This is a genomic window from Nocardia sp. CY15, assembly GCF_009829295.1.
Classification (GTDB): domain Bacteria; phylum Actinomycetota; class Actinomycetes; order Mycobacteriales; family Mycobacteriaceae; genus Nocardia; species Nocardia sputi.
Genome location: NZ_VUOT01000022.1, coordinates 1 through 56,156, shown reverse-complemented (window position 1 = coordinate 56,156; position 56,156 = coordinate 1). Strand labels below are relative to the sequence as shown.

General features: G+C 68.3%; 53 protein-coding genes, 1 tRNA gene and 1 pseudogene (1 of these 55 running past the window's edge). 27 read left to right on the top strand and 28 right to left on the bottom strand.

What is annotated here, in order from left to right:
- Positions 1-1,176, bottom strand: partial view of a MinD/ParA family protein gene (locus tag GVY39_RS22690; protein WP_159927857.1) — the 5' portion only. 459 nt of this gene lie to the left of the window's left edge; 1,176 of the gene's 1,635 nt are visible here — the first part of the coding sequence; it begins with the start codon at positions 1,174-1,176; its stop codon lies beyond the left edge, outside the window.
- Positions 1,177-1,440: 264 nt separating this feature from the next.
- Positions 1,441-3,234, bottom strand: coding sequence for a 2-isopropylmalate synthase (gene leuA / locus GVY39_RS22685; protein WP_159927859.1), 1,794 nt, complete (start codon positions 3,232-3,234; stop codon positions 1,441-1,443).
- A gap of 265 nt (positions 3,235-3,499) precedes the next feature.
- On the opposite strand from leuA, the gene GVY39_RS22680 reads away from it, so the two are divergent.
- The 4 genes from GVY39_RS22680 (at position 3,500) to GVY39_RS22665 (ending at position 8,817) form a co-directional block, all read left to right on the top strand.
- Positions 3,500-4,267, top strand: coding sequence for a sulfite exporter TauE/SafE family protein (locus GVY39_RS22680; protein ID WP_159927861.1), 768 nt, complete (start codon positions 3,500-3,502; stop codon positions 4,265-4,267).
- Between the two features lie 242 nt (positions 4,268-4,509).
- Entirely contained in the window at positions 4,510-6,123 is a 1,614-nt protein-coding gene (locus GVY39_RS22675) for an alpha/beta hydrolase (protein WP_223520114.1), read from the top strand.
- A gap of 79 nt (positions 6,124-6,202) precedes the next feature.
- Positions 6,203-7,822: a GMC oxidoreductase gene (locus tag GVY39_RS22670; protein WP_159927865.1), complete on the top strand. Its 1,620-nt coding sequence runs from the start codon at positions 6,203-6,205 to the stop codon at positions 7,820-7,822.
- A 119-nt stretch (positions 7,823-7,941) separates the two neighbouring features.
- The gene (locus GVY39_RS22665) at positions 7,942-8,817 is read left to right on the top strand and encodes an ion transporter (RefSeq protein ID WP_223520116.1); all 876 of its coding nucleotides are present in this window, start codon (positions 7,942-7,944) and stop codon (positions 8,815-8,817) included.
- On the opposite strand, the gene GVY39_RS22660 is transcribed toward GVY39_RS22665, so the two are convergent.
- Both GVY39_RS22660 and GVY39_RS22655 read right to left on the bottom strand, forming a co-directional pair.
- A complete protein-coding gene (locus GVY39_RS22660) occupies positions 8,795-10,006 on the bottom strand; it encodes a low temperature requirement protein A (protein ID WP_159927970.1) in 1,212 nt (403 codons plus the stop codon). The two genes, GVY39_RS22665 and GVY39_RS22660, sit on opposite strands and share 23 nt — an antisense overlap.
- A gap of 90 nt (positions 10,007-10,096) precedes the next feature.
- A complete protein-coding gene (locus GVY39_RS22655) occupies positions 10,097-10,555 on the bottom strand; it encodes an SRPBCC family protein (RefSeq protein ID WP_159927867.1) in 459 nt (152 codons plus the stop codon).
- A 252-nt stretch (positions 10,556-10,807) separates the two neighbouring features.
- Here GVY39_RS22655 and GVY39_RS22650 point away from each other — a divergent pair, with 252 nt between their 5' ends.
- On the top strand, positions 10,808-11,155 hold the full coding sequence (locus tag GVY39_RS22650; RefSeq protein ID WP_159927869.1) for a spore germination protein GerW family protein: 348 nt from the start codon (positions 10,808-10,810) through the stop codon (positions 11,153-11,155).
- A gap of 102 nt (positions 11,156-11,257) precedes the next feature.
- Here GVY39_RS22650 and GVY39_RS22645 read toward each other — a convergent pair whose 3' ends face one another.
- Both GVY39_RS22645 and GVY39_RS22640 read right to left on the bottom strand, forming a co-directional pair.
- Positions 11,258-11,449 carry a DUF1918 domain-containing protein gene (locus tag GVY39_RS22645; RefSeq protein WP_159927871.1) on the bottom strand — a complete coding sequence of 64 codons (192 nt, stop codon included), beginning with the start codon at positions 11,447-11,449 and terminating at the stop codon, positions 11,258-11,260.
- A 65-nt stretch (positions 11,450-11,514) separates the two neighbouring features.
- Complete coding sequence (locus tag GVY39_RS22640) at positions 11,515-12,093, bottom strand: TetR/AcrR family transcriptional regulator (RefSeq protein WP_370523814.1); 579 nt, start codon at positions 12,091-12,093, stop codon at positions 11,515-11,517.
- Between the two features lie 74 nt (positions 12,094-12,167).
- Here GVY39_RS22640 and GVY39_RS22635 point away from each other — a divergent pair, with 74 nt between their 5' ends.
- Positions 12,168-12,743, top strand: a complete 576-nt coding sequence (locus tag GVY39_RS22635) for a dihydrofolate reductase family protein (RefSeq protein WP_159927875.1) — start codon at positions 12,168-12,170, stop codon at positions 12,741-12,743.
- Positions 12,744-12,774: 31 nt separating this feature from the next.
- The gene (locus tag GVY39_RS22630) at positions 12,775-13,350 is read left to right on the top strand and encodes a dihydrofolate reductase family protein (RefSeq protein ID WP_159927877.1); all 576 of its coding nucleotides are present in this window, start codon (positions 12,775-12,777) and stop codon (positions 13,348-13,350) included.
- Between the two features lie 55 nt (positions 13,351-13,405).
- Here GVY39_RS22630 and GVY39_RS22625 read toward each other — a convergent pair whose 3' ends face one another.
- Positions 13,406-13,819 carry a secondary thiamine-phosphate synthase enzyme YjbQ gene (locus GVY39_RS22625; RefSeq protein ID WP_159927879.1) on the bottom strand — a complete coding sequence of 138 codons (414 nt, stop codon included), beginning with the start codon at positions 13,817-13,819 and terminating at the stop codon, positions 13,406-13,408.
- 164 nt (positions 13,820-13,983) lie between these two features.
- Here GVY39_RS22625 and GVY39_RS22620 point away from each other — a divergent pair, with 164 nt between their 5' ends.
- From GVY39_RS22620 to GVY39_RS22600, 5 genes are all read left to right on the top strand, one after another.
- A complete protein-coding gene (locus tag GVY39_RS22620; RefSeq protein WP_159927881.1) occupies positions 13,984-15,249 on the top strand; it encodes an aspartate kinase in 1,266 nt (421 codons plus the stop codon).
- A gap of 3 nt (positions 15,250-15,252) precedes the next feature.
- Entirely contained in the window at positions 15,253-16,287 is a 1,035-nt protein-coding gene (locus GVY39_RS22615; RefSeq protein ID WP_159927892.1) for an aspartate-semialdehyde dehydrogenase, read from the top strand.
- 147 nt (positions 16,288-16,434) lie between these two features.
- Positions 16,435-16,683, top strand: a complete 249-nt coding sequence (locus tag GVY39_RS22610; RefSeq protein ID WP_159927894.1) for a type II toxin-antitoxin system Phd/YefM family antitoxin — start codon at positions 16,435-16,437, stop codon at positions 16,681-16,683.
- The gene (locus tag GVY39_RS22605) at positions 16,680-16,937 is read left to right on the top strand and encodes a Txe/YoeB family addiction module toxin (protein ID WP_159927896.1); all 258 of its coding nucleotides are present in this window, start codon (positions 16,680-16,682) and stop codon (positions 16,935-16,937) included. The genes GVY39_RS22610 and GVY39_RS22605 overlap by 4 nt, the downstream gene beginning before the upstream one ends.
- Before the next feature lie 64 nt (positions 16,938-17,001).
- Positions 17,002-17,925 (top strand): aminotransferase class IV, encoded by a 924-nt coding sequence (locus GVY39_RS22600; RefSeq protein WP_159927898.1) that lies wholly within the window; start codon positions 17,002-17,004, stop codon positions 17,923-17,925.
- A 16-nt stretch (positions 17,926-17,941) separates the two neighbouring features.
- Here the strand turns inward: GVY39_RS22600 and GVY39_RS22595 are convergent, their stop codons facing one another.
- Positions 17,942-19,291, bottom strand: a complete 1,350-nt coding sequence (locus tag GVY39_RS22595; protein ID WP_159927908.1) for a serine hydrolase — start codon at positions 19,289-19,291, stop codon at positions 17,942-17,944.
- A 128-nt stretch (positions 19,292-19,419) separates the two neighbouring features.
- Positions 19,420-20,679, bottom strand: a complete 1,260-nt coding sequence (locus GVY39_RS22590) for an APC family permease (protein ID WP_159927910.1) — start codon at positions 20,677-20,679, stop codon at positions 19,420-19,422.
- A gap of 120 nt (positions 20,680-20,799) precedes the next feature.
- On the opposite strand from GVY39_RS22590, the gene GVY39_RS22585 reads away from it, so the two are divergent.
- Positions 20,800-21,258, top strand: a complete 459-nt coding sequence (locus GVY39_RS22585; RefSeq protein WP_159927912.1) for a hypothetical protein — start codon at positions 20,800-20,802, stop codon at positions 21,256-21,258.
- Between the two features lie 106 nt (positions 21,259-21,364).
- Here GVY39_RS22585 and GVY39_RS22580 read toward each other — a convergent pair whose 3' ends face one another.
- Positions 21,365-21,889 carry a hypothetical protein gene (locus GVY39_RS22580; protein ID WP_236565611.1) on the bottom strand — a complete coding sequence of 175 codons (525 nt, stop codon included), beginning with the start codon at positions 21,887-21,889 and terminating at the stop codon, positions 21,365-21,367.
- Between the two features lie 505 nt (positions 21,890-22,394).
- Here GVY39_RS22580 and GVY39_RS22575 point away from each other — a divergent pair.
- A complete protein-coding gene (locus GVY39_RS22575) occupies positions 22,395-22,820 on the top strand; it encodes a Fur family transcriptional regulator (RefSeq protein ID WP_159927914.1) in 426 nt (141 codons plus the stop codon).
- A gap of 65 nt (positions 22,821-22,885) precedes the next feature.
- Positions 22,886-24,355, top strand: a complete 1,470-nt coding sequence (locus tag GVY39_RS22570) for a catalase (protein WP_159927916.1) — start codon at positions 22,886-22,888, stop codon at positions 24,353-24,355.
- Positions 24,356-24,515: 160 nt separating this feature from the next.
- Here GVY39_RS22570 and GVY39_RS22565 read toward each other — a convergent pair whose 3' ends face one another.
- Positions 24,516-24,911, bottom strand: coding sequence for a VOC family protein (locus tag GVY39_RS22565; protein WP_159927918.1), 396 nt, complete (start codon positions 24,909-24,911; stop codon positions 24,516-24,518).
- Positions 24,912-25,663: 752 nt separating this feature from the next.
- On the opposite strand from GVY39_RS22565, the gene GVY39_RS22560 reads away from it, so the two are divergent.
- Positions 25,664-26,890 carry a cytochrome P450 gene (locus GVY39_RS22560; RefSeq protein ID WP_159927920.1) on the top strand — a complete coding sequence of 409 codons (1,227 nt, stop codon included), beginning with the start codon at positions 25,664-25,666 and terminating at the stop codon, positions 26,888-26,890.
- A complete protein-coding gene (locus GVY39_RS22555; protein ID WP_236565612.1) occupies positions 26,887-27,489 on the top strand; it encodes a TetR/AcrR family transcriptional regulator in 603 nt (200 codons plus the stop codon). The genes GVY39_RS22560 and GVY39_RS22555 overlap by 4 nt, the downstream gene beginning before the upstream one ends.
- Positions 27,490-27,619: 130 nt before the next feature.
- On the opposite strand, the gene GVY39_RS22550 is transcribed toward GVY39_RS22555, so the two are convergent.
- From GVY39_RS22550 to GVY39_RS22535, 4 genes are all read right to left on the bottom strand, one after another.
- Positions 27,620-28,858 carry an FAD-dependent monooxygenase gene (locus GVY39_RS22550; RefSeq protein WP_159927922.1) on the bottom strand — a complete coding sequence of 413 codons (1,239 nt, stop codon included), beginning with the start codon at positions 28,856-28,858 and terminating at the stop codon, positions 27,620-27,622.
- 161 nt (positions 28,859-29,019) lie between these two features.
- Positions 29,020-30,747: an allophanate hydrolase gene (atzF, locus tag GVY39_RS22545; protein WP_159927924.1), complete on the bottom strand. Its 1,728-nt coding sequence runs from the start codon at positions 30,745-30,747 to the stop codon at positions 29,020-29,022.
- Entirely contained in the window at positions 30,748-34,353 is a 3,606-nt protein-coding gene (uca, locus tag GVY39_RS22540; protein WP_159927926.1) for an urea carboxylase, read from the bottom strand.
- A 12-nt stretch (positions 34,354-34,365) separates the two neighbouring features.
- Entirely contained in the window at positions 34,366-35,073 is a 708-nt protein-coding gene (locus GVY39_RS22535; protein ID WP_159927928.1) for a GntR family transcriptional regulator, read from the bottom strand.
- A 186-nt stretch (positions 35,074-35,259) separates the two neighbouring features.
- Between GVY39_RS22535 and GVY39_RS22530 the strand changes: the two genes are divergently transcribed.
- Entirely contained in the window at positions 35,260-35,718 is a 459-nt protein-coding gene (locus GVY39_RS22530) for a hypothetical protein (protein ID WP_159927930.1), read from the top strand.
- Between the two features lie 48 nt (positions 35,719-35,766).
- Here GVY39_RS22530 and GVY39_RS22525 read toward each other — a convergent pair whose 3' ends face one another.
- The 5 genes from GVY39_RS22525 to GVY39_RS22505 all read right to left on the bottom strand — a co-directional run bounded on the left by GVY39_RS22525 (position 35,767) and on the right by GVY39_RS22505 (position 40,653).
- Positions 35,767-36,492, bottom strand: a complete 726-nt coding sequence (locus GVY39_RS22525) for an SDR family NAD(P)-dependent oxidoreductase (RefSeq protein ID WP_159927932.1) — start codon at positions 36,490-36,492, stop codon at positions 35,767-35,769.
- 159 nt (positions 36,493-36,651) lie between these two features.
- Complete coding sequence (locus GVY39_RS22520) at positions 36,652-37,527, bottom strand: SDR family oxidoreductase (RefSeq protein ID WP_159927934.1); 876 nt, start codon at positions 37,525-37,527, stop codon at positions 36,652-36,654.
- Positions 37,528-37,847: 320 nt separating this feature from the next.
- Positions 37,848-37,921: transfer RNA gene (locus tag GVY39_RS22515), tRNA-Pro, on the bottom strand.
- Between the two features lie 60 nt (positions 37,922-37,981).
- On the bottom strand, positions 37,982-39,652 hold the full coding sequence (locus tag GVY39_RS22510) for a hypothetical protein (RefSeq protein ID WP_159927936.1): 1,671 nt from the start codon (positions 39,650-39,652) through the stop codon (positions 37,982-37,984).
- 38 nt (positions 39,653-39,690) lie between these two features.
- Positions 39,691-40,653 (bottom strand): metallophosphoesterase, encoded by a 963-nt coding sequence (locus GVY39_RS22505; protein WP_159927938.1) that lies wholly within the window; start codon positions 40,651-40,653, stop codon positions 39,691-39,693.
- Between the two features lie 132 nt (positions 40,654-40,785).
- On the opposite strand from GVY39_RS22505, the gene GVY39_RS22500 reads away from it, so the two are divergent.
- The gene (locus GVY39_RS22500) at positions 40,786-41,250 is read left to right on the top strand and encodes a GatB/YqeY domain-containing protein (protein ID WP_159927940.1); all 465 of its coding nucleotides are present in this window, start codon (positions 40,786-40,788) and stop codon (positions 41,248-41,250) included.
- 55 nt (positions 41,251-41,305) lie between these two features.
- Here the strand turns inward: GVY39_RS22500 and GVY39_RS22495 are convergent, their stop codons facing one another.
- Entirely contained in the window at positions 41,306-43,675 is a 2,370-nt protein-coding gene (locus tag GVY39_RS22495; RefSeq protein WP_159927942.1) for a transglycosylase domain-containing protein, read from the bottom strand.
- A 367-nt stretch (positions 43,676-44,042) separates the two neighbouring features.
- Here GVY39_RS22495 and GVY39_RS22490 point away from each other — a divergent pair, with 367 nt between their 5' ends.
- Positions 44,043-44,366, top strand: coding sequence for a WhiB family transcriptional regulator (locus GVY39_RS22490; protein WP_014981178.1), 324 nt, complete (start codon positions 44,043-44,045; stop codon positions 44,364-44,366).
- Positions 44,367-44,480: 114 nt separating this feature from the next.
- Here GVY39_RS22490 and GVY39_RS22485 read toward each other — a convergent pair whose 3' ends face one another.
- Positions 44,481-45,620, bottom strand: coding sequence for an ArsA family ATPase (locus GVY39_RS22485; RefSeq protein ID WP_159927945.1), 1,140 nt, complete (start codon positions 45,618-45,620; stop codon positions 44,481-44,483).
- Positions 45,617-46,636, bottom strand: a complete 1,020-nt coding sequence (locus GVY39_RS22480; protein WP_159927978.1) for an ArsA-related P-loop ATPase — start codon at positions 46,634-46,636, stop codon at positions 45,617-45,619. Before GVY39_RS22480 ends, GVY39_RS22485 begins: the two co-directional genes overlap by 4 nt.
- A 194-nt stretch (positions 46,637-46,830) precedes the next feature.
- Here GVY39_RS22480 and GVY39_RS22475 point away from each other — a divergent pair, with 194 nt between their 5' ends.
- The 3 genes from GVY39_RS22475 to GVY39_RS22465 are packed head-to-tail and all read left to right on the top strand — an operon-like array spanning position 46,831 to position 48,295.
- Positions 46,831-46,992, top strand: coding sequence for a DUF4177 domain-containing protein (locus GVY39_RS22475; protein ID WP_085994820.1), 162 nt, complete (start codon positions 46,831-46,833; stop codon positions 46,990-46,992).
- A gap of 14 nt (positions 46,993-47,006) precedes the next feature.
- Positions 47,007-47,465 carry a RidA family protein gene (locus GVY39_RS22470; protein WP_159927947.1) on the top strand — a complete coding sequence of 153 codons (459 nt, stop codon included), beginning with the start codon at positions 47,007-47,009 and terminating at the stop codon, positions 47,463-47,465.
- Positions 47,466-47,503: 38 nt separating this feature from the next.
- Positions 47,504-48,295 carry an MBL fold metallo-hydrolase gene (locus GVY39_RS22465; protein ID WP_159927949.1) on the top strand — a complete coding sequence of 264 codons (792 nt, stop codon included), beginning with the start codon at positions 47,504-47,506 and terminating at the stop codon, positions 48,293-48,295.
- Between the two features lie 65 nt (positions 48,296-48,360).
- Here the strand turns inward: GVY39_RS22465 and GVY39_RS22460 are convergent, their stop codons facing one another.
- Together GVY39_RS22460 and GVY39_RS22455 are read right to left on the bottom strand one after the other, a co-directional pair.
- Positions 48,361-49,035: a Crp/Fnr family transcriptional regulator gene (locus GVY39_RS22460; protein WP_159927951.1), complete on the bottom strand. Its 675-nt coding sequence runs from the start codon at positions 49,033-49,035 to the stop codon at positions 48,361-48,363.
- A gap of 133 nt (positions 49,036-49,168) precedes the next feature.
- Complete coding sequence (locus tag GVY39_RS22455) at positions 49,169-49,411, bottom strand: hypothetical protein (protein WP_062980679.1); 243 nt, start codon at positions 49,409-49,411, stop codon at positions 49,169-49,171.
- Positions 49,412-49,601: 190 nt separating this feature from the next.
- Between GVY39_RS22455 and nth the strand changes: the two genes are divergently transcribed.
- The 4 genes from nth to GVY39_RS22435 all read left to right on the top strand — a co-directional run bounded on the left by nth (position 49,602) and on the right by GVY39_RS22435 (position 52,969).
- The gene (nth, locus tag GVY39_RS22450; protein ID WP_159927980.1) at positions 49,602-50,336 is read left to right on the top strand and encodes an endonuclease III; all 735 of its coding nucleotides are present in this window, start codon (positions 49,602-49,604) and stop codon (positions 50,334-50,336) included.
- Positions 50,333-50,977: a TlpA disulfide reductase family protein gene (locus tag GVY39_RS22445; RefSeq protein WP_236565613.1), complete on the top strand. Its 645-nt coding sequence runs from the start codon at positions 50,333-50,335 to the stop codon at positions 50,975-50,977. Before nth ends, GVY39_RS22445 begins: the two co-directional genes overlap by 4 nt.
- An 85-nt stretch (positions 50,978-51,062) precedes the next feature.
- On the top strand, positions 51,063-51,779 hold the full coding sequence (locus GVY39_RS22440; RefSeq protein WP_195140583.1) for a CoA pyrophosphatase: 717 nt from the start codon (positions 51,063-51,065) through the stop codon (positions 51,777-51,779).
- Positions 51,776-52,969 (top strand): MarP family serine protease, encoded by a 1,194-nt coding sequence (locus GVY39_RS22435; protein ID WP_159927953.1) that lies wholly within the window; start codon positions 51,776-51,778, stop codon positions 52,967-52,969. The genes GVY39_RS22440 and GVY39_RS22435 overlap by 4 nt, the downstream gene beginning before the upstream one ends.
- A gap of 50 nt (positions 52,970-53,019) precedes the next feature.
- Here the strand turns inward: GVY39_RS22435 and GVY39_RS22430 are convergent, their stop codons facing one another.
- From GVY39_RS22430 to nhaA, 3 genes and pseudogenes are all read right to left on the bottom strand, one after another.
- Positions 53,020-53,955 carry an alpha/beta fold hydrolase gene (locus tag GVY39_RS22430; protein WP_159927955.1) on the bottom strand — a complete coding sequence of 312 codons (936 nt, stop codon included), beginning with the start codon at positions 53,953-53,955 and terminating at the stop codon, positions 53,020-53,022.
- Positions 53,956-53,998: 43 nt separating this feature from the next.
- Positions 53,999-54,505: a phage holin family protein gene (locus tag GVY39_RS34545; protein WP_255466246.1), complete on the bottom strand. Its 507-nt coding sequence runs from the start codon at positions 54,503-54,505 to the stop codon at positions 53,999-54,001.
- A gap of 129 nt (positions 54,506-54,634) precedes the next feature.
- A pseudogene (nhaA, locus tag GVY39_RS34540) lies at positions 54,635-55,843 on the bottom strand (Na+/H+ antiporter NhaA); the annotation flags it as partial.
- Positions 55,844-56,156 lie beyond the last annotated feature (313 nt).

The following is a 56,156-nucleotide window of genomic DNA, read 5'->3' as shown; positions in this document are numbered from 1 at the left end:
GATGCTGATCGCCTTGCGGTAGTCCGCTTCGCTGAAGGCCTCGGAGACCGCCGGATCCTGTTCACTGGCAAGCACTTCCAAGCGGCTCGGCGCCTGCGAGGTGTGCGCCCGCACGTCGGAGTACCTGGTGATGTGCTGATCCTCGAGCAGATTGCGCACGGTGGAGCGGGTCTGCCGCGGCACCCGGTGCGCGAGCGTGCCCAGATCGGGATTGGCGTCGATCGCGATCACCCGGTCACCGCGCTGCGAGGCGAAGGTGGAGCCGAGACCGACCGTGGTGGTGGTCTTTCCGACGCCGCCTTTCAGCGAGAGGATCGCGATCCGGTAGTCGCCGCGCACCGGCTGGTTCACCCGGTCGACGAGGTCCTGGTAGACGATGTCGGCCGCCGACTCGCCCGGGTTGATCATGCCGCCGGACGCCTTGTGCACCGCACGGCGCCAACCACTGCGCGGCGCCCTGCGAGCCCGTCTGAGCAGATTCAGGTCGTTCACCGAATGTCCCGGCTGGCCGGGCTGCGGCACATGCTGCGGTTGGAACGGCGGTGCGGACTGATGCGGGGCAGGCCCGCCCTGCCAGCTCGGCACCTGCGGTTGCCCGATCGGGGGCGGCGGCGGTTGATGCTGGTAGGCAGGCGGCGGAGGCTGATGCGTCACCGGCGGGGGCGGCGGCGCCCAGCTGTAGATCGGGCCGCTGGGCTGATCGGGCTGCGGCGCAGCGGGTTCGGGCTGCGCGGAGTCCATGGGCACACGCCGGACCAAGCCGTCGCCGCCGATCTCCTGGCGGTACTCGCCGTAACCGGGATTGGGCCCGTCCGGCGGCGTGGCTACGGGGTGGTTACCGCTGTGACTCGACGGTGGCTGAAATGCGCCGGTAGGGAACGTCTCCCCGGGAAAGGGCGACGGTGGCGGGTACGCGCCAGGGCTCGGCGGGGCGTACGAACCGTAGGGTTCGGCAGGCCCGGCCTGCGGGGGAGCCCAGGACTGCGGCGGCACGGCCGCTTGCGGGTAGACCGTGGTCTGTTCCGTCGAGCCTTGCGGCTCCGGCTGTTCGGGCTGTGCGTCCGGCTGGGCCGGCCCATCCGCCACGTCGGGTTCCTTCGCTTCCGCGCCGCCGATCGCCTCGGCCGATGGGACGGTGGCCGATGACTCCGCGTCGCTGACTTCGGCCGTATCCACGGAATGACTCTGCAGCCAGGGCGGAGAGGTCGGATTGTGGTCGTTTGTTGTCACGGTTCCCCCATCTGCTCGGGAATTCGAGCAGAGAGCTCGGCGCTTGGAGTGCGAATCCAACGCTAGCACGGGGTTCGCTACGCCGCCCTGCGGTAGGCGTGCCGGACGTGGGGAGCGACCGGCCACCGACAAGTGGTCTGCGCCAGCACGATCGGGCGCCGCGCGGCAGAACCGTCACGACGCCCGATCGGATGTGTCGCCGAGGCGCTGTCAGTGCGCCCGATTCACCGCCGACACCACCGCGCGCAGCGACGCGGTCGTGATCGAGGTGGCGATGCCGACGCCCCACACCACCCGGTCGCCGATCGCGCACTCCACGTAGGCGGCGGCCTGCGCGTCGTCGCCCGCGGACATGGCGTGCTCGGAGTAGTCCAGGACCTCGACGTCGAAGCCGACCGTGGCGATCGCGTCGACGAACGCGGCGAGCGGCCCGTTGCCTTTGCCGGTGATCTCCTGTTCGACGCCCTCGACCTTCACCACGGCCACGATCGAGTCGACCCCGCCGTCGGTCTCCGACGCGGTGACCTTCTGGCGCATCCGCTCCAGCGGGCGGATCGGGCTCAGATACTCCTGGTGGAAGACATCCCACATCTCCTTGGGCGTCACCTCGCCGCCCTCGCCGTCGGTGATCTTCTGGATCGCCTGGGAGAACTCGATCTGCAGCCGGCGCGGCAACGCCAACCCGTGGTCGGTCTTCATGATGTAGGCGACCCCGCCCTTGCCGGACTGCGAGTTGACCCGGATGACCGCCTCGTAGGTGCGGCCGACGTCCTTCGGGTCGATCGGCAGGTAGGGCACCTCCCAGACGATGTCGTCGACATCGGACTCGGCGGCGTCGGCCGCCGTCTTCATCGCGTCCAGGCCCTTGTTGATGGCGTCCTGGTGGCTGCCGGAGAACGCGGTGTAGACCAGGTCGCCACCGTAGGGGTGACGCTCGTGGACCGGCAGCTGGTTGCAGTACTCGACGGTGCGGCGGATCTCATCGATATCGGAGAAGTTGATCTGTGGGTCGATGCCGCGGGAGAACATGTTCATCCCCAGCGTGACCAGGCAGACATTGCCGGTGCGCTCGCCGTTGCCGAACAGGCAGCCCTCGATCCGGTCGGCGCCGGCCTGGTAGCCCAGCTCGGCGGCGGCGACGGCGGTGCCGCGGTCGTTGTGCGGGTGCAGCGACAGCACGATCGAGTCCCGGCGGGCCAGATTGCGGCTCATCCACTCGATCGAGTCGGCGTACACGTTCGGGGTCGCCATCTCCACGGTGGCGGGCAGGTTGATGATCAGCGGCTTCTCCGGCGAAGGGGCGATGATCGCCGAGACCGCGTCGCAGACGTCCCTGGCGTATTCCAGCTCGGTGCCGGTGTAGGACTCCGGGCTGTACTCGTAACGCCAGTTGGTGTCCGGGTAGCGCTTCTCGATCTCCAGGCACAGCGTCGCGGCGTCGGTGGCGATCTTCTTCACCGATTCGCGGTCGGCGCGGAACACCACCTTCCGCTGCAGGATCGAGGTGGAGTTGTAGAAGTGCACGATGACGTTCTGCGCGCCCGCGCAGGCCTCGAAGGTCCGTTCGATCAGCTCCGGACGGCACTGGGTCAGTACCTGGATCGACACGTCGTCGGGGATCGCGCCGTCCTCGATGATCTCGCGGACGAAGTCGAAATCGGTCTGGCTCGCCGAGGGGAAGCCGACCTCGATCTCCTTGTAACCCATCCGCACCAGCAGATCGAACATGCGGCGCTTGCGGGCCGGGCTCATCGGGTCGATCAACGCTTGGTTGCCATCGCGCAGGTCGACCGCGCACCAGCCGGGCGCCCGGTCGATGACCTTGTCCGGCCAGGTGCGGTCGGGCAGCGTGATCGGCTCGACCTCCTCGGCGAACGGCCGATAGCGGAACGTCGGCATCGAGGAGTTCTTCTGCTTGTTCCAGCCGGGTTGATCGGCGGGGGCGGGTTTGCTCGGCGCGGTGATGGTGCGGGCGCCGGATACGAAGGCGTCAGCAGGGGACATGGGCGGTTCTCCCGAGGATGTCGTTTTTCCCAATGGGCTGGGTCGACCGGCGCGGCAATACCCCGCGACGGGAGCCGGTCCGATCAGACCCCGTCGCGGCGGTCGAGAAGAAGTGCCCGCTGCATGATGTCCGCGAGTTTACCGTGCCTCCCTACCGTCGGGAAGGGAGGTCCCGTCGTCGGGTGATCCGACGACACCACTACCGTCGGTCCGCAGTGGACAACGCTGGTACGGGCCTTGCCCTACGGGACGTCTAAGGATTGGTATGACCTGGCTGGAGCAACTGGCCGTCTTCGGTGCGGGTATCGCGGCGGGCGGCATCAACACCATCGTCGGCTCCGGCACACTGATCACGTTTCCCGCGCTCCTGGCGTTCGGCCTGCCGCCGGTGACCGCGAACGTCTCCAACACCATCGGGCTGGTCCCCGGCTCGATCAGCGGCGTCCACGGTTACCGCCGCGAACTAGCAGGTCAGCGCGACCGGCTGATGCGCTTGGGCACCGCGTCACTGCTCGGGGGCATTACGGGTGCCGTGCTGCTGCTGGTATTGCCGGCCGGCGCGTTCAAGGCGATCGTGCCCATTCTGATCATCGTGGCGCTGGTGCTGGTCGTCGTGCAGCCGCGACTGGCGAGCTGGGTGAAGCGCCGCAGGGAGAACGACGGCGCTCCCGCGCCCGTGCACGGTGGCCCCATCCTGTTCGCCGCGATCTTCGCCGCCGGCGTCTACGGCGGCTACTTCGGCGCTGCCCAAGGCGTGCTGCTGATCGGGTTGCTCGGTGTTTTCGTGCACGACGACATCCAGCGCCTCAACGGGGCGAAGAACGCGCTCGCCCTGATCGTGAACGCGGTGTCGGCGCTGATCTTCATCGTCGTGGCGGAGGTGGACTGGCGCGCGGCGGCGCTGATCGCGCTCGGCTCGATCATCGGCGGACAGCTCGGCGCGCGGATGGGCAGGCGAATGCCGCCGACCGTGCTGCGCGCGGTCATCGTCGTGGTCGGCCTGATCGCGGTGACCCGCCTTCTGACGTCCTAGGAGGCCGCTCATGGCACCGGAAACGCGCACGCCGAAGTCGCGGGGGACGGCCCCGCGCGCATGTGCCCGTACCCATCGGGCTGACGCCGACTCTCGGTGGCGATGGCGCGGTGCGGGCGGTGGGACGCCGAATCGACGGCGGCTGCCCGGACTGTCGCGGTGAGCCGCGCCGCGATCTCAGGGTCGGATGTCAATCCTCAGGGTGACGACGCCCGCCCGCACGGGGGCACAGGATGAATGCCGTGCCTAGCTGGAAGATCGTCATCGTCGCCGTGCTCGCCGGGCTGCTTCCCGCGGTGAGCGGCTGCGGCGGACCGCCGAGCCGACACGAGTCAGCGGTCGCGGACCTGGTCGCGCAGGCCGACGCCGCGCCGACGCCGCGGCTGGACTGGGTGCCGTGCACCGAGCCGGGGATGAGCGGGTTCCAGTGCGCGACCGCGCAGGTGCCGGTGGACTACGCGCACCCCGACGGGCCGACCCTCGGGCTGGCGGTCGTGCGTCAGCAGGCTACCGACCCGCAACGGCGGATCGGCACTTTGTTCTCCGCCGTCGGCGGGCCGGGAGGTTCCGGACTGCGCTGGGCGGCGCAGGGGGAATTGCTCGGTGGCGAGCTCGCGCGCCGCTTCGACGTGATCACCTTCGATCAGCGCGGAGTCGGCCGCAGCGGGCAGGTGCGGTGTTTCCCGGACGCCGAGCGGCAGCGACGGTTCTGGTCCGGCGTGTTGCTGCCGCCGGTGAATCCGGAGCAGGAGCGTGTGGCCGACGCGGCGAGCCGCGAGCTGGCCGCCGGGTGCGCGGCGCACGGCGGCGCCCTGCTCGGGCACTTGACCACCGTCGACGTCGCGCGCGATCTCGACCTGCTGCGCCGCGCGGTCGACGACCCGCGGCTGACCTACACAGGCGGTTCCTACGCGAGCTATCTCGGTCAGGTATACGGCGCGCTGTTCGGCGACCGGGTGCGTGCGCTGCACCTGGCGTCGATGATCGACCCGGAGACCTACACCAACGACACTCGCAGCTCCATCGAGACCACCGCGGCCGGGACCGAAGAAGTACTCGGTGAATTCCTGCGGCTGTGCGCGGAGGCGGGCCGGGCGCGCTGCGCCTTCGCGGCGGACGGCCGGAGCGATGCCGTGGTGCGGCGCGCTGCGGACGACCCCGTCCGCCCTGACGATCTGCGGGCTCGCAATGATGCTGTGCTACAACGGCTTCGCGCGCAGCCGGTGGTGGTGGGGACCGGCGAGCGGGCGCGTACGGTCACCTACGCCGAGGTGGTGTCGTCGCACGCGCTGTTGCTGTACGACCCGGAACAGGGCTGGCCCGCCCTGGCCCAACTGCTCGCCGAACTGGAGCGCGGACCCGCGGGCGACCCGGACGCTGTTGGCGAGATCCTCTCGGCCACCGAGGAACCGTACGACTTCCTGGAGTCATTCATCGCGATTTCCTGCGCGGACAACACCTTCCCGCGCGATCCGGGTCAATGGTCCGCGCTGGCAAGGGAACTCGCGGGCATCAGTCCGGCTTACGGCCCATTCTGGCTGTCGCTGCGCCAGCCGTGCGCTTCCTGGCCGTCGCCGCCCGAGGGCTATGCCCAGCGCTATACCGGGCCGTGGATCCTGCGGTCGGACACCCCAGCTCTGTTGGTCAACAATCGATTCGACCCCGTCACCCCGCTCAGCGCCGCGCGGCGCGCGCAGCAGGAACTGGTCAACGCCCGGTTGGTCGTCGTCGACGACGGCTACGGGCACACACCGCTCGGCGACTGCGCCCGGAAGCTTCGCGAGCGTTATCTCATCGACTTGCAGTTACCTGCTCCCGGCGCGACCTGCCGCGTGGATGAGCTGCCGTTCGACTGATAGCAAAAACGGATATCTATTCACAAATCGGGAATACCGGTAATCTGCGCACGCTAAGCCTGATGATGGAAGGTGACCGGTGCGTAGACGTGCCCTGTTCAAGGCGGCAGGCACGGCCGCCCTGCTCGGTGCTGTAGGAACGTTGGCGGGTAGGAGCGCGGCGTCCGCGGATCCGGCCTGGGAGGCCCTGTTCCGTACCTGGGTGCCGGAGATCTTCGCCCCGATCCCCGACCCGCCGGAGCACTCCCCAGCGATCGTCATCGGCTCGGGTTTCGGCGCCGCGGTGACCGCGTTGCGTCTGGCCGAGGCGGGGATCGGCACCACTGTGCTCGAACGTGGTTCGCGCTGGCCGAACGACCCGTGGCGGGAGATCTTCACCGGCGACGACCTGCCCGACGGCCGCGGCTTCTGGCACCGCACCCACTTCACCGGCGTCACCAAGGTGCCGATGCATTTCGCCAGTTTCGGCGGCGTGCTGGACTGCACCGAGTATCCGGGCATAGATGTCTGGCGCGCGGCCGCGGTCGGCGGCGGCTCGGTGATCTTCAGCGGAGCCATGATCGCCCCGGAACGCCGCTTCTTCGACCACGTCTTCGGCGGTACGGTCGAGTACGGCGAGATGGAGCGCGTCTACTACCCGCGCGTGCGGGAGATGCTGCGGCTGAGCCCGATGCCCGCGGACATCTACAACTCCTCGCCGTTCGCGCATTCCCGCGCCTGGGACGACCAGGTGCGCAAGGCCGGCTACCAGCCGAGGGCGAACGACTCGATCTTCAACTGGGACATCCTGCGTGGTGAACTCGCCGGCGCCACAAGGGCGTCGGCCACGGCGGCCAGGAGCAATCTGGGCAACTCCAACGGCGCCAAGTTCGACCTGAACCAGAATTACCTGGCGTACGCGCAGGGCACCGGCCGGTGCGGAGTCTTCCCCGGCCACCGGGTCGACGCCATCGCGCAGGAATCCGGCGGCCGCTACGCGGTCACCGTGACGAAGCTGTCGCCGACCGGTGACGTGCTGGCCACCCGGACCCTCACCTGTGATCGGCTCTTCCTCGGCGCGGGGTCGATCGGCACCTCCGAACTGCTGGTGCGCGCCCAGGCCACCGGTGCGTTGCCGAACCTGAACGAGCACATCGGCGACGGCTGGGGAACCAACGGTGACGTGGTGCTCGCCCGCGGAGCCAGCGCGGTGGCCGGTCAGGGCCAGGGCGTGCCGAGCGCGAGCCGGATCTTCGACGAGTCCGGCGTGCCGCTGACCCTGGAGAGCTGGTACATCCCGGGTATCCCGTTCGAAACCGGCGCGCTCGCCTCGCTCGGCATGGTGCTGGATCCGACCCGCACCCGGTTCGGCTACGACCGGGCTTCGAACCGGGTCGGGCTGAGCTGGTCGGTCAAGAACCGCGACGACACCGTGGCGGCGGCCAGGGCGGTCGACCGCCGGATCGCCGAGCGGGCGGACGCCCTCGTCGAGTACAGCGCTCTCGGCTACGACGCGAACGCGCTGTTCACCGCGCATCCGCTCGGGGGAGCGGTGCTGGGACGTGCCACCGACGGCCACGGCCGGGTACACGGCCACCCCGGCCTGTACGTGATGGACGGCGCGGCGATCCCTGGCAGCACCGGAACGGTCAACCCGTCGCTGACCATCGCCGCACTGGCCGAACGCAATATCGAGGCGATCGTCCGCGCCGGTCGCTGATTCGCGGGCGCCGGGCGGAGAGTTCCTCCGGCTCCGCTTCCGGGGTATCGCCAACCGTGCCGGGCATGCTCTGCGCGTACTAATGTCGGCGGCACCGTTCGGCGTCGAAGGGATCCGCAGTGTCCGCTCCCACCACCAGCTCGGGCAGCGAGAGTTCGCCCGTCGACAGATACGGTCTGCGGGAACCGGCGCAGCCGCAGGACTATCCGCGCAAGCCGCCGATGCTGTGGACCGACTTCCTGATGCTGGCGCTGGCCATCGTCTCCGTGGCGCTGGTGGCCTGGATCACCTTCTTCCCGGTGTCGGGGCACACCTACCGCGTGATCGTGGTCGTCGATTGGGCGTTGTGCGCGGTGTTCGCGGCCGAGTTCCTGTGGCGCTGGCGCCGCGCGGGCTGGCCGTGGACCTTCCCGCTGGTCTACTGGTACGAAGTCCTCGGCATGATCCCGGTGACCAGCCCGTTCTTCCGCGGCTTCCGGTTGTTGCGGATCGTGGTGATCCTCGTCCGGCTCGCCCGGGTGGCCGACCGCGTGTTCGGCGACCGGGTGACGGCCGCGGTGGTGAACCGGTTCGTGGCGACCATCGTCGACACCATTCGCCGTCCGATGACGATCGCGGTGATGGACGAGGTGGCGCATGTGCTGCGCACCGGCCACTACACCCGCAACATCGCGGCCGCGCTGGAGGAGAACCGCGCCGAACTCGACGAGATGATCCTCGAGTTGATCAAGAAGGACCCGCAGGCGGGCCGGGTGCGCTACATCCCGTTCCACGACGAGATCATCCGGTTGATCGCCGACACCACGTTCCGCATCGTGTTCCAGGTGCTGGAGGACCCGCGCACCGACGAACTCGTCGCGGACATGTTGCGGGAGAACATCGATCAGATCCGCGACGCGGTCCGCGACGGTGTCCGGGTGCCGCCGTCCGCGTACGGGCGGACACCCGACGAGGACTGCGTGCGCCACCACGTCACTCGGGTACCGCGTGCCTGATCTCGTCTCGTGGCTGCGCCAAACGCACGGTCTCCCAGGCGATCAGCGCGATCAGGACGGCGCACAGCAGGGACAGCGAAGCCAGCGCGGGCAGGGCGCAGGCCAACGGGATCAGCGCGAGCACCACCGCCACCGCGACGACCCGGGGCGCCGTGATGTGCCCCGTCGCGTAGTGCTTGAACCCCACCAGTGCGATCAGATAGAGGGCGACGCCGCCGTACAGGGCGTAGAGCGGAATTCCGTACAGCGCGTCCGTCAGGGTGTGATGTGAGGAGTCCCCGACGTAGTAGAGAACCTTCTTCAGTCCCAGCGACAGCGCGATGATCCCGACGATCATCGGGAAATGCCAGAAGGTGTAGGAGGCCTGCGCGATCTCGATCTGCCGTTTGCCCTTGGCGCGGATGAGTTCGTGCTCCACCGCGAGGGCGGCGACGTCGAAATACGCCCACCACAGCAAGCCGGAAATGGCGAGGCCGAGCATGGAGCCGAGCGCGATCGGCCAGGAAATCGGGAGGCCGGCCACCCCGATGCCGATCGAGACGATCGATTCGCCGAGGGCGACGATGATGATCAGCCCGTATCGCTCGACGAAATGAGTGGCCGATTTCAACCGCCAATCGGTCCCCGCGAACAGCGTCCAGAGGTAGTCGCCCACGATCGCGGCGATCCACAGCGCGATCTGCACGCGACCGGTGGTCAGCGCCGCGACGACCAGTAGCGTCGTGCCGAGGGTGATCGAACCGAGCGCCCAGCGCAGCAGCTGGTTGCGCAATTGCGAGTCTCCGGAACTGGCCAGCCAGAACATGCCCAGGTGCACCAATCGCACGATCAGGTACGCGATGGCGAAGACCAGCGGGCCGAACCATCCGCCCGGCGCGTCCTGGAATGCCTCGGGGATGGTGAGCGCGGCGAGGAACGCCCCGCCCATCGCGGCGAACATCGCGACCCGTGCGATGCCCTCGTCGGCTCGGACCACATTGCCGAGCCAGGAATACGCGATCCACAGCCACCACATCACCGCGAGCACCAGCAGCGCACGCACCATGTTCTTCGCGCTGGTCTCCTCGGCGGCCGAGGCGGTGACCATGGTGAACGCGAAGACGAGCACCAAGTCGAAGAACAACTCGAGCTGGGTCACCGAGCCGCCTTCGGCCATCGGCTGGAAGCGCGCCCGTTTGGAACCGATCATGACGCTCATCGTCGCACCCCGGCCCGTCCGGCGCCGGGTGGCTGCGTCGCCCGGCCACCGGTTTCGCGCAGAGCGCAGCGTCGCGGTCGCCTATACGGGTTGATAGGTCTCCGTTTCGGGGAACCGCTCGGCGAAATCGATGAAGCACTCCACGACCACTTCGTTGGCCTTGCGGAAAGTGCGTTTGACGAGAAATCCGGGAACCGGGAGGGGCAGATAGAGTTCGACGTGGTACCAGACGTGCGTGCCGTCGACGCTGTCGGACACTTCGAAAAAGCCGCCGCCACGCACGCCCCTGGTGCTGTCGGCGACGATCCAGGAGGACCGGTCGTCGGTCCAATTGTATTCCAGCACTTGCAGATCCGAGCTGCCGAGCAGCTCCGCCTTGACGAAGACGCGCCTGGGCCTGCGAAGCGCGTCGCGTGTCGCGACCCGGACATCACTGTAGGAGGTCGACCATTCCGGGAGCGATTCGACGGCCGTCAGAGCGTCCATGACCTGTTCGGGATCGGTGTCGACGAAGAATCGGATATCCGTTTTGGTGCGCATGGCATACTCCCGACCCCCGGTTGGACAAGTCGGCCGATTGTCTCCGCGCTTTGACGGTTTCGTCAACCTGACTGCGCCAGACCGATTCTCGGCTAACCGGATAACGTGCCGTTATCAGGTCGAGATCGGGGATCGGCAACCCGGGGAACAACTTCCGAGTGGAAGGATGCGGCCGATCGGGGCTCGTGCGCCTACCATCGAGCCCGAATGGACGCCGGTTTCCGGCGTCCTCGGTCCGGGCGGGAGGTTGTGATGAAATACGCCGAACTGCTGGCACAGGCGCGGGATGTGATCACGGTGCGCCGGGTCTACGGAGACCCCTACGAATCCGGCGGGGCGATCGTCATTCCCGCCGCCTCGGTCCGGGGCGGCGGTGGTGGCGGTGGGGGCGGCTCGAACGGCGCGGACGGAGAGGGCGAAGGTGAAGGCGTGGGCTTCGGGGTGAGCGCCAAGCCCGTCGGCGCGTACGTGCTACGCGACGGTCAACTGACCTGGCACCCCGCCGTGGACGTCAACGCGATCATCGAAACGGCAGGCAAGGTGCTGGTCGCGGGGCTCATCGCCCTGGCGCTGACGCGCTTGGGCAGGCGACGGGCCTAGCGGGCGACCGGACGAAGCCCGCGCCGGGCCGAGCGAAGGCAGCCGCCGACGCTCGGCCCGGCGCGACGTTCATCTCGGGGCGGCGTTCATCTCAGGGCGCGTTCATTCCGACGTGGCGGGCTCGACGATGGCGTCGGGCCCTGGATACACCAGCGACTCGTGACCGTCCGAGTAACGCACCACGTAGGGTGGCGTCCCGTCCGGCCCGCGGACCTCGATGATCTCGGCCAGGTGATCCACTTCTCCCACCACGTGTCCGTGCACGCAGAGTCGATCTCCTACATGTGCCATCATCGCCCCATTATCGAACGCCAGTGGTGTGCGTCACAACCGTTCGCGCAAGGTGCGCCCGATCCGATTCAGTCCTCCGCGCCGATGACGCGCTCGACCGCGGCTTCGATCAATTCCAGGCCCTGTTCCTCGGTGAACACTCCCGGCAGTGTGAGCCGATCGACGATCAGCCAGTTCAGCGCGAGGTAGAGCAGCAACACCGATTTCTCGTCGCCGGGCAGCCCCGCCTCCAGGTGGTTGCGCACGTTGTACTCGATGTCCTCGCGCACCCGGGCGGTCAGCACCTCGCGCAACTCCGGTCGCCGCGTCGCCTCCAGGCGCAGTTCGAGCAGCGCCAGGTAGCCGGTGCGGAAGGCCTCGATACGTCCGGCCGTCTCTTTCATCAATTCCAGGATGTTCGCCCGGGTCTTGGGACCCTCGGTCAGCTGGGCGATGGTCGCTTCGCTCGGCTGTAGCCGCTCGTAGAACCGCCTGCCCGCATGGGTGAGCAGGTCGTCGCGGTTGGCGAAGTAGTTGGATGCCGTGCCCACCGGTACCTGGGCCTCCTTGTCCACCGCGCGGAAGGTCAGTCCCCGTGCGCCGTCGCGCGCGAGGATTTCGATCGCGGCGTCGACGAGCGCCTGTCGTCGTTCCGGGTTGGTCCGCACTTGACACCACTCCATTCGTAGTACTACATTTCAGATCACTACGGACAGAGTACAACGAGTTAGGCGGTATGGGTATGCGAAAGCTTGTCTACTACATAGGTATGTCCGTGGACGGTTACATCGCCGGCCCTGCGGGGGAGTACGACTTCTATCCGTACGACGACGAGATGGCGGCCTGGATCAACGCCTCGTACCCGGAATTCGTGCCGAGCCATGTCCGCCCGCAGGCGGGGATGCCGGTGGACGAACCGAACAAGCGCTGCGACAGCGTCGTGATGGGTCGCGGCACCTACGCTCCGGCCTTGGCCATCGGCGTGACCAGCCCGTACGCGCACCTGAAGCAGTACGTGGTGTCCAGCACGCTCGGGCGGATCGATGACCCGGCCGTCGAGCTGGTCGACGGCGACCCCGTCGAGTTCGTGCGGGAGTTGAAGCGGGCCGAAGGCGGGGACATCTGGCTCGCGGGTGGCGGCAAACTCGCCGCCGGACTGCTCGGCGAGATCGATGAAATGATCCTCAAGTGCTACCCGGTCGTCGCGGGCGCCGGCGTACCTGTCTTCTCCGGCGCGTTCCGTCCTACCTTGTTCACCCCGGTGCAGCGCAAGGAGTTCGGCAACGGCGCGCAGGTCGTTCGGTTCACGCGGGCCTGACCCTCCGGCTTCCTATTCGATAAGGATTCTCATGCGAAAACTCGTCTACTTCGTCGGGCTCTCACTCGACGGCTATATCGCTGGGCCGAATGGTGAGGTCGACTTCTACCCGCTCGTCGATGACATGTGGGCATGGCTGCGCGCGGAGTACCCCGAGACGCTGCCCACCCACGTGCGGCCGCATGTCGGCCTCGCCGTGGACGCGCCCAATCAGAAGTTCGACACGCTGGTCATGGGGCGCGGCACCTACGATCCGGCCTTGGCCATCGGTGTGACCAGCCCCTATGCCCACATGAAGCAGTACGTGGTGTCCAGCACGCTGGGCCGGATCGATGACCCGGCCGTAGAACTGGTCGAGCGCGACCCGCTGGGGCTGGTCCGCGAGCTGAAGCAACGGGACGGGATGGACATCTGGCTGGCGGGCGGCGGCAAACTCGCCGCCGCGCTGCTCGAGGAGATCGATGAACTCGTGATCAAGAGCTATCCGGTCGTCGCGGGCGCCGGTGTGCCCGGCTTCGCCGGCGAGTTCCATCCGACGATGTTCCGGCCGACCGAGCGCATCGAGTTCGGCAACGGTGTTCAGGTCAGCTGGCTGACCCGCGCCTGACGTCCGGATGAATGCGGGGTGTCGGCCTCCGTGGTTGCACGGACACCGGTCGAGGTCAGCCCGCGTCGGAGAGGAACGACAGCCGCACCTGCCGGTCCGGGTTGTCGACATTGAGATCGACCAGCGCGATCGACTGCCAAGTGCCCAGGGCGAGCTTTCCGTCCAGGACGGGGACGGTGGCGTACGGCGCGATCAGGGCGGGCAGAACATGCGAGCGCCCGTGCCCACGCGAGCCGTGCGCGTGCCGCCAGCGGTCGTCGGCGGGCAGGAGATCGCGCAGTGCGGCCAGCAGGTCGTCGTCGCTGCGCGCGCCGAGTTCCATGACCGCGATCCCGGCGGTGGCGTGCGGTACGAAGACGTGCAGCAGCCCGTCGCCGCCCGCTGCGCGCGCGAAAGTCGCGCACTGCGGCGTGATGTCCTGTACCACTTCTCTGTGGCCCGTTCTCACCTCGAGCAGCGTGCTCTTCATGCGCCCATCGTCCCTCATCCGAGGCGGGCCGTGCGGGGCGACCGGGATGGGATGCGGCTGTGGGGTTTTCCACAAGCCGGGTAGGTAGCGGCAAAACCCCTGGCCCCGGGCCGGTAGTCTGAATGACTGTTACCAGTTTGTTGTCGATCTTGGAGGACCCTGTCGTGGCTCTCGTGGTTCAGAAGTACGGAGGATCCTCGGTGGCGACCGCCGAGCGTATCCGGCGCGTCGCTGAACGGATCGTGGAGACCAAGAAGCAGGGCCACGATGTGGTGGTCGTCTGCTCCGCCATGGGTGACACCACCGACGAGCTGCTCGATCTCGCTCAGCAGGTGGCGCCGTCGCCGCCAGCCCGCGAGATGGACATGCTGCTCACCTCCGGTGAACGCATCTCCAACGCGCTGGTCGCCATGGCCATCCACTCCCTCGGCGCCGAGGCCCGCTCGTTCACCGGCTCGCAGGCGGGCGTGATCACCACGGGCGCGCACGGCAACGCGAAGATCATCGACGTGACCCCCGGCCGCGTCCGCGCCGCTCTGGACGAGGGGCTGGTCGTGCTGGTCGCCGGTTTCCAGGGCGTGAGCCAGGACAGTAGGGACGTCACCACGCTGGGCCGTGGCGGCTCCGACACCACCGCGGTCGCGTTGGCCGCCGCCCTGCAGGCGGACGTCTGCGAGATCTACACCGACGTGGACGGCGTCTTCACCGCCGATCCGCGGATCGTGCCCGACGCGCAGCGGCTCGAGCAGGTCTCCTACGAGGAGATGCTGGAATTGGCGGCCTGCGGCGCCAAGGTGCTGATGCTGCGCTGCGTCGAATACGCCCGCCGCTACAACGTGCCCGTGCACGTGCGCTCGTCCTACACCGACAAGCAGGGCACCTACGTTTACGGATCGATGGAGGAGATCCCCTTGGAGCAAGCAATCCTCACTGGCGTCGCGCACGACCGCAGCGAGGCCAAGGTGACCGTGGTCGGGCTGCCGGACGAGCCGGGTTACGCGGCCAAGGTGTTCCGCGCCGTCGCCGACGCGGAGATCAACATCGACATGGTCCTGCAGAACATCTCGAAGGTCGAGACCGGCAAGACCGACATCACCTTCACGCTGCCCAAGACCGAGGGCGCCCGCGCGGTGGAGATGCTGACCAAGCGTCAGTCCGAGATCGGCTTCTCCCAGGTGCTCTACGACGACCACATCGGCAAGGTGTCGCTGGTCGGTGCGGGCATGAAGAGTCACCCGGGCGTCACCGCCACCTTCTGTGAGGCGCTGGCCGAGGCGGGCGTGAACATCGACTTGATCTCCACCTCGGAGATCCGGATCTCCGTCCTGGTCAAGGACACCGAACTGGACGAGGCGGTGCAGGTGCTGCACAAGGCATTCGACCTGGGCGGCGACGAGGTCGCGGTCGTCCACGCCGGAACGGGGCGATAAGTCATGGGAGTGCGCGTAGGAGTCGTCGGCGCGACCGGACAGGTCGGCGCCGTCATGCGGAAACTGCTGGACGAGCGCAATTTCCCGGCCGACGAGCTGCGGTTCTTCGCCTCCGCCCGTTCGGCGGGCAAGACGCTGCCGTGGCGCGGCCGCGAGATCGTGGTCGAGGACACCGAGACAGCCGATCCGTCCGGGCTGGACATCGCGTTGTTCTCGGCGGGCGCCACCATGTCGCGCGTGCAGGCGCCGCGGTTCGCCGCGGCGGGCGTCACGGTGATCGACAATTCCTCGGCGTGGCGCAAGGACCCCGAGGTTCCGCTGGTGGTGAGCGAGGTCAACCCGGAGCAGACCCGCAACTTGGTCAAGGGCATCATCGCCAATCCGAACTGCACCACCATGGCGGCCATGCCGGTGCTCAAGCCGCTGCACGACATCGCCGGCCTGCGCCGCCTGATCGTTTCCAGCTACCAGGCGGTCTCCGGCAGCGGCTTGGCCGGTGTCGAGGAGCTGGCCGGACAGGCCCGCGCGGTGATCGCGGACGCCGAGCAGTTGACCCACGACGGTCGCGCCGTCGACTTCCCCGCCCCGCACAAGTACGTCGCGCCGATCGCGTTCAACGTGCTTCCGCTGGCCGGTTCGCTGGTCGACGACGGCTCCGGCGAGACCGACGAGGACCAGAAGCTGCGCAACGAGAGCCGCAAGATCCTCGGCATCCCGGATCTGGCGGTGAGCGGCACCTGCGTGCGCGTACCGGTCTTCACCGGCCACTCGCTGTCGGTGAACGCCGAATTCGCCGAGCCGCTGTCGGTCGAGCACGCCAAGGAGATCCTGGCCAAGGCGCCCGGCGTGAAGCTGGTGGACGTGCCGACCCCGCTCGCCGCGGCGGGCATCGACGATTCGCTCGTCGGCCGCATCCGCCAAGACCCGGGTGTGCCGGACGGTCGCGGGCTCGCGCTGTTCATCTCGGGCGACAACCTGCGAAAAGGCGCTGCCCTCAATACCATCCAGATCGCCGAAGTGCTGCTCAGCGAGCGCTGAGAATTCCTCGATCGAACGGGCCGCGGGATTCCCGCGGCCCGTTCGTCGTTGTGGACCTGGTCGGCCGAACGGCGCTCGTGGCCGCGTCTGTCGCAGTAGACCTAGCAACAGTGGTACCATATTTCGTACTACTGGCCAGGAGGGATCATGGCTGCCGCGATTACCGCTAGTGAGGCGCGCAAGAATCTATTCCCCTTGATCAGGAAGGTCAACGAGGATCACGACACAATCGAGATCGTGTCCAAGGGGGGGAACGCCGTGTTGATATCCAAGGAAGACTACGACTCGCTGATGACGACCGTGGAGTTGTTGAGCGGGCGTGACGGGGCGCGGCTACGCCGATCGATTCAGGAACTCGAGGGTGGTGGCGGCGTCGTACGCGACCTCATCGAATGAAGGTCGTTTTCTCCGAGTCCGCTTGGGAGGAATATTCGGCGTGGCTGCAGCGCGACCGGCTTGTTTTGAAGAAGGTCAATGTGCTGATCAAAGCCATTCTGAGCGGCCCCTTCGAAGGCATCGGTAAGCCCGAGCCGTTGAAGCACGACCTGTCGGGCTATTGGTCACGCCGGATCACGCAGGAGCATCGCATCGTCTACCGGGTCGTCGACGATGCGATATGGATTGCCAAGGTCGGCAAGCACTACGACTGACGCCTGTATGGTCCCCGCCGAAAACGTCTCGCTCGTCGCGTAGCGCGGCTGTTAGCCTGCGCCGATGGCTTACCCTCATCCTCACGTGTATCTCGGCGACCGGATTGTCGCGGCTGACGCGGCCACGGTCGGCGTCGCATCGTCGGCGGTGTTGTACGGACTCAGTGTCTACACCGTCTTCCCCGTGCACGTGGATGGGGCAGCGCGTACCGCCTTCCGTCTGGACGATCACTTCCGTCGGCTCGAGGAATCCTGCAAGATCATCGGGATCGATCGGTTCGCGGCGGAGTGGGATTACGAGCGGTTCCGCGCGGCGGTTGTGGAGCTGATCGCGACCAACGCTCCCCGTGAGGACGTCTTCGTCCGGGCGACCGTCCACGTCGTCGAGTCCATTCCGGGCACGCGGGTGCGCGGGTGCGCGATTCGGATGAGCATGTTCGTCTACGACGCCGTGCCCATCGTCCCGCAGAACGGCATGCGGTTGAAGTCCAGTCCGTGGCGGCGCATTCCGGACAACGCGATTCCGTCCCGAGCGAAGGTCAACGGGGCATATGTGAATTCGGTTCTGGCCAAGCAGGACGCGATCGACAGCGGCTACGACGACTGCGTATTCCTCGATGGCAACGGACACGTCTGCGAACTCAGCGCGGCCAATATCTTCCTCGTCCGCGGCGGCACACTGATCACCCCCGATGTCTCCTGCGACATTCTCGACGGTATCAATCGCAGGACCGTGCTCACTTTGGCGGCCGAAGACGGCATTCCGGTGGTGGAACGCACCGTCGATCTCACCGAGTTGTACATCGCCGACGAAGTCTTCGTCACCGGAACGTCGGCAGGCGCGGCGCCGGTCGTCGAGGTGGACGGCCGTGTGGTCGCGAACGGCGTGCCCGGCCCGATCTCCCAGGCGCTGCGCAAACGCCACCATGCGGCATTGCGCACCGACGAGATGCACGGCTGGGTCACGAGGCTGTCCGCGGCCGGGTAGTCCACGGCGAGGCGGCTCAGCGAATGCCCGGGGTGCGCGGATCGGGTCCGAGACACACCAGGATGGCGCAGCCCGGCGGGGTGTTGGCGAACGGCGGGTCCAGCGGCTGATTCAGGCAGGCGAAGACGTTGCAGCCCGGATAGGCGGCGGGCCCGATGCCGAACACCGCGATCAAGATGTCCGTGTCGATGAAGCGGCGGGGGTCGAGGCGCAGCGGCGGCTCGACGTAGGGGCCCGGGTCGGGCACGGGCCGCTCGTCGAACGCGTCGAACAACCTGCGGAAGAACTCGTAGGGCAGTTCCTGCGTGTTCTGCACGACGCCCGACAGGCCCTGGCTGCTGACGTTTCCGAAGACGCCGGTCCAGACCACCGTGAGATCGAGACTCGGGATGACGAAGACGTTCTGCATCCCCAGTCCCGCCATCGCGTACACATCGTCGGGCAGGAAGTCGGCGATCTCGGCGCAGCCCGCTCCGAGCCAGAACAGGTATCCGTAGCATTCGTTCGTGGGTGAGGGCGTGCGGGCCATTCGCAGATAGTCGGCGGAGACGATCCGCTCTTCGCCCCAGCGCCCGTCGTTGCCGACCAGGAGTCCGAGCTTGGCGAAGTCGTTCGGCGGAATCATCAGGTGCGCGTAGCCGTAGGTGTGCCCCGAGCGGTCCTTCGCCCAGAAGTAGTCGCCGCGGGGGATGCCGAGCGGATCGAACAGCTCCCGCTGCGCGAATTGTTGCAGTGGTTCGCCGACGGCCAGTTCCAGCACGTAGGCCAGCAGGTCGACGTTGCGCTGGCTGTAGGTGAAGACGGTGCCTGGCGGATTGTCCAGCGGCACGCCGAGCGCCTGCACCGCGCTGTCCGGGTCGATCGGGATCACGCCGGTGATGCCCTCGGTCAGCACACCCACCCGCATGCCGGAGGTTTCGGTGAGCAGATTTTCGGCGGTGATCGACCGGTGCTCCGCGTCGCCGAGCCGCGCGGGGAGGTACCGGTCTATTGGTGCGTCGAGATCGAGTTTGCCCTGATCCCAGGCGATTCCGGCGAGCAGGGAGACGACGCTCTTGGTCGAGCTCCAGATGTTCCACGCCACATTGCCGGTCTGGGCGTTGGTCGGCCCCTCGCCGATGAGACAGTTGTGCCGGAACACCTGCACGTTGAATCGGTTTCGTCCGGCCGCGAACGTCATCGCGTCGCGCACCTTCGTGGAATCCAGCCCCACTTGTTCCGGTGCCGCGCGTTCTAGATCGCGTCCCGAGGTGACCGCGCACCGCATATGGTCGTCAGGCGCGGCGACCGCGTTCACGGCGAAGAGATTGCCCGCCACCAGCGAAACCGCCGCGATTCCCGCCAGGAATCCACCGAAACGCCCCATGCGCAAAGGCTAGCGCTCTGCGGCGCATTCGCGCGGTCAACAGGCGGGGTTCGTGGCGGGAAACTGGACATCCGATTCGCGCATCGGTCCGGAAACGGACTCCATCGCTTGCCGATCGGCATGAGCGGTCAGGGGGATGATGGGGCTTCTCGACCGTAGCGCTTGCCCGATACGTACAACGCAGCGCCGATGACGAGCGCACCCAGACCGGAGAGGACGGAGCTGACGGGCAGTGAGAACCCGACCACGACGCAACCCACCGCGCCGACCGCTGGGATCCATCGGGGTGGGCGATTCTCCTCCACAGTCAGCGTGGCGGCGCAGATGTTGGCGATCAAGTAGTAGAACAGCACCGTGAACGAGGAAAAGCCGATTGCCGCGCGCAGATCGAAGAGCGCCGCGACCACGGCGACGATCGCGCCGACCACCAGCTCCGCGTGGTGTGGCACCCCGAATCGCGGATGCACGGCCGCGAGCGCACTCGGCAGATAACGGTCTCGTGCCATCGCGAGCACCGTGCGGGACACACCGAGGATCAACGCGAGCAGCGAACCGGCCGCCGCGAGCACCGCGCCGATCCGCACCACCGGTGCGGCCGCGGGAACGCCCGCCTCGCCGACCAGTCTTGCCAGCGGATCGGTTGCCTGTGCCAGGCCCGCGGAGCCGAGCACACTCAGCGCCGCCACCGCCACCAGCGCGTAGACCGCGAGGGCGAGTCCGAGCGCGATCATGACGGCGCGGGGAATCGTGCGCTGCGGTTCGCGCACCTCTTCACCGAGCGTGGCGATGCGGGCGTATCCCGCGAACGCGAAGAACAGCAGTCCCGCCGCCGTGAGGACGTCGCGGGGACCGATCCGGTCGGGCAACGCCGTTGCCGCCGAGTGCGTTCCGGACAGCCCGATCACGATCACCCCGGCGAGCACGGCGAGTACCGCCGCGACTATCACCCGAGTCGCGACCGCCGATTTCTGCACCCCCGTGTAGTTGAGGGCGGTAATCGCCACCACCGCGCCAACCGCCACGGCATGCGCCTGATCGGGCCATGCGTAGCTACCGACGGTCAGCGCCATCGCCGCACACGAGGCAGTCTTCCCCGCGACGAATCCCCAGCCCGCGAGATATCCCCAGAACGGTCCCAGCCGCTCCCGCCCATACACATACGTCCCCCCGGAGACGGGATACCGTGCAGCCAGCCGCGCCGACGACATCGCGTTGCAGTAGGCCAGCACCGCCGCCACCGCGAGCGCCACCAGCAACCAGCTCCCGGCCGAAGCCGCCGCCGGCGCCAGCGCCGCGAAGATACCCGCCCCGATCATCGACCCCAACCCGATGACCACCGAATCGGTGAGCCCGAGCCGCCGATGCAAGGTTCCATCCTGCGACGCCATGAGCAGCATCCTTCCGCATCACGCGCGCCACCGCAGAGCGAACTCGGCTCGATGAAGACCGCACCGTGCTCGGCCGAAACGAGTCGCCGCCGGGTGGTCTCGGCTCAGTACGCTCGTCGGATGATTGCGTGCGACGGTCTGTCCACTGGACCTCTCGACGCGAAAGAACTGCGCGAGTTCCTGCGGCGATGCTTCGCGGTCCCCGACTCGGAGATCTTCGTCAGCAGCGACGACCTCGTAGACGAGGCGCTCCGGAACGACCCCCGAGATGGCCCCTTCGCGGTCTTCTGCACTTATCGCCCGGTCGGCGGCGACTTCGCTGCGTCGTTTTCGATCAGTGCGGACCCCTCCACATCCGACCGGGCCGCGCTGGACAACTGGGAGCTGGTCGACCTGCTCGCCGCACAACTCGGCAGCGAGATCCTGTGCGGCTTCGGCGACGAGCCGCAACCATGGTTGTGGACACTGACCCGATCCGACGGCGCCCGCGTGCTGGTCCACCTCGACGAAGACTCCGACGGCGCCCCTGCGTGCCCGTGCCGATACGTCCACCGCAGGGTCGAATCGCTCCACTCCTGACCCGCACATTCTTCCGGACGCGGCAGGCTCGACAAGCCCGTCACCGACCCATCCAGCGGTTGTCGGCCAGCCTTCGAGTTCGGTGACCGGCGTGGTGTCGATCGCCTTACGGTACGACGATTTCCGTGGAGGCCGGGAGATTCGGCTTGTCGGTTCGCACGGTGAGCCGGACCCGTCCAGGCCCGGTGTCGGCGAGCACGATCGCCGGTGACAAGCGCTGGCCTGCCGGGATGAAGCGGCTGATGCTGCCGGTCTGGCCGGTGTCGAGGTTGTGCCAATCCACGATCGCCGTCACGTCGCAGGCGAGCAGCTGCGGTCCCCACTCGCCTACGGGTGAAAAGCCCTGCGTGATGCGCAATACCACCGAATGCACGGCCCCGGGAGCTTCGGAGTACTGGTAGAGGGGGCCGTCGAAGGCGGTCGCGCCCGTCGACAGGATGGCGGCGCACACGCCGTTCCCGAGTGTCAAGACCGGATTGAGGTTGAAGTCGGTCTTGGCGCAGGTGCGCGGTCCCACATTCGACCACCCCAGCTGGCATGGTTCACCGGCGTCGGCCGTGGCGGGCGCCGCGACGGCCATACCCGCGCCGACGAACGCGGCGACGGCGGTACTGAACAACGTGCGTTTCATGATCGATTCCCCTCATTGCCCATATATCGGTCATAGCCACTGTAGGAGTTCCCATGCGGCGGATCGGGTTCAGAGGCAGGCGTCGCATTCGAGCCGGCTTCGACCTCACTGACTGACGCGCGGCGGGCGAGATTCGACGAGTGTGCGGGATGCGAAGAAATGACAGCGCCGCCAGGTCCGAGAGGTCCTGGCGGCGCTGGAAGCTCGGACGCCGTGTCCGGCGTCACGATGGGCGTCGACGTCCCACAAGCGCCTCTCGGCGGGTGGTCGCTCGTAGCGACGAAGGGGTGCGGCCCGGGGCTGTCCGGACGCCGACAGGGGGTTCAACCACGAGGTCTCCGAACCTATTCCAGTGCGAATTTGTGATGCTCGCCACTTCGCGTCGTCATCGTTCGAGGTTGCGCCTCCCGTTGCGGCCTGTCGGCGCGATCCTGGCTCCGCACTTTTCTTGAGTGGTTCCAGACTATTTTCTTGACTTATTCCAGAATAGGATCAGAATCGAAGCATGCACACCAACGGCACCGCCCCACGTGAGTGGCTGCGCGCAGCGGGTTTGCGGGTCACCGCCCCGCGCTTGGCGGTACTGAACGTGGTCGCGCAGCGGCCGCATTCGGATGCCGACACGGTGGCTGCCACCGTCCGGGAAGCGCTGGGATCGGTCTCCACGCAGGCCGTCTACGACGTCTTGCACGCATGCGTGCGCGCCGGGATCCTGCGGCGGATAGAGCCAGCGGGCTCGTCCGCGCTGTACGAGACCCGGATCGGTGACAACCACCACCATCTGGTGTGCCGAAGCTGCGGTGCGGTCGCCGACATCGACTGCGCCGTGGGATCAGCCCCATGTCTGGCCCCTTCGGACGCTCACGGATTCGTGCTCGATGAAGCCGAGGTCGTGTTCTGGGGACTATGCCCGACCTGCCGTTCCGAGTAGCGGTCCACACCTTGACGCCCCGGGCAGCCCTCCCGGGACGATGTTTCACCAGCCGAGGAGTCCGTATGACCAAGCCGACCACCACGAACACCGGAATTCCGGTGGAGAGCGACAACGAATCACTCACCGCGGGAGCGCAAGGCCCCATCCTGCTGCATGATCACTACCTCATCGAGAAGCTGGCACACTTCAACCGCGAGCGGGTGCCGGAGCGCATCGTGCACGCGAAGGGCTCGGGCGCCTACGGTGAGCTGGTCGTGACCAACGACGTCAGCCGGTACACCAAGGCCAAGCTGTTCCAGCCCGGTGCGCGCACGGAGTCGCTGGCGCGCTTCTCCACGGTGGCCGGTGAGCAGGGCAGCCCGGACACCTGGCGGGACCCGCGCGGTTTCGCGGTGAAGTTCTACACCGAGGACGGCAACTACGACCTCGTCGGCAACAACACCCCGATCTTCTTCATCAAAGACCCGATCAAGTTTCCCGACTTCATCCGGTCGCAGAAGCGCCTGCCCGGCAACGGTCTTCGCGACCACAACATGCAGTGGGATTTCTGGACCCTGCGTCCGGAGAGCGCCCACCAGGTCACCTGGCTGATGGGCGATCGCGGCATCCCGAAGACCTACCGGCACATGAACGGCTACGGTTCGCACACCTACCAGTGGATCAACGCCGCCGGTCAGCGCTTCTGGGTCAAGTTCCACTTCAAGACCGACCAGGGCATCGAATTCCTGACCCAGGCCGACGCCGACCGGATCGCGGGCGAGGACGCCGACTACCACCGCAAGGATCTGTGGGAGGCGATCGAGCGCGGCGACTTCCCGAGCTGGACGGTGTACGTGCAGGTCATGCTGGTGGCGGAGGCCGAGGGTTACCGGTTCAACCCCTTCGACCTGACGAAGGTGTGGTCGCACAAGGATTACCCGCTGATCGAGGTCGGCAAGTGGACGCTGAACCGCAACCCGGCCAACTACTTCGTCGACATCGAGCAGGCCGCGTTCGAGCCGTCGAATGTCGTGCCGGGCATCGGTTTCTCGCCGGACAAGATGCTGCTCGGCCGGGTCTTCGCCTACGCCGACGCGCACCGTTACCGCATCGGCACCAATTACGCGCAGCTGCCGCCGAACCAGGCCAGGGCGGCGGAGGTGAACTCCTACTCCAAGGAGGGCGCCATGCGGTATCACTACAACGACCCGAATGTGCCGGTGTACGCGCCGAATTCGTTCGGCGGCCCGCACGCCGACCCCGAGCGCGCCCCCGACGGCGGCATCTGGGACTTCGATCCGACCATCGTGCGGGCGGGCTACATCCAGCACGCCGAGGACGGTGACTTCACCCAGGCGGGCGCCCTCGTGCGCGAGGTGCTCGACGAGGCGCAGCGCGAGCGGCTGGTGAACAACATCGTCGGCCACGTACTCGGCGGTGTGCGGGAACCGGTGCTCAGCCGGGTCTTCGAATACTGGAAAAACGTGGACACCGACCTCGGCAAGCGCGTCGAGGAGGGCGTGCGCGCCGGGCTCGAGAGCTCGAAGGGCTGATCCATCCACCGAAGGCAGGTGCGCCGAAGCGTGCACCTGCCTTCGGCGTGTCCGGCCGGACCGGAGATAGCCGTAGACAATCTCCGGTGAATCGCCCGACCGAAACCGCGACTCGGCGTCGCGCCCGCATCCGCCTTGCCGATCGGGCCCAGCCGCGGTGTCACGCGTTGTGCGTGGGCGCCGCCAAGGCGGACTCGGACGCCTTGGCGACCTCCATGTCGATCTCCTGAATCTGGAGTGTCACGCCGTCCGGATCGACGACCCGCACGCTGCGACCGAAGTCCTCGTCATGGATCTCGTAGTCGTAGCCTCGATCGTGCAGGCGTTTCGCGACCACTTCCAGCTTCTCGTCGGTCGCGAATCCGAGTTCGACGGATCCGGCCGGTCGCCCCTTCGACACCCTGAAATCGTGCAACCCGACCGCGCCGGCGTCGCCCGAGAGTTCAGCCCAGACGTCGAGGCTCGCGTCCGGATCGAGCGCCAGTCCGAGACCGGCGTAGAACTTCCGACACGCTTCCACGTCCGCGACGTACCTGATGGGCAGGACCCTGAGCATCTTCACCACTCCTTCTCGGAACACTCGGGACCGAGTATGGAGCCACCCCCGTGCGTGTGGGCCTTGCTGCCGGGGAATACGCCGGGATCCGGCACGCAACGCGGTCGACATGACGGATTCCGTCACGGCGCGCAGTCGAGCGAGAATTTCTACGACCTTATGTAGTGGACCTGGCCGGACCGGCGGCCAGGTTCGCTCACCTACAGCAGGCCCCACCAGTAGAGCAGGCTGGCCAGAATCCAGACCACCACGGTTTCCATCGTCGCTCCCAATCTCCTTGGCGCACTTGTCACCATCATCCCGTGATCCGGGGCCGTGCGGTAGGCGTTGGGCGGGTCACCAGTTGGTAAAGCTCTCTCACCTGCGGATTTGATCTTGCAAGGTGTTTTTAAGTGCGCGCTAAGCCCGCGCCTGCATTGTTTGTCCCACGGGCGGGACAAGCCCAGCACCACAGGTGCGAACCGGGGAACGACCTGTCTCGAGGGGTGACAGGTCGGACTTCGGGGGCGGTGTCCGCCGGGCCGGTCTACGAGGGGTGGCCGGCCCGGCGGGCCCGGGTCGCGGAGCGGTCGCTCACGCCGGCTCTTCCTGGAGCTGACCGGCAACGAGTTGCCGCTGCCGAAGGTAACCCACGAGCGGGCGGCACCGGGTCCGAAGGGGTATGGAATCAGCTGGGCCGACTGGAGGGCATCGGCCGGGCCCATCTGAAACCTGTTCTAGACAGTTGTCGTATTTTGTCTTATTGTCGATACATGGTTAACGTGGCGTATCGGACGGCTCCGGTTTTCGAACTTCGTTCCGGACCCACCTGGGTATCGCCGTGGGAGATGTACGCGGCGCTGCGTGCGCACGATCCGGTGCAGCACGTGGTACCGGCCGCGCGACCGGAGAACGACTACTGGGTGCTCACCCGGCACGAGCACGTGTACGCGGCGGCGCGCGACAGCGAGACGTATTCCTCGCGCGACGGGCTGACGGTGGAATACGGCGAACTCGACGAACTCGGCCTGACCGACAATCCTCCGCTCGTGATGCAGGATCCGCCGCAGCACACCGACTTTCGCCGGTTGGTCGCTCGCGGGTTCACGCCGCGCCAGGTCGAGGAGGTGGAACCGGTCGTGCGCCGATTCGTCCGCGAACGGCTGGACGACATCGCGGCCCGAGGCGGCGGTGACATCGTCGAGCTGCTGTTCAAGCCGCTGCCGAGCATGGTGGTGGCCTACTACCTCGGAGTGCCCGAGCGGGATCGGGCGAGGTTCGACGGGTGGACCGACGCCGTCGTCGCAGGCAGCATCGAGCGGACGAACGCCACAGCGCAGGCGGCATCGGCGGAGATGATGGGTTACTTCGCCGAGCTGATCAAACGCAGGCGCGCCGAACCGGGCGAGGACACCGTGTCACTGCTGGTCCAGGCGGGGATGGCCGCCGACGACGAGGACGTGCGCGGGCTGGTGCAGATTCTCGCCTACACCTGGACCATGGTCGCGGGCGGAAACGACACCACGACCGGCTTGCTGGGCGGCGCCGTGCAACTGCTGCAGCAACATCCGGACCAGCGTGCCGCGCTCGCCGCGGAACCGGACCGGATTCGCGTCGCGGTGGAGGAGTTCGCCCGGCTCACATCGCCGGTGCAAGGGCTCGCGCGCACCGCGACGCGCGATGTCGAACTGGCCGGAAAGACGGTGCCCGCCGGGCGCAAGGTGCTGCTGGTGTTCGGGTCGGCCAACCGGGACGAAGAGGCGTTCGGCGCCGACGCCGCCCACCTGGACATCGATCGGTATCCGCAGCGCATCCTCACCTTCGGGCACGGACCGCACCACTGTCTCGGCGCGGCCGCCGCGCGGATGCAGGCCCGGGTGGCATTGGAGGAACTGCTCGATCGGTTCCCCGAGTACGTGGTCGACATCGACGCGGTCGAGTACGCGAACGGCCCCTACGTTCGCAGGCCGACCACTGTGCCGTTCCGGTGCACGGCGTGACCACCCGCATGAGGGGCGATTGGCTGGCCGACGGCCGCGCCGAGTTGGCCGGTGAGCGCATCCTCGACGCGGTGCGCGCGTTGTTCATCGACAGGGGCGTCAGCGGAGTCGGCATGGCCGAAGTCGCCGACGCCGCGGGCTGTTCCAGGGCGACGCTGTATCGCTACTTCGAAAATCGGCAGGCGCTCTACCTGGCCTTCGCGGGCCGGGAGGCGCGTCAGCTGGTCGAGCGGGTGTGGCGCGCTCAGGCGGTCCCGACCAGCGCGGAGCCGGGGGAGCGGTTGCTCGACGTGTTGACCGCGCTGCTGGCAGAGGTTCGCAAGACGCCGCACTTGGCGGTCTGGTTCGAGCCGTCCAACGCGGGGATCGTGGCTCGGCTGGCGAATTCGCCTGGGGTGGTCGACGCGCTCGCCACGGACTTCGTCGCCGGGTTCCGTCCCGGGCTGCCCGCGCTCTCCGCCAGAAGGGTCGGTCAGTGGGTGGTGCGGGCGATGGTCTCGCTGCTGACGCTGCCCGGCGCGGACGAGGACGAGGAACGAGCGATGCTGCGCAACTTCGTGCTGCCGTTCCTGCTGGATGAGCGGACCGTTGTCGACTGATCGGTCGCGCCGCACGATTCTCCGCTCCTGGGGCTCGGACCTTCGCGTCCACAGTGTGGATCCCGGTAACGTCATCGACCGGAGCCGCGCGGAACTCCGGTCGAAACACGAGCCCGACGGCTCGCGGGACTCAGCTGCCTGCGGTCACCACCGCGTAGTCGGGCAGATCGTAGCTCTCGGTCTTGCTCAGCATTCGCATCATGACCGGTCGCATCGCCTTGGACATCATCAGCCTGCTGAGGGTGTAGCCCGCGCGAATGCCCAGGCGGGACTTGGGCGTCATCGCCCTCAGGCCGCCGGGCGGCAACTGCTGGGCCGTCGTCACGAACGGGCGCAGCACCTCTTCGTAGCGTGCCAGGCACGCTCCGGGATTGTCGGCGCGCGCGGCGAGTTCACCGGCGAGAACATACGCGCCCACCAGCGCCATCGCTGTTCCCTGCCCGGTGAGCGGTGAACCGCAGTATCCCGCGTCGCCGAGCAGGACCACCCGGCCACGGGACCAGCTCGGCATGTCGATCCGGGCCAGTTCGTCGAAGTAGAAGTCGGGCGCCTCGGACATCGCCGCCGCGATGCGAGCGGACTCCCAGCCGCCGCCGGCCAAGCGGTCGCGGATGAACCTCTGCTGGGCTGCGACGTCTCGGCGCAGCGCCGGGTTCGCCGCGGCGCGGATCACGACGAGAGCTTTGCAAGTGGCCGTGTCGGCGTCAGGGCGCATACCCACGCCGGTGGCCCCTAGCAGCGAATGCATCGTGAACCAGTGCGGCTCCAAATCTTCCGGCCGCGGCAGCGTGAAGAACGACATGTATCCGCCGAGATACGTCGAGAACTGCTCCTCGGGCCCGAAAGCCATCCGGCGGGTGGCGGAGTGCAGACCGTCCGCGCCGATCACGACGTCGAACCGCTCGACGGCGCCGGAGGCGAATGTCACGTCGACACCCGCGTCGTCCTGCCGCAGCGCGGTGATCCACTCGCCGTACCGGTAGTCCACCCCGCCCTCGGCGGCGAGCAGGTCGAGCAGCACCTGGCTGAGATCCCCGCGGGTGATCTCGATTTCGGCGACCCCGCCTTTGCCCTCGAACAACTCGGCGGACATGCGGAGGATCTCGCGGCCCTCGTCGTCGACGTACCTCATGCCGCGCTCGTCGAGCTGATATCCGCGGATGCCGGGCATCATGCCCATCCGCTCGGCCACCTCCCGGCTCGGCCCGCGCAGGTCGACGGCCTGTCCACCGGGCCGCGGCGCCGCGGCCCGCTCCACCACGGTGGCCGTGATACCGGACCGGAGCAGTTGCAGCGCAACGGCATTGCCGCCGATGCCACCGCCTGCGACGAGCACGCGGAGCTGGCTGCTTACGGACTTGGGGCTCATGGCTTCCTCGACTCCCACTGGGTTGACCGAATGTCTCAGACATATGTCTAACATGAACTGGCACAAATGTCTAGTACAAATGTCTAATCAGGCGGACCGAAAAATGGCCCATGGTGGCGAGGAAACTCCTCGCGACCATGGGCCATGGCGCGGCGCGGAAACTACGCGCTCTGCCGCAAATACCTCCGCCAGCTCGCGTAGTGGGTGATGTCGGTGGCGGCGCCGGCGGCATCGTGGGTGCAGGTGAAACCGACCACGTCGCGGCCGTCGGCGAGTTCGATGCTGGTCAGCGCCATGGGTGCGGGAAGCTCGGCGAGGAAGGCGCCCAATCCGGCGGTGGAGAGGCGGAAGAGTTCGCCCTCGATCGCAGCGCCCCGGCCCGGCCCGTGCCGCACCAGTCCGGGCTTGGGCGGGCTGGTGTCCAACGCGGTCAGGCGGTAGGCGTCGGTGGTTCGGATGCCGCCGAGGAAGCGGGCCCCGAGTCGCTCGAGCTGCCAGTGCAGTGGCTGCCCCCTCAAGTGCGCCCCGAAGACGGCCAGGTCGACGCCCCGCTCGACCAGCAGCGGCGCGCTCTCGAGGCCCACCAGGCGGGCGGCGAGGTCGACGGCGACCTGATCGGCGAAGGCGGGGGTGACCACCATGACTCCGAACGGCGCGGCGTCGGCGGTCGGTGCGCCGGGCACGGCGACGGCGGCCATGTCCAGCAGATTGCAGAAGTTGGTATAGGTGCCCATCCGGCGGTTGATCCCGATCGGATCGGCTCGCACCGCGGCGATACTCGGATGCTCGGTGGTCGTCGGCAACAGCAGTGCGTCGAAGCCGTGCAGCAGTTCGGCCGCCGCCGCCTTCGCGCGGGCCAGCGTATCGAGGTCGGCGGCGAATGACGGGCCGGTCTTGTTCCGCGCCGCGCCGATGATGGCGGCAACCGTGGGATCGGCTCCCGCGGGTCCGGTATCCAGGAACGCGCCGACCGCGGCGTAGCGTTCGGCGACGATCGCGCCGTCGTAGAGCATCAGCGCCGCATCGAGCAGGACGGAGATGTCGATTTCCTCGGCTTTCGCGCCGGTGTCGGCTACCGCGGCGACGGTGCGGGCGAACGCATCCCGATACGGCGCGCTGAGCGTGACCAGATCGTCGGCACGCGGTACGGCGATGCGCGGCGCGAGCGGGGCGGCCAGCAGGACGTCGGCGGGCCAGGTCCGGCTGCGCGGGTCGCGCGGTTCCGGTCCCACCATCACCGCGGCCGCGGCCACTGCCAGGTCGAGATCGGCCGCGAAGACTGTCACGGCGTCGAAATCCGCACAGGCGGGCACGGTTCCGTGCGCGGGGATCACCCCCAGCGTGGCCTTGATGCCGACTATCCCGTGCAATGCGGCCGGCACGCGGCCGGAACCCGCCGTGTCGGTGCCGATTCCGATGTCGGCGACGCCGAGCGCCACCGCCGCGGCGGAACCGGAACTCGACCCGCCCGACACCAGTTCCGGGTCGAGGGCGTTGCGAACCGCGCCGTACGGGCTGCGCGTGCCGACCAGCCCGGTGGCGAACTGGTCCAGGTTCGTCTTGCCCAGCACCAGCGCGCCCGCCGCGGTCAGCCGTTCGATCGCCGCCGCGGTGACCTCCGGCAGGTAGGCGAACTCCGGGCAGGCCGCGGTGGTGGGCAGGCCTGCCACATCGATGTTGTCCTTGACCGCCACCAGGAGTCCGGCCAGCGGCAAGGAATCTCCGGCGGCGAGCCGCCGGGCGAGGGCGGCCGCTTCGGCGGCGACCTCGGCTTGCGGTCGCAGCGTGATCCACACCTCCGGCCGATCGACTTCGGCGATCCGCCGATAGGCGGCCGCGACGCGTGCGACGGGGTCGGTTGACGTGCTGCCCAGGACGCCTGCGGCCATTCAGTCGACTCCGATCACTACTAGTGGCGTCCCCGGCTCCACCTTGGCCCCGGGGGCGGTCAAAACCTTCAGCACGGTGCCCGCGCAGGGACTGTGCACTGGTAGTTCGAGTTTCATCGCCTCCAGGACCGCGACCGGCGCACCGGCCGTGACCTTTTGCCCCGGCCGCACTTCCACCCGCCAGACATTGCCGATCATCGGCGCGGTCACCACGGTCGCGTCGGCGGGCAGGTCGGCCAAAGGGTCATCGATCGGTGCGGCGACGGGTGCGACGGTGGTGCGTTCGAATTCTCCCGCTGCCCGCCACGCGGCCTTCTCCGCCTCGAACGCGGCGGCCTGCCTGGTCTCGAACTCGGCGATGGAGTCGGCCTCGTTCCGCAGCAGCCGCATATGGTCGGCGAGCGCGAAATTGCCCTCGCTCACCTCGGCGTCGAACCTGCCCGCCTCGGCCGCCGCGCGATATTCGAGTAACTGATCCGCGCCGACCGGCTCCCATACGACGCGATCGAAGAATCGGAACAGCCAGGGCGTGCCCGCTTCGAACGGCGCGGACTGCCGGTAGCTGGACCAGATCGGCACCGTGCGGCCGATCAGCTGGTAACCGCCCGGGGAGGCCATGCCGTAGACGCACAGGTACTTGCCGCCGATGCCGACGGCGTCGGACGGGGTCCAGGTGCGCGCCGGGTTGTATTTCGTGGTGACCAGGCGGTGTCGCGGATCGAGTGGAATCGCCAGCGGCGCACCGAGATACACGTCACCCAGCCCCAGCACCAGATATTCGGCGTCGAACACGGCGGTACGCACGTCCTCGACGCTGTCGAGCCCGTTGACGCGCCGGATGAATTCGATGTTGGACGGCAGCCAGGGCGCCGTGTCGCGCACACCGCTGCGGTAGCGGTCGATCGCTTCGGCGATGGACGGGTCGTCGAACGACAGCGGTAGCCGGATGGTGCGGCTCGGCACCACCAGATCGGTCGTGGCGGGCAGCGCGAGTTCGAGTTCGGCCAACGCACCGAGCAAGCGATACCGCGGCAGCACCTCGGGGTCGAAGTGGATGTGCAGGGAGCGGACGCCGGGGGTCACGTCGAGTATGCCGGGCAGCCGGGCGCCCGCGAGGGCTTCGGCCAGCGCGTGCACCCGCATGCGCAGCCCGAGATCGAGCACCATCTCGCCGTATTCGACCAGGATGTTGTCGTCCCCGCCGCGCAGGTACCGCACCTGCGGACGGTCCTGTCGCGCTTCCACGCCGCCGAGAATGCCTCGGTCACGCAGGGCCGCGCGGGAGTCGGTGACCAGATCCGGCACGCGGCTGCTGCCGGACGCCCGCAACGCCGCCGCCTTCTCGTCGTCGACCGGTACGAAGCGCACCGAGTCGCCGGGACGCAACTGGCCCATCCGCCAGCGATGCGCGGACACCACGGTCAGCGGGCAGGCGAAGCCACCGAGGCTGGGGCCGTCGGGTCCGAGCAGGATGGGCGTGTCGCCGGAGACGTTCAGCGCGCCCACGCTGTAGGGGTTGTCGTGCAGATTGGACGGGTGCAGCCCGGCTTCGCCGCCGTCGGTGCGCGACCAGGCCGGCTTCGGGCCTTCCAGCCGGATGCCGGTGCGGTTGGCATGGCTGCCGACCCGCCACGGGTGCGTGCAGAACTGAGTCATGTCGGCGTCGGTGAAGTACGCGGGCGAAGTCTGCGGACCGACACCGACCGCCAGCTGCCAGTCGTGGGTGAATCGCGGCCGGTCACCCGGCGGCACGGCGGCGGGAGTGCCGAGTGCGTCGTTCGGGGCGATGCCGAGTACGTCGCCGGTGGCCACCGCTTTGCCGGTCACACCGCCGAAGCCGCCGAGGGTGAAGGTGGCCGCACTGCCGTGATAGAGCGGCGCATCGATGCCGCCGCGCACCGCCAGATAGGTGCGCAGACCGGTGTCGGTGGGTGCGCCGATATCCAGCACCGCGCCCGCGGCCACGGTGACGGGCTCCCACATGGCCACCGGATGGCCGTCCACCGTGACGGGCGTCGGCGCACCGGTGACGCACACGACGGTGGTGTCGGAAAAGTGCAATCGCGGCCCCTGCAGAGTGCATTCGAGTGCTGGGACACCGATCGGATTGCCGACCGCGCTGTTGGCGAGGGTGAAGGAGAGATCGTCCATCGGACCGGACGGCGGAATGCCGACCTGCCACAGTCCGATTCGGCCGGGGTAGTCCTGCACCGTGGTCATGGTTCCGCCGCGGAGCACGTCGATGCGGCGGCCGACCGGGCGGATGTCGGCGAGTGTGGTGGTGGTGTGCTCGATACGCAGCACCCGGCCGTCGCGGGCGGCTCGGCGCAGTTGCGGCAGATTCGTCTGCACGCCGTAGACACGGGTCGCGGTGAGCGCGGTGCGCAACGCCGCGAAGGCGTCCGTGCGGCTCGCGCCGGAGCTGATCACCTTGGCCAGGAGCGGATCGTAATACGGACTGACATCCGAGCCGGTGGCGATCCACGTGTCGACCCGGACGTCGTCCGGGAACCGCGCTGCCGTGACCAGACCCGCGCTCGGGCGGTAATCGTGGCCGGGATCTTCCGCGTAGACGCGCGCCTCCACGGCATGGCCGGTGATCGGCGGCCCGCTGTCGGGCTGTTCGTCCACCATCGAAGTGTCGCCACCGGCCAGGCGCAGCATCCATTCCACCAGGTCGACGCCGGTGACCGCCTCGGTGACCGGGTGCTCGACCTGAAGGCGGGTGTTCATTTCCAGGAACGACGCGGTGCCGTCGTCGGCGTCGTAGACGAACTCCACCGTTCCGGCCGAGCGGTACCCGACCGAACGGGCGAGTTCCCGGGACACGGAGAGCAGGTGCTCGGACAGTTCCGCGGGCAGTCCCGGCGCGGGCGCCTCCTCGATCACCTTCTGGTTGCGGCGTTGCAGCGAGCAGTCCCGGGTGCCGAGGCTGATGACGCGGCCGTGCCCGTCGCCGAACAGCTGCACCTCGACGTGTCTGGCCCGTGCGACGAAACGTTCCAGGAAGACACCGGTCGAACCGAAGTTGGCCGCCGCGATGCGCCGCACGCGCTCGTAGGCCGCGCGCACCTCGTCCGCGCCGAAGCACGCCCGCATACCGATGCCGCCACCGCCGCCGACCGCCTTGAGCATCACCGGGAACCCGATCCGATGCGCCTGCGCCACCGCGTGATCGGCCGAATCGAGCAGGTCGCTGCCCGGCACCAGCGGCACGCCGACGGCGCGTGCGGCCGCTCGGGCGGTGTGCTTGTCACCGAAAACGCGCAGTTGCTCGGGCGTCGGTCCGACGAACGCGATTCCCGCGCCGGACACCGCGGTGGCGAAATCCGCGTTCTCCGAGAGGAAACCGTAGCCGGGGTGAATGGCGCCCGCTCCGGTCGCCAGCGCCGCCTCGACCACCAGGTCGGCCCGCAGATAGGACTCCGCCGCCGGGCCCGGACCCAGATGCACCGCGACGTCGGCCATTTCGACGTGCGCGCCACCGACGTCGGCATCGGAGTACACGGCGACCGTCTTCAGGCCGAGCGCCTGGGCCGTCCGCATGACGCGGCAGGCGATCTCGCCGCGGTTGGCGACGAGCACCGTATCGAAGCTGAGCCCCACAACCGCTCCTTGCTAGTCCGTGGCCAGCGACATGGCCGCGATCGCGCGGGTGACCCGTTCGAGCACCACATCCAGCGATTCACCGATGTGCGTGTGCAGCAGCCGATAGGCGAGCGGGAGGTCGTCGGCCAGAACGGCCTCCAGGATGCCCAGATGCTCGGCGATGGTGGTCTCGATCCGGTTGTTGACCATGAAGTCGTACATGCGCACGTGACGAATGCGGGAGTTCACCGCTTTCAGCGCCCGCACCATCTCGGTGTTGCCCGCCGCGGTGAGCAGCGTGACGTGGAATTCCTCGTCGCGAACCACGAAACCGGGCTCCTGTTCGGGCGGGTCGGCGCGCAGCTCCAGCCACGCGGCGCGCTCGGACTCCAGCAGCTCCCGATCGTGCGTGACCGCGGGATTGGTCATCACGCGCTGAAGACCGCCCAGCTCCAACGTGATTCGCAGCTCGTACAGGTCGCGGATCAGTGGAATGCTGGGCCGCACGGGGCTGAAGCCGTATTCTTCTCGCTGTAGTAGTCCATCCGAGCACAGGACGGTCAGCGCTTCGCGGATCGGCGTGCGCGAGATGCCGAATCTGGCCGAGAGTTTCGGCTCGGTCAGCCGCTCACCGAACTTGATGTCCCCGTTCATGAGCTCGCTGCGCAGGGCCGCGTACACCACGTCGCGCAGCGGTCTGCCCGCCGCGTCCGCCAGAGTGGCTATCCGTGTCGACATGGCTGTATACGCTATTGACCTCGAATTTCGGTGACGTGTCCGGAAGTTATCGCCGCGTTAGGGTCTGCTCACCGCGCAGGTCGCAGCGCTGTGCCCGGCGGGCGGGGCGCCGCGAAACGGAATCCGGTGCCGGACCGACAGAGTTGTCGAACCGGTCATCGATCAGTGAAGCACCAAGGAGACGGTATGAAGCGCAGCACGAAGTTCGCCGGAGCACTCGCCGCCGTGGCAGTCGCGCCGGTCATCGCGGCCGGTAACGCGCAAGCCGACCCCGGCACGGTCTACTTCGCTACGGGCAGCACGAACTGCGCCATTTTCGGGAACGGCTCCGTCGGGTGTGATTTCGGTTATCCCCTGCACCTGAGCTACTACGTCGGCAACACCTACATTCCGGTGCCGGTGCGCGTCAGCGAGATGGTGATCGACCAGCCCTGGCTGCCCGCGCATCCCACCTTCGACCCGGGCACGCCCTACACGCTGCCGGGCGGCAATCCCAGCATCCACGACCTGAAGACCGGCTCGGGGCAGTGGGGTCCGATCATCGAGCACGCGGGAGTGTCCTGCCAAGTCGGCTTCCACGGGAGCTTCGGCTGTACGGCGATGGGCCGCGGGTTCACTTCCTACGGCGGTACGGTCACGGCGTGATCGTGTGCCTACGCGCCCGCTGTCGGCGGCGGGCGCGTAGGCGGGGGTCTATCGCGGCGAGCCGGTCTCGTTGATCCGGATGACTTGCGCGTTCACGGTGCTCGCCCCGTCTCCGGCCAGGTAGGCGACCACCGCCGCCGGATCGGCCGGGCTCAGCGCGGCGAGTGCGGTCTCGAGTTCCGCGTTGTCGGTCGTGCCGACGCCGTAGCTGACCGTGTTGACGGTGATCCGCCGCGGCACGAAGTCCGGGGCCACGGCCTGGCCGAGTTGCTCGACCGCGCCGCGCGTCGCGTCGTGCACCGCGCCGCCCGGGTCGGCGGGATCACAGACGTTGATGATCCGGCCTTCGTCGGCCAGGTGCTGCGAGGCCAGCTGCAAGCCGTGGAACACGCCCTTCACCGTCGCCGCGAAGCCGCTGTCGAATGCTTCCGAGGTCAGCTTGGGGAACGGCTCGGACTCCGGCACCGCCGCGGTGTTGACCAGCAGGTGCCAGCCGCCGCATTCGTCGAGCAGCGCCTGCACCAGCTCCTCGTACTCGCCGCGATCGGCGACGTCCGCCGCGAGGGCCAGCGCCTTGCCGCCGGCTTCGGTGATCTCGCCGACCACCTCCGCGGCAGGCTCCGGGAAGTGTGGATGGTGAATCACTACCACAGCGCCTTGCGCGGCAAGCGTTTTCGCGATCGACCTGCCGATTCCGGTGTAGGCCGCCGTAACCAGCGCGGTTTTCCCGGACAGCGGTTTGTCCGCGGGCAGGCTATCGACGGGCTTGCTCATCTGCCGACCTTTCGTCGATTGCGGGGAATCCTGTTTCAGCGATGGTATTCCCGCTCACGGACCGATGACCCCTCCGGACGACCATTGATCCTCTTCGTGTCGTCGGTACTTTCTCGGTTTCGAGAGCAGAACCGGCGGCCGCGATCGCCGCCGTATTGCCTACGCGTCGACGAAAAGGTCGTTGGCCAGCGCACCGTCACCGGGAACCACGCGGTAACGGTCGAGATCGGTGATGCCGTTGGCAGTGAGGACGTCCTCATCGAGCAGAAGCTGACCGGTATGTGTCGCGGCGGGGCTGGTCACCATGAGCAGGGCGGCGTCGGCGCAGATGTGGGCGGTGCGGGACGCGGCGACGGCTTCCTCGCCGCCGAGCAGATTGCGCACCGCGGCGGTGTCGATCTTCGTGCGTGGCCACAGCGAGTTGACGGCGATGCCGTATGGCCGGAATTCGTGCGCCAAACCGATGGTGGCGATGCTGACACCGTATTTGGAGACGGTGTAGGCGACGCCGTTGCCGACCCATTCGGGATTCATGTTGAGCGGCGGGGAGAGCGTGACGATATGCGGGTTCCGACCGGCCCCGGCCGAGACGCGCAGATGCGGGAGAGCCAGCTTCGACAGCAGGAACGGGGCGCGAAGGTTCACAGCTTGCATGTGGTCGTAGCGCTGCATGCCGATCTGCTCGGCGTTGGTCAGATCGACCGATCCGGCGTTGTTGAGCAAGATGTCGATGCCGCCGAACCGATCGACGACCTGGTCGACCACCTCGGTCATCGCCCTGTCGTCGCGGACGTCCGCCACCAGCGGCAGTACGTCGCCGCCGGCGGCCTCGACCCGAGCCGCGGCGGTGTGGATGGTGCCGGGCAGTTTTGGGTGCGGCTCCTGCGTGCGGGCGACCATCGCGACGTTCGCGCCCTCCGCCGCGAACCTGATCGCGATCGCCAGGCCGATACCTCGGCTGGCGCCGGTGATCACGGCGGTCTTGCCGGTGAGCAGACCCTCGACTGCGGCGGATGGACGGCTGGGTCCGTTCATAGCTGTTGCTGCCCTTCGGTTCTGGGTCGATCGTGCTCCGAGGCTAACCGGCGTTCAAGGGAAGCGGGAGCGGTTCGGCGGCCACAGCGGCGGCCGGTCTGCACCGGTCGATCCACGCCGCGCGGAGTGCCGCGAGTTCGCTGCCTCCGGACCGTCCGTCCACAGAAGGGCTCCGATGGCGTCCTGGTGAGCTGATTCCGGGCTGATGCTGCCTTTTCGCTGCCTACCGGCATCGGCATCACTCCGGGTGTCCCTGGCAACGGAGAAGGCCCCTGACCATGCGTACTGGTCAGGGGCCTCCCCGTCGTCTCAACCACGAGTCGGGGTGACAGGATTTGAACCTGCGACCTCTTCGTCCCGAACGAAGCGCGCTACCAAGCTGCGCCACACCCCGTGATGCGAACCTGGAGTAGCTTACAACAGGGGGACGCGAGACGTTAAACCGGCAGGTCAGTCAGCCTGCGAGGGGGCGGATGCTGGTGAAGATGCGCTTGGCGGTCTCGGCGTCGAGTGCGTTCGGGACGCCGGTGTCGGCGGCGATCACCATGACGAAGGTGCCGTTGTCGTTGGGGAACGCGGCGGTGTAGACGGAGTACGCCTTCGCGCAACCCGGCTTGGCGTCGGCGACGGTGCCTTTGGTTTCCACGAACATGCCGTGCTGGGATCCGTCCAGCGACGCCAACGGCATGGGCAGGCCCGGTGTGCCGCCGGGCGTGGCCTTGTAGGCGAGCGTGGCGGTCCGCGTGCCGAGCTCGGTTGCCGCTCGACCCGGGTCGGAGGTGTCGGAGCCGGTGAGGAAAGCGACGGTTCGCGTGGAGCCGGGGCAGTAGCCCTTGCCTTCGCTGGCCAAGCCCTTACCCACGACGGCGTTCGGCGGTTCACCGAAGCCGCCGATGGTGTTCTGCGGGGCGATCGTCCAGTCGGCGGGCACGTCGTAGGCGGCGCCGCTGTCGGGCGCTCGTACGACCTGGTAGCCGGGTATGAGCGGGGTTTTGTCGCCTTGCCCCCGCGCGGTCGTCGTCGGGGCTGGTTTGGTCGTCGTCGTCGTCCGGGCGGGCGAGCCCGCCGTAGTGGTGAGCGCGTTCACCATCGAGGGCGAGCCGGCCTGTGCGGGATCGTCTGTCTTCATAGTGGTCAAGGCCACCGCGCCGGCGACGAGACCCGCCACCAGCAGTACGGCCAGACCGGCCGACAGAACGATCTTCCCCTTGCCGCTCCCGCCCGGACGGTTCGGCTGTGGCGGCGGTCCGCCGAAGCCGTCATGGGGGCCGTAGGGCTGATACCGACCACCTGGCGCGGCGCCGTACTGCCCCGGTCCTCCCGGTGGTTGCCACTGCAAGGTCTGCGCCGGTCGGCCGAACCGGTCGGCGCTCGGATAGCCGAGCAGGGTCGGCGCGGCGTCGCCGGGACTCGGCCCCCGCCCCCCGAACGGAGCGGGCTGGTCGAGCGCGCCGAGCGGCTGCCCGAGCATGGTCGGATCGTCGCGCCCGGGCGCGACGGGAGTCGGCTCGGACTGCGGCGGCCACTGCCCGGCCGGTCGGAGAGACGGGCGGAGCACGGTCGGGTCGTCGCGTCCGGGCTGCGGGCCGTCCAGTGACTGGGAGAGCATGGTCGGATCGGCCTGTCCGGAAGTGTTCGACGCCGGACCACCTGCCCATGACGTGGCGGGGTCACTCTGCCCGCCGGGTCGCCACTGAAGGGTGGGCGCGGTCTCGTCGTTCGGTGGCCACTGCATGGTGGGGTCGGGCTGCCGAGGATGAGACGGCGCGCCTCCGGCTTCCGGCTGCCACCGGGACGTCGGGGCATGCTCGTTCGGATCCACAGGACGCTGCCCAGCATCATGGCCGGAGGATTGTTCCTGCCCACCACGCTGCCAGGGCGTGACAGCGGGGTGCGGGGGTTCGTCGTACCCGCCCGGCTGCCACTGCGACGACGGTGGCGGGACGTCGGATCGGTCCGGTGCGATCGGAGGCGTCACGAGGTTCGGCCGCCACGTGGCATCGGCGTCGTCCGGGGCGGGTACGGGCACGAGATGCGGGCGGTCGATGGGTTGCTGCCCTGCCGTGGGTGGCCCGGCGGGCCGCCCCGGGTTCGTCGGGCCGCGCCGGTCGTCGAATCCACTCACAGTTGTCCCCTACCTGCCACACGTCTCGGCAGGGGACCTTAGCGGGCCACGGCCTCCGATGCCGACACCCCGTGGCCCGTGTCGGCCACCGGCCGCTTCGGAGGCGCGGCCACCAGCGTCAACAAGGTCGCCTCCGGGCGGCAGCAGAATCGGTACGGCGCCCACGGGGAGGTGCCGACGCCCGCGGAGACGTGCAGCTGGGTGTGCGCACCCCACTTCGACGGACCCTTCACCCGGGACCGGTCGATCCCGCAGTTGGTGACCAGTGCGCCGTAGCCGGGCAGGCACAGCTGGCCGCCGTGGGTGTGCCCGGCCAGCACCAGGTCGTAGCCGTCCTCGGCGAAGCGATCCAGCACTCGGGGCTCGGGGGAGTGGGTGAGGCCGATCCGCAGATCGGCCAGCGGGTTCGGGGCGCCCGCGACGGTGTCGTAGCGGTCGCGTTGCAAGTGCGGATCATCGACACCGGCGGTGGCGATGCGGATGCCCGCCACCTCCAGATCGCGGCGCACGTGCGTGAGATCGAGCCAACCGCGCTCGGTGAAGGCCGCGCGCAGGTCTTTCCAGGGCAGCGGCGCGCCGTAGGTGCGGCGGTGATCCTTCTTGAAGTACTTCAGCGGGTTCTTCGCCACCGGCGCGAAGTAATCGTTGCTGCCGAAAACGAAAAGGCCTGGGCGGGAGAGCAATCCGCCGAGGGCCTGGACCACCGCGGGCACCGACTTCTGGTGCGAGAGGTTGTCGCCGGTGTTGACCACCAGGTCGGGTTCCAGCCGGTCCAGCTCCCGCAGCCACTGCTGCTTGAGCTTCTGCCCCGGCATCATGTGCAGGTCACTGAGGTGGAGCATCCGCAGCGACGACGACCCCGGCGCCAGCACGGGCATGGTCGCCTCCCGTAGGACGAAGGCGTTGCGTTCGACCAGCGAGGCGTAGCCGATTCCGGCCACCGCGGCCCCGGCGGCTCCCAGCGCGGTCGTGCGGACAGCAGAGGTCGAGATCACGGGCATTTGCCCAGCATAGGTGACCTCACGCGGGAGCGCCGAGTGTGTTTACGCACAAGCGCCCCGTTCGCGGCGGGAATTCGCGCGACGCGGCAAATGTAGTGGGACCGCCGCGCCGCAGCGGCTACCGTGAGCGGCATGTCGGAACTCAAATCGCAGCTGCGCGCGGACTTGACCGCCGCGATGAAAGCCAAGGACACGCTGCGCCTTTCCACATTGCGGATGCTGCTGTCGGCGATCCAGACCGCTGAGGTCGCCGGCGCTCAGGCGCGTGAACTCACCGACGCCGAGGTCGTCTCCGTGCTGCAGAAGGAGGCGAAGAAGCGCAACGAATCCGCCGAGGTCTACACGCAGGCCGGGCGCGGCGAACTGGCGGCGAACGAGCATGCCGAGTCGCGCATCATCGAAGAGTATCTGCCCACCCAGCTGACCGACGCCGAGGTGGCCGATCTCGCCGACACCGCCATCGCGCAGGTCGCCGAGGAGATCGGTGAGCGTCCCGGGATGCGCCAGATGGGCCAGGTCATGAAGATCGCCACCGGGCTCGCCGCGGGCAAGGCCGACGGCTCACGCGTTTCGGCCGCAGTGAAAGCGCGGCTGTAGGACAACAGCGAGAAAGGGGCCGCGAACCATGTGGTTCGCGGCCCCTTTCTCATGCTCAGCGCGGAATCGGGATCGGGATCGGGATCGGTGGCAGCCGCGGCGGTAGCGGCAGCCCCGGCAATCCCGGCGGCGGTGGCGGCGGGCCCGGCGGCGGCGCGGCCCGGACGGTGCCGTCGCTGATGTACAGCGTGATAACCGAGCCGGGAATCGCCGACCCGTTCGGCGCGGTACCCATCACGGTGCCCTTGGGACGATCGCCCGCGCCGGTCACCGGCGACACCTGGAAGCCCGCCGCGACCAGCTTGGCGGTCGCCTCACCCTGGGGCATGCCGACGACGTCGGGCACCTGGGCGTTGTTCGCGCCGCGCACGTACTTGTCGTCCAGCGGCGGCAGTGCGGGCGGCGGGAACAGCGGTATCACCGGTTTGACCGCGTTGAACCAGGTGCGCGCCGGTTCGTTACCGCCGAACAGGTTGCCGTCGCCGCAGTTGCGCAGCGGGAAGGAGCAGATCTCACCGGGAGTCGGGCTGTCACCGTAGACGTACACCGCGGCGGCGAGCGAGTTGGTGAACCCGAGGAAGGCCGAGGAGCGGTGACTCTCGGTGGTACCGGTCTTGCCCGCCATCGGAAGGTTCCAGCCCACCGACTGGGCCGCGGCCGCCGCCGTACCCGAGGTGTCGTCCTTGCTCATGGCGTTGGCGAGGGTGTTCGCCAGACCGGGCTCGACGACCTGTTCGCAAGCCTGCTGCGTCAGCGGCACCTGCTTGCCCTGGCGGTCGATGACCTCCTTGATCGGGTTCGGCGGGCACCATCGGCCGCCGGAACCCAGCGTCGCGGCGACGTTGGACAGCTCGAGCGGGTTGATCGCGACCGGGCCCAGGGTGAACGAGCCGAGGTTCTGGTCCTTGATCATGTCGGCCAGGCTCTGGTTGCCGTGGCCCGAGCTGCCCGCTTCGGTGAACGAGCGCATACCGAGCCGGACCGCCATGTCCACGGTCGGGGTGACGCCGACGGCCTGGATCAGCTTGACGAAGGCGGTGTTCGGCGAGGTTGCCAGCGCTTCGGTCACCGACATGGGCGACTTGTACCGGCCCGCGTTCTCGACGCAGTAGGTGGCGGGCGGGCATCCGCGCGCACCACCGTTACCCATGCCCTTGGCCTCGAACCGGCCGGGCACCTCCAGCTGGGCGTCGATGCCGAGCCCTTTCTCCATGGCCGCGGCGGTCGTGAACACCTTGAAGATCGAGCCCGCGCCGTCACCGACCATCGAGTACGGCTGCGGCTGCACGGTCTCGCTCGCGTCCCGGTTGAGGCCGTAGGTGCGACTGCTGGCCATCGCGAGCACCGGATGCGAGTCCTGCCCCGGCGCGACCACGGACATGACCTCTGCGATGTTGTCCAGATCGGGGTTCGCCGCGTCGGTCACCGCTCGCTTCACCGAGTCCTGCACGGCCGGGTCGAGGGTCGTCCTGATCAGGTAGCCGCCCTTTTCGATCTGCTCGCGACTGATGCCCGAATTGGCCAGATACTGCAGCGCGTAGTCGCAGAAGAAGCCACGGTCGTTGGCCGCGATGCAGCCGCGCGGCAGGCCCTTGGGCTCCGGCAGCACGCCCAGCGGCTTGGTCTTGGCCTCGCGGAACTCCTCGGCGCGGCTGGGGATGTTCTGGATCATCGTGTCCAGCACCGTGTTGCGCCTGGCCAGCACGCCGTCCGGGTTGGTGTAGGGGTTGAGCTTGGACGAGCTCTGCACCATGCCCGCCAGCATCGCGGCCTGCGACACGTTCAGCTCGGCCGCGTCGATGCCGAAGTAGGTCTTCGCGGCGTCCTGGATGCCGTAGGAGGAGTTACCGAACGGGACCAGGTTGAGGTACCTGGTCAAGATCTCGTCCTTGGTCAGCTCGCGGTCCAGCGTCAGGGCCATCCGGATCTCCCGGATCTTGCGGGCCGGAGTGGTCTCGATGGCGGCCCGGCGCTCGGCGTCGGTCTTGGCGACCACCAGCAGCTGGAAATTCTTCACATACTGCTGATCCAGTGTCGAGGCGCCTTGCTGGACCTCGCCGCTGGTGGTGTTGGTGAGGAATGCGCGCAGCGTGCCCTGCCAGTCGACGCCCTCGTGCTCGGCGAAGCGGCGGTCCTCGATGGACACGATCGCCAGTTTCATGTCGTTGGAGATCCGGTCGCTGGGGACCTCGAATCGGCGCTGCTCGTACAGCCAGGCGATCGGATTGCCCGCCGCGTCGACCATGGTCGAGACCGCGGGCACCGTTCCCTCGACCAGCTCCGCGGAGACGTTGTCGACGGCGTCGGCGGCACGGTTGGAGACGAACCCGAAGCCGCCGGCGAGCGGGAACAACAACCCGGCGACGAGCACGGAGGCCAGCACGCAGCTGCCGGCCAGCCGCGCGAGCGTATGTGTGATCGGCACGAAACAAGACTACGGGTTGCCATTCGAGCGTTCTTGGCGGCGTTTGTCCGGAGCCCGGAACTGCTTGTTCGCGAACCGGAATGGGCGTGTCGCGCGATCGCGCTCGGCGTGTCGTACGACGGCCCATGGGCAATCTGCCTGCCCGTCCAGTGCGGGCCCGGCTTTGCAGGGACGGACGTACCAAAAAATCTCGAGGTGGTCTTGCGCAAGCGCCATACCTTTACCTAGATTGAGAACCCAGTGTGATAGAGCTAACACTCAAAGTGGAATGTGGTGCACTTCGCAGCGGGGTTTGGGTGCTGCGTGGTGACAACGCGATTCTGGAGCGCCGTTGACCCGGTGTTCGGACTGCAAAGGGGCACACCAAATGCACATGACAACCCCCATCGCTCGATTGGACGTGGAGCAGGCCGAAGCAAGGATCGCCTGGGTAGCCCAGGCCCGATGCAAGGAAGTGGATCCCGATCAGTTGTTCGTCCGCGGCGCGGCGCAGCGCAAAGCGGCGACGATCTGCAGGCACTGCCCAGTGCTCATGCAGTGCGGTGCCGACGCGCTCGACAACCGCGTCGAGTTCGGTGTGTGGGGCGGCATGACGGAGCGGCAGCGCCGCGCCCTGTTGAAGCAGCATCCGGAAGTGACCTCGTGGGCCGATTTCTTCCAGGCCCAGCGTCAGCATCAAGTGGCGATGTAGGTCGATGGAGGTCGATGTAGACCGGCAAAACCGAAACGGAGCCCGCGCGAGCGGGCTCAGTTTCGTTTCAGGACCACTATTTTCGTTCGGAGCAATAGCGGATTCGCCTAAGTATCAGGCGGTCGCGCGGGTCGTGCCGGTGAGCTGATCGCCGACGACGCGCAGCGCGTCGAGGTCGGACACCTCGAACGGAAGCGCGGTGACCGAGACGATCGGCACGCGCGGGTGCGCGCCCGTGAAGCGGTGGAGCAGGTGTTGCTCCCGCTTGTCGGTGGCGACCCGGCGGGCGTGCACACGCAGCACCGCCGCGGTGAGCGGATCGGAGTCCGCCACCTGGTCGGCGGCGGTGAGGGCGTGATCGGCCGGCAGCGTGCTCAGCGCCGGATGCGTGCGGTTGAGCACCAGGCCCGCCAGCGGCATTCTCTCGGTCGAGAGGCGATCGACGAAGAACGAGGCCTCCCGCAGCGCGTCCGGTTCCGGCGCCGCCACCACGAGAAAGTGCGTGCCCGGCTTCGACAGCATCGCGAAGGTCCGCTCCGCCCGTTCCTGGAAGCCACCGAACAGCGACTCCAGCGATTGCAGGAAGTTGGACGCGTCCTTGAGCATCTGACCACCGACGACGGTGGACACACCGCGCACCGCCAAGCTCATCGCGCCGGTCACCAACCGGGTGACGCCGCGGCCGGGAGCCATGATCACCCGGATCATCCGGCCGTTGAGGAAATTGCCCAGTCGCTTGGGAGCGTCCAGGAAGTCGAGGGCATTGCGCGAGGGCGGGGTGTCGACCACGATCAGGTCCCACTCGCCTCGGTGGGCCAGCTGGCCCAGCTTCTCCATCGCCATGTATTCCTGTGTGCCGCCGAAGGAGGAAGCGACCGTCTGATAGAAGGGGTTGGCGAAGATCTGCTCCGCTTTCTCCCCGCTGGTGTGCTCGAGCACCATGTCGTCGAACGTGCGGCGCATGTTGAGCATCATCGCGTACAACTCGCCCTTGGCCTCGGGACCCAGCGCCACCCGTTGGGGGTTGTTGCCCAGGTCGGCGACGCCCAGTGACTGGGCCAGCCTGCGCGCGGGGTCGATGGTGAGCACCACGACCTTGCGTCCCTGCTCGGCGGCGCGCAGCGCGATGGCGGCGGCGGTGGTCGTCTTGCCGACGCCACCGGAGCCGCAGCAGACCACCACGCGGGCGGAGGGGTCGGCCAGGATCCGCGAAACATCGAGCGAGGCAGCCGGGGGGTGGGTCGGCGTGCTCATCGGACTCCCTGTGCGGTGAGGTGTTCGGCTAGTTCGTAGAGTCCGCCCAGATCCATTCCGTCGGGAAGGGCGGGCAGGTAGAGCCGGGAGATGTCGACCTTGGCCAGTTCCTCGGCGCTGTCGTCCTGTGCTTGCAGAGTGGCGGAGTGCTCGAACGTCTCGGTGAGCAGGCCCTGGAAATCGCTGTCGGAGAGGTCGATCCCCGCGGCGGCCAAGCCCGCGCGGACGGCGTCGGCGTCCAGCTCACCCCGAGCGGCCCGGGCGCGCAGGTCCGCTGGGAGCTGGCCTTCGGTCGCCCGGTTTACGATGACGGTGCCGATGCGTAGGTCGGCGGCGGTGAGCTCGGCGATGGCGTCCGTGGTTTCCTGCACCGGCAGCGCTTCCAGCAGCGTGACCAGATGAATCATGGTCTGGTCGGAGTGCAGCAGTTTGGACACGCCCTCGGCCTGCGAGGCGATCGGCCCGCCCTTGGCTACTTCGGCCATCGCCTTGGTGACGTCGAGGAACCCGGCGATCCGGCCGGTGGGCGGGGCATCGACCACGATCTCGTCGTAGACCCGCCTGCCGGACTTGTCCACGCGAACCGCGCATTCCTTGATCTTGCCGGTCAGGATGACGTCGCGTAGACCGGGCGCGATCGTGGTGACGAACTCGATGGCGCCCATCCTGCGCATCGCCCGCCCCGCGAAGCCGAGGTTGTAGAACATGTCGAGGTATTCGAGAAACGCGTGCTCGATGTCCAGCGCCAGTGCGACCACCTCACCGCCGCCGTCCGCGGTGGCGATTCGTGTCTCGGTCGGTGGCAGCGGCGGCAGGTCGAACAGCTGCGCGATCGATTGTCTGCTCTCCACCTCGACCAACAGCACGCGCCGTCCGCCCGCGGCGAGCGCCAGGGCCAGGGCCCCGGCCACCGTCGACTTGCCCGTGCCTCCCTTGCCGGAGACGTAGTGCAAGCGGGCCTGCTCAGCGCGCTTCGGCCACCTTGTGTCCAGTCCCGGCTCCGCCGAAAGCGGCACTGCTGTTGGTACTCCCACGATCGCGAGCCTATAACTCGTTACCCGATGCCGTCCGAGGGCTCCAGCTACTCCCCGGTCCCGGCGCGCCGCTGTACCAGACAGAATCCGGCTCCCACCTGTGCCTCCAGCCACACGAAGGCCGCGAACACGCCGCGACGCAGTCGCCGCAATTCAACAGAGCTACGCTCTCGCACATGAGTGATACGACCTTGTGGGAGTACGCGACCGTGCCGCTGCTGACGCACGCGACGAAGCAGATCCTCGACCAGTGGGGAGCCGACGGCTGGGAGCTGGTCACGGTGCTGCCCGGCCCGACCGGTGAGCAGCACGTCGCCTACCTCAAGCGGCCCAAGTAGAGGAGGGTGACGCAGTGACCCAGTGGGAGAAAAATCTCGCCGAACTCGGACTCACCCTGCCTCCGGTCGTGGCCCCGGTCGCGGCCTACATTCCCGCGATCCGTACCGGGTCGCTCGTCTACACCTCCGGCCAGCTGCCGTTCGTAGACGGTCGATTGTCCGCGGTCGGCAAGGTCGGCGCGGAGGTTTCGGTCGAGGCGGCCAAGGAGGCCGCGCGGTTGTGCGCGCTGAACGCGCTGGCGGCGGTGCACGACCTGGTCGGGCTGGACGCGGTGGTGCGGATCGTGAAGGTGGTCGGGTTCGTCGCATCGGCGCCGGGCTTCGGCGATCAGCCGGTGGTGATCAACGGCGCGTCGGAGTTCCTGGGGCAGGTCTTCGGTGACGCGGGCAAGCACGCGCGCTCGGCCGTCGGCGTCGCCGAACTTCCGCGCGACACCCCGGTCGAAGTCGAACTCATCGCCGAGGTGCGCTAGACCGGAACTACCGGCTCCATCTCTATCCGAGGTTTGCGATGACGTTGACACACCCCGCCTACGGGCAGCTCCGGCAGGTCACCGAAACGGCGGCGGTGCTGCTCGCCGACAATCCGGGGCAGATGACCCTGGAGGGAACCAACACCTGGATCCTTCGCGCCCCCGGACGGTCGGATTGTGTGGTCGTGGACCCGGGGCCGAAAGACAAAGCGCACAGCGCCGCGATCACCGACGCCACCGGTGGCCGGATCGCCCTCACCTTGATCACCCACCGCCATCACGACCACACCGGCGGTATAGATCGGCTGGTCTCGCTGACCGGCACGCCGGTGCGAGCCAAGGATCCCGCCTTCCTGCGGGGCTCGGACGCCCGCCTAGAGGACGGTGAGGTGATCGAGGCGGCGGGCTTGCGGATCACCGTGCTGCACACGCCGGGCCACACCGCCGACTCGGTGAGTTTCCTCCTCGACGACGCGGTGCTGACCGGCGATACCATCCTCGGCGCGGGAACCACCGTGCTGGACTCCAGCGACGGCACCCTGGCCGACTATCTGTCCTCGCTGGACCGGCTGGTCGAGGCGGGCAAGGGCAAGGCGTTGCTGCCCGCCCACGGTCCGGATCACCCGGATCTGGAGCCGGTCGCCCGCTACTACATCGCTCATCGGCACGAGCGCCTCGATCAGGTGCGGGAGGCGCTGCGGACGCTCGGCCCGGATGCGGGTGCGATGGCGGTGGTGCGGCGGGTGTACTCGGACGTGGACAAGCGGCTGTGGCCTGCCGCGCGCAGTTCGGTGCAGGCTCAGCTGAATTACCTGCGCGCGCAGGGATAGCAGAACGACAGAACGCCGGGTTCAGTGGAGCGCTGAACCCGGCGTCGCCGTATAGGTTCCGTGCGTTACCGTGCGCGGCGCGCGAGGCGCTCGGAGTCGGAGATGAGCACGCTCTTGCCCTCCAGGCGCAGCCAGCCGCGATGCGCGAAGTCGGCGAGCGCCTTGTTCACGGTCTCGCGGGAGGCGCTCACCAGTTGGGCGATCTCCTCCTGGGTCAGGTCGTGGGTGACCCGCAGCGCACCCGCCTCCTGGGTGCCGAAGCGCTGCGCGAGCTGCAGCAGCGCCTTGGCGACCCGGCCCGGGACGTCGGTGAAGATCAGGTCGGCCAGGTTGTTGTTGGTGCGGCGCAGGCGGCGGGCGAGAACGCGCAGCAGTTGCTCGGCGATCTCGGGCCGCTGATCGATCCAGGTCTTGAGGGCGTCGCGGTCCATCGTCACCGCGCGCACCTCGGTCACCGTGGTGGCGGTGGAGGTACGCGGGCCCGGGTCGAAGATCGACAGCTCGCCGAACATGTCGGACGGGCCCATGATGGTCAGCAGGTTCTCGCGGCCATCCGGCGAGCGGCGTCCGATCTTCACCTTGCCCGCCGTGATGATGTACAGCCGGTCGCCCGGCTCGCCCTCGTTGAAGATGACGTGGCCGCGCGGGAAATCCACCGGCTGAAGTTGCTTGGCGAGGGCGGCCACCGCAGTGGGCTCGACGCCCTGGAAGATGCCTGCTCTGGCGAGGGCCTCGTCCACGAATGTGCTCCTTATGGGAAATGGCTCTGTACTGGACCGAAGCGACTCGGCCAACAGCGCAGTCTACGCGGCGTCACTACAGCGTAGTGACGGACACCACGTAACGAGTGGATTGCGCGACGCTCGCGCCACGTCAGCTCGCGCGGGCCACGTCCAGCTCCTCGCCGCGAGAGCGACGCTTGCGCATCCGCGCCACAGCGGCAGGCAAACCGAGCTTCGTCAGCTCCTTCACCTCGGCATTGCTTGCCTTGTCCAGGTACTGCTGAACCTCTTCGTCGGGTTCGAGAAGCTTGCGGAGCCGGTTCTCGACCCGCTCCATACCCAGTGCGAACAGCATCAGCACCACTGGGAAGAGCACCACAGCGAGTCCTTGCATGACGAGCAGTAAACACCGTCGAGGTCTCAGATGGAACACGGCAACTGAACTGGAAGGGCAACGTTGTCCGGCGGTTCCGTATGGTGGACGCGTGCGCGTCTCCCCCTCCACCGCCGCCGGGAACGGGCTTCCGCCCGGCTCCGAGCCCTCCGAAACGCCGCCGGCCACCGCCGCGGCTCCGAAACGGAAAATCAGGGCGCGACAGGCGGAAACCCGGCTCGGGCTGGTCCGCCGCGCGCGCCGGATGAACCGCGAACTGGCGACCGCTTTCCCCGACGCGCACTGTGAGCTGGATTTCACCACACCGCTCGAATTGGCGGTGGCGACAATACTTTCCGCCCAGTGCACCGACGAGCGCGTGAATCTCACCACGCCCGCGTTGTTCGCCCGCTACCCGGACGCCCGCGCATACGCCGAGGCAAACCGCGCGGAGCTGGAGGAATACATCCGGCCCACCGGGTTCTTCCGGAACAAGGCCGCCTCGCTGATCGGCCTCGGCCAAGCACTGCTGGAGCAGTACGACGGTGAATTGCCTCACACCCTGACCGAACTGGTGCGGTTGCCGGGCATCGGGCGCAAGACGGCCAACGTCATCCTCGGCAACGCGTTCGGGGTGCCCGGCATCACGGTCGACACTCATTTCGGCCGCCTGGTGCGCCGCTGGGGATGGACCGACGAGGAAGATCCGGTGAAGGTCGAGCACATCGTCGGCGCGCTGATCGAGCGCAAGGAATGGACGATGCTCTCCCACCGGGTGATCTTCCACGGCAGGCGCGTGTGCCATTCCCGCAAGCCCGCGTGCGGCGCGTGCGTCCTGGCCAAAGACTGCCCGTCGTTCGGGATCGGGCCGACCGATCCGGATGCGGCGGCCAAGCTGGTGAAAGGGCCGGAGCGGGAGCATCTGCTCGAGCTGGTGGGCCGGTGAGCCCGGAGCCCTCGGGCCGAAGGAGTGCGGGGCATGCGTGGCGGTGGGCACTGGCCGGTCTGATCGTGGTGGTGGCGCTGGCGGTCGCGGTGTGGCCGCGCGACGACGACGAGACGACGGGGCGGCAGTCGCCTCCCAGCACCCCCGGCGTTTCCGATGACGTGCGCGCCGCCGCCGGTCTGCCCGCCTGCCCGAGCGGCGCCGCCACCGGAACCGGTCCGCTGGCCGGGATGACTCTGGACTGCCTGGCGGACGGCAGGCCCGTCGACCTGGCCGCCGCGCTGGCGGGCAAGCCCGCCCTGCTGAACCTGTGGGCCTACTGGTGCGCACCGTGCGCTGAGGAGTTGCCGTATTTGCAGCAATACGCGCGACGCGCCGGGAACGCGATTACCGTGCTGACCGTGCACAGCGACCCTGATGAGGCCAAGGCTCTGTCGCGGCTGCGCGGACTGGACGTTCAGTTGCCCGGCGTGCTCGACGCCGACGCGCGGGTACGCACGGCCGTCGGCGCTCCAGCGGTGTTACCGATCTCGGTGCTGGTGCGGGCCGACGGCTCGGTCGCCGACGTCGTGGTGCGGGCGTTCGACGGGGTGGATGACATCGCGAACACGGTGGCGGGCAAGCTCGGAGTGGCCGCATGACAACGCGGGTGGACGAATCGATGGTGGAGGTGACGGTGCGGGCGAGCACGCGGCTCGGTGGGCGAATGCGCGGGGGAGGTGTGCGATGAGCATCGAAATGCCGCCCGACATCCCGAAATGGCTGACCCGCTCGGCCGAGCCGGTCGCCGACAGCGCTGACACCCTGACCAGGGCGCGGGCGCTGCGCCGCGCCATGACCCTGACTTCGAAGCCGCGTCAAGCCGCGGTGCTCGTGCTGTTCGGCGGCTCGCCCGAGCCGGACCCGGCCGCACCCGGCGGATTGCCCGCCGACGCGGAAGTGCTGCTCACCCAGCGCGCCTCCACCATGCGCCAGCATCGCGGGCAGGTCGCCTTCCCCGGCGGTGCAGTGGACCCGGACGACGCCGGGCCGATCGACACCGCGCTGCGCGAGGCCTGCGAGGAGACCGGTCTCGACCGGTCCGGCGTGGAGCCGTACGCGGTGCTGCCGAAGCTGTTCGTGCCGCCATCCCGTTTCGACGTTTCGCCGGTCCTCGCGTACTGGCGCACGCCGGGCGCGGTGCGGGTCGTCGATCAGGGCGAGACCGAGCGGGTCGTGCGCGTCCCGTTGGCGCAGCTGCTCGATCCCGCCAACCGCTTCCTGGTCCGCAGCACCCTCGGCTACCAGAGCCCGGCGTTCCAGGTGGACGGGATGCTGGTCTGGGGCCTGACCGGCGGGATCCTCGCCGGGATCAGCAAGGCCTCCGGTTGGGACCGCGAGTGGGACCACGACGACGTTCGTGATTTGGAGACCGCCTTGGCCGCCGTGGGGATGACGTTATGAGCTCATCGGCGTGGCTCGACATCGCCGTCGTGCTGCTCGCGCTGCTGGCCGCCTCCTCGGGGTGGCGGCAGGGCGCGGTGGCCTCGGCGCTGGCCTTTCTCGGCGTGGTGCTCGGCGCGGTCGCCGGCATCCTGATCGCGCCGCACATCCTGCTGCACGTCGACGAGGGCCGCACCAGGGTGCTCACCGGTGTGCTGCTCATCGTGGTGCTGGTGATCGTCGGTGAAGTCGCGGGCATGGTGCTGGGACGCGCCGCGCGCAGCGGCATGCGTCATCCGTTCACGCGCAGCGTGGACAGCGTGGTCGGCGCGGTGCTGCAGGCGGTCGCCGTGCTGGTCACCGCGTGGCTGCTGGCGCTGCCGCTGGCCACCTCCTCGCAGCCGGCCATCGCGACCGCGATCAACGGCTCGCGGGTGCTCGCCGACGTCAACGACGTCGCGCCGAACTGGCTGCGCAAACTGCCCAACGAGTTCTCCAAGCTGCTCAACACCTCCGGCCTGCCGGACGTGATCGGGCCGTTCGGGCGGGCGCCGATCGCGGCCGTCGAACCGCCGGATCCGAGCGTACTGGCCAGCCCTGTCGCCGCGTCCCTGCAGCAGAGCGTGCTGCGCATCCGGGGCGTCGCGCCGAGTTGCCAGCGGGCGCTGGAAGGTTCGGGCTTCGTGATCGCGCCGGAGCGCGTGATGACCAACGCCCACGTCGTCGCGGGCACCACGAGCGTCGCGGTGGACACCCCGCGCGGCCCGCTGGACGCCAACGTCGTGCTGTTCGATCCGTCCAAGGACGTCGCGGTGCTCGCCGTGCCCGGTCTCACCGCCCCGGTGGTGCCGCGTGCGCCCGCACCCGCCCGCTCGGGTGACAGCGCGATCGTGCTCGGGTACCCGGGCGGCGGACCGTACACCGCGAGCGCGGCCCGGGTACGCGAGACGCTGGATCTCACCGGCCCGACCATCTACCGCAACGGCACCGTCGAGCGTGAGGTCTACACCGTTCGCGGCCAGGTCAGGGCGGGCAATTCCGGTGGCCCGCTGGTGGATACGGAAGGGCAGGTGCTCGGCGTTGTGTTCGGAGCCGCCGTCACCGACGACGACACCGGGTACGTGCTCACGCTGGCGGAGGTCCGCGCCCAGCTCGACGCGGCCGAACGAGTCGGCGCCCCGGTGGATACCGGCGCCTGCGTACTCAGCTGAATCGCTGGCCCTGGCCACGCATCCGCGTGGCCGGGGCGGGTGTCAGCGGCTCATGCGAGAAGCTTGGCCAGCTCCGTGGTCACGGCGTCCGGGTTCTCCTGGTGAGCGAAGTGGCCCGCCGCCGGGATACCGGCCAGCCGCCGTTCCGGCGAGAGATGGAGGTCGCGGCGGAAGGTCCCCGGCAGCACGTACGCGTCCAGCTCGCCGCGCATCGCCAGTACCGGAATGTGGATGGGTTCGCGCATGGTCGCCATGAACCGGCGGCCGTCCGGACGCCATTGACTGCGGAAGGCCCAGCGCTGGTATTCCAGCGCGCAATGCGCGGCCCCGGGAACGCGAATCGCCGACCGCATGCGTCGTGCGGTGTCGACGAACTCGGCGGTGCCCGCCCATCCCGCGCTCACCCGCTGCCGTAGCAGTCGTTCCACTTCGAAGCCGTCGGCGGTGGTCAGTAGATGCTCGCCGTAGCGGGGCAACTGGTAGCGAAGGAAGTTCGGCAGCCAGGCCGCGCGCTGGCGGCGGTTGCGCAGCACGGCGCTCTTGAGCGCCGACGGATGCGGCGAGCCGACCAGCGCGATGGAACGCACCAGTCGCGGATGCAGCACCGCGGTGGTCCAGCAGACCAATCCGCCTTCGGCGTGCCCGACCAGCGTCGCCTCGGTGTAGCCGAGCGCCCGGATGAGCCCGGCGACGTCACCGGCGAGCGTCCAGCCGTCGTAACCGCGCGGCGGCTTGTCGCTGTCGCCGTAGCCGCGCAGGTCGACGGCCACGCTTCGGTAGCCGAGCTCGGCCAGGCCGGTCAATTGGTGACGCCAGGACCACCAGAAGTCGGCGAAGCCGTGCAGCAGCACGACCAGCGGGGCATCGGAGCGCTCGGGCGCCGCGTCCACGACGTGGAATCGAATGCCGTTGGCGTGCACGTCCCGATGGGTCCACCGTCCGTCGTAACGGACGCTGGACGGATCCGGAAGCAAGTTCGCCGACACGCCGATCGAGCCTAGTAGCCGCCGTATCGGCTCGTGAACGCGCCTAGGAAGTCCGCTTCTCCAGCACAAGGCGATCCTCGTGCGCGGAAGCGCCCAGCCCGTGCGGCAGCACCGTGCGCGCCTGCTTGAGCGAGTCGATCGTCTTCTCCGGCGCGCGCAGTTTCTTCACCCGCCGGTACCCGAGGAACGCCAGCACCGCGGTCGCCGCGATCATCAGCAGGAAGACGATCAGGAAGGCCGCCCAGCGCGCCAGCCACACGTCGAGCAGCTCGCCGAGGAAGAAGAAAAAGAAGAAGGTGCTGAACAACAGCACGGTGAGCGCGAGGATGAAGAAGACGCTGCCCTGCAGGCCCTTCTTGATCTCGCCGGTGACCTCGGCCTTGGCCAGCTCGACCTCGGCGCGGACCAGGGTCGACATCTGCTCGGCTGCGTCACGGACCAGGGTTCCGAAACTCGCGGAGCCGAGCGGATCGGCGTCCGTGAGAGGAATGGAGGTGACCGTACGACCGCGCTCCGCGTCGCTCCCGTTACCGCCGTGGTTGAAACTCACTTGGTCGACCCTTCTCCCTGTCCCGGCACTGCTGAAACTCCCGTTCGATGGGCGGCGCACCCGGTGCCCTCCGTGGTCACGCAGGCTACCGCCTCCGGGCGAATCGCTCGCGCCGCCGTATTGTTCACGTTGTAGCGCACGGGCGTCCCGCCGAGCCTGGTGGACACGCCCACGCCGCAACAGTAGCGCCGAACCGGCGAGCGACGCCGCCATTGATGTGACCAACACAGCGGCTTTCGCCAACTCGACGGCGGATCCGTCCGCGACATCGGCGAGCGCGAGTTCCGCCACGAGAAGGCTAACCGTGAACCCGATCGCGCCGAGCACCGACAGGGCGAACATGTCCCGCCAGCCGAGCCCGCTGGGGCGGGTCGCGATGCCCAACCGGATTGCCATCCAGCTCATCCCGAAGATGCCGAGCGGTTTGCCGATCAGGAGCCCGAGAATCACGGCGAGGGCGAGCCGGTCGGTGAACAACTCGCCGAACACCTTGGGATTCAACGGGACTCCGGAGGCGAACAGGGCGAACAGCGGAACGCACAGCCCGGCGGAGACCGGCTGGAAGAGGTGCTCCAGCCGGGTGGCGGGCGCTTGTCGTTCTCCGGGATCCGGGCGCACCCGGGTGAGCAGGCCGAGCGTGACGCCGGCCAAGGTGGGATGGATGCCCGCCTCGTGCAGCGCATACCAGGACACCAGCGCCAGCGGAACATAGAGCAACGGTGTACCGATTCGCGCGCGCTGCCCCAGCGCCCAGCCTGCGAAGCATCCGGCCGCGGCGAGCAGCCACAGCAGCGACACCGTCGTGGTGAACAGGACCGCGATCAGGATGATCGCCATCAGGTCGTCGACCACCGCGAGGCTCAGCAGGAACACGCGCGCGCCCGCCGGGATGCGCGAACCGGTCAGCGCGAGCACGGCGAGCGCGAACGCGATGTCGGTGGCGACCGGGATGGCCCAGCCGCGCTCCATGCCGGGGACGCCGAAGCCGACGACGGCCGCGATCAGGGCGGGGGTCACCACACCGCCGATCGCCGCGATGACCGGCAGCGCGGCGCGCCTGCGGTCGGCGAGTTCGCCGACGACCAGTTCGCGTTTGAGTTCAAGGCCCGCGACGAAGAAGAAGACCGCGAGCAGACCGTCCTTGGTCCAGTCGGCCAGCGTCAGTTCCAAATGCAGTCGCGGGATCGCGACGACCGTCTCGGTCATCGTCAGATAGCTCGCTCCCCACGGCGAGTTCACCCACAGCAACGCCGTCGCCGCGGCGATCAGAAGCAGTGCGCCTCCGACGGTTTCCGTGCGCAGGTAGCGAGACAGTTCCGAGCGCACTTGGATGATCACGGGAAACCTTTCGGGCGGTGGTCGGGCCGAGTGGACGCTGCACTCGGCCGGAGCCGGCGTACGCGTGCGCGACCGCTCGCCGACCAGACTTCCCGGCACACCTGACGCAATCTTAACGGGGGCGGCCGGTGACGGAGCCCGCCACCGGCCGTGCCCAGCGCCGCGCGGTCAGTCCTTGCTCGCCCGGATCGCTTCGAAGACGCTCGGGTCGACGAGGGTGGAGGTGTCGCCGAGTTCGCGTCCTTCGGCGACGTCTCGCAGGAGGCGGCGCATGATTTTGCCGCTGCGGGTTTTGGGGAGTTCGGGGACGATG

Bases quoted from the DNA above. Each gene is read 5' to 3' on its own strand.
- GVY39_RS22615 (WP_159927892.1), top strand. From the start codon at position 15,253: ATGGGAGTGCGCGTAGGAGTCGTCGGCGCGACCGGACAGGTCGGCGCC.
- GVY39_RS22440 (WP_195140583.1), top strand. From the start codon at position 51,063: ATGAGCATCGAAATGCCGCCCGACATCCCGAAATGGCTGACCCGCTCG.
- GVY39_RS22650 (WP_159927869.1), top strand. From the start codon at position 10,808: ATGAAATACGCCGAACTGCTGGCACAGGCGCGGGATGTGATCACGGTG.
- GVY39_RS22500 (WP_159927940.1), top strand. From the start codon at position 40,786: ATGTCGGAACTCAAATCGCAGCTGCGCGCGGACTTGACCGCCGCGATG.
- GVY39_RS22680 (WP_159927861.1), top strand. From the start codon at position 3,500: ATGACCTGGCTGGAGCAACTGGCCGTCTTCGGTGCGGGTATCGCGGCG.
- GVY39_RS22660 (WP_159927970.1), bottom strand. From the start codon at position 10,006: ATGATCGGTTCCAAACGGGCGCGCTTCCAGCCGATGGCCGAAGGCGGC.
- GVY39_RS22530 (WP_159927930.1), top strand. From the start codon at position 35,260: ATGAAGCGCAGCACGAAGTTCGCCGGAGCACTCGCCGCCGTGGCAGTC.
- GVY39_RS22550 (WP_159927922.1), bottom strand. From the start codon at position 28,858: ATGAGCCCCAAGTCCGTAAGCAGCCAGCTCCGCGTGCTCGTCGCAGGC.
- GVY39_RS22575 (WP_159927914.1), top strand. From the start codon at position 22,395: ATGCACACCAACGGCACCGCCCCACGTGAGTGGCTGCGCGCAGCGGGT.
- GVY39_RS22645 (WP_159927871.1), bottom strand. From the start codon at position 11,449: ATGATGGCACATGTAGGAGATCGACTCTGCGTGCACGGACACGTGGTG.
- GVY39_RS22520 (WP_159927934.1), bottom strand. From the start codon at position 37,527: ATGAACGGACCCAGCCGTCCATCCGCCGCAGTCGAGGGTCTGCTCACC.
- GVY39_RS22610 (WP_159927894.1), top strand. From the start codon at position 16,435: ATGGCTGCCGCGATTACCGCTAGTGAGGCGCGCAAGAATCTATTCCCC.
- leuA (WP_159927859.1), bottom strand. From the start codon at position 3,234: ATGTCCCCTGCTGACGCCTTCGTATCCGGCGCCCGCACCATCACCGCG.
- GVY39_RS22560 (WP_159927920.1), top strand. From the start codon at position 25,664: ATGGTTAACGTGGCGTATCGGACGGCTCCGGTTTTCGAACTTCGTTCC.
- GVY39_RS22585 (WP_159927912.1), top strand. From the start codon at position 20,800: ATGATTGCGTGCGACGGTCTGTCCACTGGACCTCTCGACGCGAAAGAA.
- GVY39_RS22475 (WP_085994820.1), top strand. From the start codon at position 46,831: ATGAGTGATACGACCTTGTGGGAGTACGCGACCGTGCCGCTGCTGACG.
- GVY39_RS22490 (WP_014981178.1), top strand. From the start codon at position 44,043: ATGCACATGACAACCCCCATCGCTCGATTGGACGTGGAGCAGGCCGAA.
- GVY39_RS22590 (WP_159927910.1), bottom strand. From the start codon at position 20,679: ATGGCGTCGCAGGATGGAACCTTGCATCGGCGGCTCGGGCTCACCGAT.
- GVY39_RS22635 (WP_159927875.1), top strand. From the start codon at position 12,168: ATGCGAAAGCTTGTCTACTACATAGGTATGTCCGTGGACGGTTACATC.
- GVY39_RS22600 (WP_159927898.1), top strand. From the start codon at position 17,002: ATGGCTTACCCTCATCCTCACGTGTATCTCGGCGACCGGATTGTCGCG.
- GVY39_RS22505 (WP_159927938.1), bottom strand. From the start codon at position 40,653: ATGCCCGTGATCTCGACCTCTGCTGTCCGCACGACCGCGCTGGGAGCC.
- GVY39_RS22570 (WP_159927916.1), top strand. From the start codon at position 22,886: ATGACCAAGCCGACCACCACGAACACCGGAATTCCGGTGGAGAGCGAC.
- GVY39_RS22580 (WP_236565611.1), bottom strand. From the start codon at position 21,889: ATGAAACGCACGTTGTTCAGTACCGCCGTCGCCGCGTTCGTCGGCGCG.
- atzF (WP_159927924.1), bottom strand. From the start codon at position 30,747: ATGGCCGCAGGCGTCCTGGGCAGCACGTCAACCGACCCCGTCGCACGC.
- GVY39_RS22605 (WP_159927896.1), top strand. From the start codon at position 16,680: ATGAAGGTCGTTTTCTCCGAGTCCGCTTGGGAGGAATATTCGGCGTGG.
- GVY39_RS22630 (WP_159927877.1), top strand. From the start codon at position 12,775: ATGCGAAAACTCGTCTACTTCGTCGGGCTCTCACTCGACGGCTATATC.
- GVY39_RS22655 (WP_159927867.1), bottom strand. From the start codon at position 10,555: ATGCGCACCAAAACGGATATCCGATTCTTCGTCGACACCGATCCCGAA.
- GVY39_RS22455 (WP_062980679.1), bottom strand. From the start codon at position 49,411: ATGCAAGGACTCGCTGTGGTGCTCTTCCCAGTGGTGCTGATGCTGTTC.
- GVY39_RS22595 (WP_159927908.1), bottom strand. From the start codon at position 19,291: ATGGGGCGTTTCGGTGGATTCCTGGCGGGAATCGCGGCGGTTTCGCTG.
- GVY39_RS22485 (WP_159927945.1), bottom strand. From the start codon at position 45,620: ATGAGCACGCCGACCCACCCCCCGGCTGCCTCGCTCGATGTTTCGCGG.
- GVY39_RS22525 (WP_159927932.1), bottom strand. From the start codon at position 36,492: ATGAGCAAGCCCGTCGATAGCCTGCCCGCGGACAAACCGCTGTCCGGG.
- GVY39_RS22435 (WP_159927953.1), top strand. From the start codon at position 51,776: ATGAGCTCATCGGCGTGGCTCGACATCGCCGTCGTGCTGCTCGCGCTG.
- GVY39_RS22535 (WP_159927928.1), bottom strand. From the start codon at position 35,073: ATGTCGACACGGATAGCCACTCTGGCGGACGCGGCGGGCAGACCGCTG.
- GVY39_RS22565 (WP_159927918.1), bottom strand. From the start codon at position 24,911: ATGCTCAGGGTCCTGCCCATCAGGTACGTCGCGGACGTGGAAGCGTGT.
- GVY39_RS22465 (WP_159927949.1), top strand. From the start codon at position 47,504: ATGACGTTGACACACCCCGCCTACGGGCAGCTCCGGCAGGTCACCGAA.
- GVY39_RS22625 (WP_159927879.1), bottom strand. From the start codon at position 13,819: ATGAAGAGCACGCTGCTCGAGGTGAGAACGGGCCACAGAGAAGTGGTA.